This is a genomic window from Janthinobacterium algoris (genome assembly GCF_051380935.1).
Lineage (GTDB): Bacteria > Pseudomonadota > Gammaproteobacteria > Burkholderiales > Burkholderiaceae_D > Janthinobacterium.
The window spans coordinates 1-57,671 of the sequence record NZ_JBNYXZ010000016.1 but is presented as its reverse complement, the minus strand read 5'-3'; the positions used below and the strand labels follow the sequence as shown (position 1 = coordinate 57,671).

General features: G+C 63.0%; 37 protein-coding genes and 1 rRNA gene (1 of these 38 running past the window's edge). 13 read left to right on the top strand and 25 right to left on the bottom strand.

What is annotated here, in order from left to right; translation table 11 throughout:
* From ACQ4W7_RS21720 to ACQ4W7_RS21645, 16 genes are all read right to left on the bottom strand, one after another.
* Positions 1 to 2,473, bottom strand: the 5' portion of a protein-coding gene (locus tag ACQ4W7_RS21720; protein ID WP_436533165.1) for a glutamate synthase-related protein. It extends 2,228 nt beyond the left edge of the window; the window shows 2,473 of its 4,701 coding nt (coding positions 1-2,473); the start codon lies at positions 2,471 to 2,473; its stop codon lies off the left edge, out of view.
* Between the two features lie 194 nt (positions 2,474 to 2,667).
* Positions 2,668 to 3,375: a transposase gene (locus ACQ4W7_RS21715; RefSeq protein WP_436533163.1), complete on the bottom strand. Its 708-nt coding sequence runs from the start codon at positions 3,373 to 3,375 to the stop codon at positions 2,668 to 2,670.
* 154 nt (positions 3,376 to 3,529) lie between these two features.
* The gene (locus ACQ4W7_RS21710) at positions 3,530 to 4,210 is read right to left on the bottom strand and encodes a response regulator transcription factor (protein ID WP_426073973.1); all 681 of its coding nucleotides are present in this window, start codon (positions 4,208 to 4,210) and stop codon (positions 3,530 to 3,532) included.
* 137 nt (positions 4,211 to 4,347) lie between these two features.
* Positions 4,348 to 5,484, bottom strand: a complete 1,137-nt coding sequence (locus tag ACQ4W7_RS21705; RefSeq protein ID WP_436533161.1) for a PAS domain-containing sensor histidine kinase — start codon at positions 5,482 to 5,484, stop codon at positions 4,348 to 4,350.
* Positions 5,485 to 5,535: 51 nt separating this feature from the next.
* Positions 5,536 to 8,640 carry a DEAD/DEAH box helicase gene (locus ACQ4W7_RS21700; RefSeq protein ID WP_436533159.1) on the bottom strand — a complete coding sequence of 1,035 codons (3,105 nt, stop codon included), beginning with the start codon at positions 8,638 to 8,640 and terminating at the stop codon, positions 5,536 to 5,538.
* Between the two features lie 210 nt (positions 8,641 to 8,850).
* On the bottom strand, positions 8,851 to 9,339 hold the full coding sequence (locus ACQ4W7_RS21695) for a YbjN domain-containing protein (protein WP_436533156.1): 489 nt from the start codon (positions 9,337 to 9,339) through the stop codon (positions 8,851 to 8,853).
* A 25-nt stretch (positions 9,340 to 9,364) separates the two neighbouring features.
* Complete coding sequence (locus tag ACQ4W7_RS21690) at positions 9,365 to 10,054, bottom strand: hypothetical protein (RefSeq protein ID WP_436533154.1); 690 nt, start codon at positions 10,052 to 10,054, stop codon at positions 9,365 to 9,367.
* Between the two features lie 9 nt (positions 10,055 to 10,063).
* Positions 10,064 to 11,770 (bottom strand): putative porin, encoded by a 1,707-nt coding sequence (locus ACQ4W7_RS21685; protein WP_426073978.1) that lies wholly within the window; start codon positions 11,768 to 11,770, stop codon positions 10,064 to 10,066.
* 66 nt (positions 11,771 to 11,836) lie between these two features.
* Positions 11,837 to 12,553 carry an energy transducer TonB family protein gene (locus ACQ4W7_RS21680; protein ID WP_426073979.1) on the bottom strand — a complete coding sequence of 239 codons (717 nt, stop codon included), beginning with the start codon at positions 12,551 to 12,553 and terminating at the stop codon, positions 11,837 to 11,839.
* A 10-nt stretch (positions 12,554 to 12,563) separates the two neighbouring features.
* Positions 12,564 to 12,974: an ExbD/TolR family protein gene (locus tag ACQ4W7_RS21675; protein WP_034753784.1), complete on the bottom strand. Its 411-nt coding sequence runs from the start codon at positions 12,972 to 12,974 to the stop codon at positions 12,564 to 12,566.
* A 13-nt stretch (positions 12,975 to 12,987) separates the two neighbouring features.
* Positions 12,988 to 14,769 (bottom strand): DUF2341 domain-containing protein, encoded by a 1,782-nt coding sequence (locus ACQ4W7_RS21670; RefSeq protein ID WP_426073980.1) that lies wholly within the window; start codon positions 14,767 to 14,769, stop codon positions 12,988 to 12,990.
* 56 nt (positions 14,770 to 14,825) lie between these two features.
* Complete coding sequence (locus ACQ4W7_RS21665) at positions 14,826 to 16,457, bottom strand: ShlB/FhaC/HecB family hemolysin secretion/activation protein (protein WP_436533151.1); 1,632 nt, start codon at positions 16,455 to 16,457, stop codon at positions 14,826 to 14,828.
* Between the two features lie 153 nt (positions 16,458 to 16,610).
* On the bottom strand, positions 16,611 to 30,290 hold the full coding sequence (locus tag ACQ4W7_RS21660; protein WP_436533149.1) for a filamentous hemagglutinin family protein: 13,680 nt from the start codon (positions 30,288 to 30,290) through the stop codon (positions 16,611 to 16,613).
* A 186-nt stretch (positions 30,291 to 30,476) separates the two neighbouring features.
* Entirely contained in the window at positions 30,477 to 31,424 is a 948-nt protein-coding gene (locus ACQ4W7_RS21655) for a FecR family protein (protein WP_436533147.1), read from the bottom strand.
* Positions 31,417 to 31,974, bottom strand: coding sequence for an RNA polymerase sigma factor (locus ACQ4W7_RS21650; RefSeq protein WP_071074977.1), 558 nt, complete (start codon positions 31,972 to 31,974; stop codon positions 31,417 to 31,419). The genes ACQ4W7_RS21655 and ACQ4W7_RS21650 overlap by 8 nt, the downstream gene beginning before the upstream one ends.
* A 2-nt stretch (positions 31,975 to 31,976) precedes the next feature.
* Complete coding sequence (locus tag ACQ4W7_RS21645; RefSeq protein WP_436533145.1) at positions 31,977 to 32,642, bottom strand: secretin and TonB N-terminal domain-containing protein; 666 nt, start codon at positions 32,640 to 32,642, stop codon at positions 31,977 to 31,979.
* 247 nt (positions 32,643 to 32,889) lie between these two features.
* On the opposite strand from ACQ4W7_RS21645, the gene ACQ4W7_RS21640 reads away from it, so the two are divergent.
* From ACQ4W7_RS21640 to ACQ4W7_RS21620, 5 genes are all read left to right on the top strand, one after another.
* Positions 32,890 to 33,276: a hypothetical protein gene (locus tag ACQ4W7_RS21640; protein ID WP_436533143.1), complete on the top strand. Its 387-nt coding sequence runs from the start codon at positions 32,890 to 32,892 to the stop codon at positions 33,274 to 33,276.
* 92 nt (positions 33,277 to 33,368) lie between these two features.
* A complete protein-coding gene (locus ACQ4W7_RS21635; RefSeq protein ID WP_436533141.1) occupies positions 33,369 to 35,717 on the top strand; it encodes a Tex family protein in 2,349 nt (782 codons plus the stop codon).
* Positions 35,718 to 35,735: 18 nt separating this feature from the next.
* Entirely contained in the window at positions 35,736 to 36,239 is a 504-nt protein-coding gene (locus ACQ4W7_RS21630) for a GNAT family N-acetyltransferase (protein WP_436533139.1), read from the top strand.
* Positions 36,240 to 36,312: 73 nt separating this feature from the next.
* Complete coding sequence (gene grxD / locus ACQ4W7_RS21625) at positions 36,313 to 36,624, top strand: Grx4 family monothiol glutaredoxin (protein WP_116742780.1); 312 nt, start codon at positions 36,313 to 36,315, stop codon at positions 36,622 to 36,624.
* On the top strand, positions 36,617 to 37,231 hold the full coding sequence (locus ACQ4W7_RS21620; protein WP_426073989.1) for a UbiX family flavin prenyltransferase: 615 nt from the start codon (positions 36,617 to 36,619) through the stop codon (positions 37,229 to 37,231). Before grxD ends, ACQ4W7_RS21620 begins: the two co-directional genes overlap by 8 nt.
* 132 nt (positions 37,232 to 37,363) lie before the next feature.
* On the opposite strand, the gene ACQ4W7_RS21615 is transcribed toward ACQ4W7_RS21620, so the two are convergent.
* Both ACQ4W7_RS21615 and ACQ4W7_RS21610 read right to left on the bottom strand, forming a co-directional pair.
* Positions 37,364 to 37,690, bottom strand: coding sequence for a hypothetical protein (locus tag ACQ4W7_RS21615; RefSeq protein ID WP_426074011.1), 327 nt, complete (start codon positions 37,688 to 37,690; stop codon positions 37,364 to 37,366).
* An 89-nt stretch (positions 37,691 to 37,779) separates the two neighbouring features.
* Positions 37,780 to 38,187 carry a hypothetical protein gene (locus ACQ4W7_RS21610; RefSeq protein WP_034753756.1) on the bottom strand — a complete coding sequence of 136 codons (408 nt, stop codon included), beginning with the start codon at positions 38,185 to 38,187 and terminating at the stop codon, positions 37,780 to 37,782.
* A gap of 699 nt (positions 38,188 to 38,886) precedes the next feature.
* Here ACQ4W7_RS21610 and ACQ4W7_RS21605 point away from each other — a divergent pair.
* From ACQ4W7_RS21605 to ACQ4W7_RS21580, 6 genes are all read left to right on the top strand, one after another.
* Positions 38,887 to 39,291 (top strand): MerR family transcriptional regulator, encoded by a 405-nt coding sequence (locus ACQ4W7_RS21605; RefSeq protein WP_436533275.1) that lies wholly within the window; start codon positions 38,887 to 38,889, stop codon positions 39,289 to 39,291.
* Between the two features lie 180 nt (positions 39,292 to 39,471).
* The gene (locus tag ACQ4W7_RS21600; RefSeq protein ID WP_436533137.1) at positions 39,472 to 40,656 is read left to right on the top strand and encodes an isovaleryl-CoA dehydrogenase; all 1,185 of its coding nucleotides are present in this window, start codon (positions 39,472 to 39,474) and stop codon (positions 40,654 to 40,656) included.
* 53 nt (positions 40,657 to 40,709) lie between these two features.
* The gene (gene aceK / locus ACQ4W7_RS21595) at positions 40,710 to 42,512 is read left to right on the top strand and encodes a bifunctional isocitrate dehydrogenase kinase/phosphatase (RefSeq protein ID WP_426073991.1); all 1,803 of its coding nucleotides are present in this window, start codon (positions 40,710 to 40,712) and stop codon (positions 42,510 to 42,512) included.
* On the top strand, positions 42,505 to 43,701 hold the full coding sequence (locus ACQ4W7_RS21590) for an acetyl-CoA C-acyltransferase (protein WP_436533135.1): 1,197 nt from the start codon (positions 42,505 to 42,507) through the stop codon (positions 43,699 to 43,701). The genes aceK and ACQ4W7_RS21590 overlap by 8 nt, the downstream gene beginning before the upstream one ends.
* Before the next feature lie 76 nt (positions 43,702 to 43,777).
* The gene (locus ACQ4W7_RS21585; protein ID WP_436533133.1) at positions 43,778 to 44,446 is read left to right on the top strand and encodes an SDR family oxidoreductase; all 669 of its coding nucleotides are present in this window, start codon (positions 43,778 to 43,780) and stop codon (positions 44,444 to 44,446) included.
* A 36-nt stretch (positions 44,447 to 44,482) separates the two neighbouring features.
* On the top strand, positions 44,483 to 45,610 hold the full coding sequence (locus ACQ4W7_RS21580) for an acyl-CoA dehydrogenase family protein (protein ID WP_436533131.1): 1,128 nt from the start codon (positions 44,483 to 44,485) through the stop codon (positions 45,608 to 45,610).
* A gap of 489 nt (positions 45,611 to 46,099) precedes the next feature.
* Here ACQ4W7_RS21580 and ACQ4W7_RS21575 read toward each other — a convergent pair whose 3' ends face one another.
* The 4 genes from ACQ4W7_RS21575 to ACQ4W7_RS21560 all read right to left on the bottom strand — a co-directional run bounded on the left by ACQ4W7_RS21575 (position 46,100) and on the right by ACQ4W7_RS21560 (position 53,070).
* Positions 46,100 to 46,993: a YihY/virulence factor BrkB family protein gene (locus tag ACQ4W7_RS21575; RefSeq protein ID WP_436533273.1), complete on the bottom strand. Its 894-nt coding sequence runs from the start codon at positions 46,991 to 46,993 to the stop codon at positions 46,100 to 46,102.
* An 87-nt stretch (positions 46,994 to 47,080) separates the two neighbouring features.
* On the bottom strand, positions 47,081 to 48,160 hold the full coding sequence (locus ACQ4W7_RS21570) for a S66 peptidase family protein (protein WP_436533128.1): 1,080 nt from the start codon (positions 48,158 to 48,160) through the stop codon (positions 47,081 to 47,083).
* A gap of 89 nt (positions 48,161 to 48,249) precedes the next feature.
* A complete protein-coding gene (locus ACQ4W7_RS21565) occupies positions 48,250 to 51,042 on the bottom strand; it encodes a TonB-dependent receptor (protein ID WP_436533126.1) in 2,793 nt (930 codons plus the stop codon).
* Positions 51,043 to 51,258: 216 nt separating this feature from the next.
* The gene (locus ACQ4W7_RS21560; protein ID WP_436533271.1) at positions 51,259 to 53,070 is read right to left on the bottom strand and encodes an ABC transporter substrate-binding protein; all 1,812 of its coding nucleotides are present in this window, start codon (positions 53,068 to 53,070) and stop codon (positions 51,259 to 51,261) included.
* A 216-nt stretch (positions 53,071 to 53,286) separates the two neighbouring features.
* On the opposite strand from ACQ4W7_RS21560, the gene ACQ4W7_RS21555 reads away from it, so the two are divergent.
* Both ACQ4W7_RS21555 and dacB read left to right on the top strand, forming a co-directional pair.
* Entirely contained in the window at positions 53,287 to 54,525 is a 1,239-nt protein-coding gene (locus ACQ4W7_RS21555; protein WP_436533124.1) for a nucleoside recognition domain-containing protein, read from the top strand.
* Between the two features lie 8 nt (positions 54,526 to 54,533).
* Positions 54,534 to 56,036: a D-alanyl-D-alanine carboxypeptidase/D-alanyl-D-alanine endopeptidase gene (dacB, locus tag ACQ4W7_RS21550; protein WP_426073998.1), complete on the top strand. Its 1,503-nt coding sequence runs from the start codon at positions 54,534 to 54,536 to the stop codon at positions 56,034 to 56,036.
* A gap of 14 nt (positions 56,037 to 56,050) precedes the next feature.
* Here the strand turns inward: dacB and ACQ4W7_RS21545 are convergent, their stop codons facing one another.
* From ACQ4W7_RS21545 to rrf, 3 genes are all read right to left on the bottom strand, one after another.
* Entirely contained in the window at positions 56,051 to 56,914 is an 864-nt protein-coding gene (locus tag ACQ4W7_RS21545; protein ID WP_436533122.1) for a CPBP family intramembrane glutamic endopeptidase, read from the bottom strand.
* A gap of 18 nt (positions 56,915 to 56,932) precedes the next feature.
* A complete protein-coding gene (locus ACQ4W7_RS21540; protein ID WP_436533120.1) occupies positions 56,933 to 57,406 on the bottom strand; it encodes a MarR family winged helix-turn-helix transcriptional regulator in 474 nt (157 codons plus the stop codon).
* A 174-nt stretch (positions 57,407 to 57,580) separates the two neighbouring features.
* Positions 57,581 to 57,671, bottom strand: a 5S ribosomal RNA gene (rrf, locus tag ACQ4W7_RS21535); the annotation flags it as partial.

The following is a 57,671-nucleotide window of genomic DNA, read 5'->3' as shown; positions in this document are numbered from 1 at the left end:
CCGGCGTCCACATGTGGTCTTCGCCGCGCACGCGGAACGCATATTCGCCACCCGCGTCGAGCTTGTCGGCCAGTACGGGATCGTTGCCGAAGGCCAGCGCGTGCAGGCGCAGCGCTTCTTCCGCCACTTCAAACACGCCGATGCCTTCCACGTTCGACGCCGTTCCCTTGAAGTATTTGTCGACCAGCGACTTGTTCAAGCCGATGGCTTCGAAGATTTGCGCGCCGCAGTACGACATATACGTCGAGATGCCCATCTTCGACATGACTTTCATCAAGCCTTTGCCGACCGCCTTGGTGTAGTTATAAATGGCTTTGTCGGCCGACAAATCACCGGGCAAGCCGTGCGCCATCTCGGCCAGGGTTTCCATGGCCAGGTAGGGATGGACGGCTTCCGCGCCATAGCCCGCAAGCAAGGCGAAGTGGTGCGTTTCGCGGGCCGAGCCCGTCTCCACGACGAGGCCGGTGGAAGCGCGCAAGCCCTTGCTCACCAGGTGCTGGTGCACAGTCGAGGTGGCCAGCAGTGCAGGGATCGCCACCTGGTCGGCGCAGATGGCGCGGTCCGAAACGATCAGGATGTTGTGGCCCGACTTGACGGCATCGACGGCTTCCGCGCACAGCGAGGCCAGGCACGCTTCCACGCCTTCCTTGCCCCAGGCCAGCGGGTAGCAGATATCCAGTTCATACGACTTGAACTTGCCGCCCGTGTGGGCACTGATGTTGCGCAAACGTGCCATGTCGTCAAAGCCCAGCACGGGCTGCGCCACTTCCAGGCGCATTGGCGGGTTGACGTTGTTGGTATCGAGCAAGTTCGGTTTCGGGCCGATGAACGACACCAGCGACATCACCATCGCTTCGCGGATCGGGTCGATCGGCGGGTTCGTCACTTGCGCGAACAGCTGCTTGAAGTAGTTGTACAAAGGCTTCAATTTGTTCGACATGACGGCCAGCGGCGAGTCATTGCCCATCGAACCCGTTGCCTCTTCGCCGGCCACGGCCATTGGCGCCATGAGGAATTTCAAGTCTTCCTGCGTGTAACCGAACGCCTGCTGGCGGTCCAGCAGCGATGGCTGGGCTTTTTCGCCCTGCGCGCGGTCCTGTTTCGCTTGTCCTTCGGCCAGCTTGATCTCGTCGAGCTTGATGCGCACCGAGTTGATCCACGCTTTATACGGCTTGGCGTTGGCGTAAGTGTTTTTAAGTTCCTGGTCATCGATGATGCGGCCCGCTTCCAGATCGATCAGGAACATCTTGCCAGGCTGCAAGCGCCATTTCTGGATGATCTTCGATTCGGGAATCGGCAGCACGCCCGATTCCGACGCCATCACCACCAGGTCGTCGTCGGTGACGATATAGCGCGCCGGACGCAAGCCATTGCGGTCCAAGGTGCCACCGATGTGGCGGCCATCGGTGAACGCCATGGCGGCGGGGCCATCCCACGGTTCCATCATGGCCGCGTGGTATTCATAGAAAGCGCGGCGGTTGTCATCCATGGTCGTGTGGTTTTCCCACGCTTCCGGAATCATCATCATCATCGCCTGGGCGATCGGATAGCCGGCCATCAGCAGCAGTTCCAGCGCATTGTCGAAGCACGCCGTGTCGGACTGGCCTTCATAGATCAGCGGGAAGAGTTTTTGCAGGTCGTCGCCCAGCACGGCCGACTTCATCACGCCTTCGCGCGCGCGCATCCAGTTGAAGTTGCCTTTGACGGTATTGATCTCGCCGTTATGGGCGATCAAACGATATGGGTGGGCCAGCGGCCATTCGGGGAAGGTATTCGTCGAGAAACGCTGGTGCACCAGGGCCAGGGCCGAGATGCAGCGCGCGTCCTGCAAGTCTTTGTAGTACACGCCCACCTGGTCGGCCAGCAGCAAGCCTTTATAGACGATGGTACGCGCGGACATCGACGGCACGAAGAATTCCTTGCCGTGCAGCAATTTCAAGGCCTGGATGGCGTGGCCCGACGATTTGCGGATCACATACAGTTTGCGCTCGAGCGCGTCGGTGACCATGATGTCCGGGCCGCGGCCGATGAAAATCTGGCGGATGACCGGTTCCTTGGCGCGCACGGTGGGCGACATCGGCATGTCCGTATCGATGGGCACGTTGCGCCAGCCCAGCACGACCTGGCCTTCGATGCGCACGGCGCGCTCAATTTCCTGTTCGCAGGCGATGCGCGACGCGTGTTCCTTGGGCAGGAAGACCATGCCCACGCCGTATTCGCCAGGCGGCGGCAATTCCACGCCCTGCTTGGCCATTTCTTCGCGGTAGTACTGGTCGGGAATCTGGATCAGGATGCCGGCGCCATCGCCCATCAGCGCATCGGCGCCCACGGCGCCCCGGTGATCGAGGTTTTTCAGAATCAGCAAACCCTGTTCGACAATCGAATGGGTCTTGTTGCCCTTGATATGGGCGACGAAACCGACGCCGCAGGCATCGTGTTCATTGGCTGGGTCGTACAGGCCTTGCGCTTTCATGGGCTTCTCCGCTGCATATGACTATCGAAAAACTAGAGTAGTGCAACGCAACAAAAAACTCAACTACAACAATTAGGGTCGGAGTCGAATTAAATTCTATTCCGTCGCTCTAAAAATTTAATAGGGACATAGTCAAGTCGATTTCAATAAAACGTTAGAAAGGAACCATTTTTTGTTTTAAATGCGAATGTGTTTCAACTGGCGTCTGCTTCGGACACGATTTTGCGGGGACGGCCCCGCTTGGCAGGCAGCACTTGCCGCTGCATTTTCTGTTCCAGCGCCTGCTTGAACGGCTCGGAACCCAGCGGCCAGCCCTTGAGTACAGCCTGTTCCACGGTTTTCACCTGGCTGCTGCCCAGGCCTTGCTCGAACAGGCGCAGGTACGCCGCCTCGCGGTCGAACGGCGTATTACCCAGCGCCCAGTACAGCGCATGGTCAGTGATGACGGGATCGGGGCGCACACCCGCGTGGTGGGCATAACTGGACCATGCGTGGTCCAATGCCTGGCCCACCAAACCCGTTTGCACGGGGACGCACTCCAGGTAGCGACAGCAAGTAAGAAAAAAATTGTCGGGATCGATGACGGAAGTTTTGTAGCGTCCCTGCCACAAAGCCCCTTCTCGGCCGTATTGTCGATTGAAATACGGCACGTAATAGCGCCCCAGCCACTGCATCAACTGTCCCAGGCCCGTTGCATCGCTTGGGGTGGCCAATAAATGTAATTGATCTGGCAACAAAACATAGGCATGGATGGCCACCTTGAACATTTTCGCGCCCGTTTTCAGCCAGGACAAAAATTGCGCGTAGTCAGCCGTCTCCAGGAACACGGGCTGGCGGTTGCTGCCGCGCTGGATCACGTAATGGGGCAATGCTGGAATGATGAGGCGGGGCAAACGGGCCATGGCAAAATCGAAAAATGAAGGCTAAGGCCTTGATTTTACACACTTGCACGTACAAGACGCGACTCTGACCCTGTTTTATTGAACATACTGGCAAAAACGATTGACTCTGTCCCTTTTATGCAGCCCCCAGACTTGCGGGTGGGTGGCATCGAGATCAGGACAGATTAAAGCTGGCCGACAGACTGTAGCCCTCGCCATACGCGCTGCGCAGCGGCAAGTCCTGGCCCAGGCCCGTCTTGGCTTTCTTGCGCAGCCGGTACACGAGCATATCGACGCGGCGGCCCGCATCGGGATCTTCGCCACCCATGCCAGCCACGATGACGTCGCGCGGCACGGGGCGGGTATTGATGGTCAAGAGGTGCAGGAAGTTGAATTCTTTTTCCGTCAGGGCAATGACGGCGCCCATCAGCTCAAGTTGGCGAGCGCTTACTTTCAAGGTCCACTTACCAGGTTCCAGTACGGGATCTTGCGGCCCGACGCGACGGTCGAGCGCCTCGATGTGGGCGGCCAGTTCGGGAAATTTGATCGGCTTGGTCAGGTAATGGTCGGCGCCCAGGCGCAAGCCCAGGATACGGCTGTCGAAAGCGACACGCCCCGTCAGCACCAGTACGCCGATTTGCGGATACAGCTGGCGCATGCGGGGGATGACGTTGAAGCCGTCCTCATCGGGCAAGCCCAGGTCCAGCACGACCACGCCGACATTGCCATGACTCAACGCCGTCCACATCCCGCCAGCGGAGCTGGTGATATGGACTTCGTGTTCGAGCTCAACGAGAAACTCCGCCATGTCTTCCGCGTAGTCCAGATTGTCTTCGACGATCAATATTTTCGTCATTGCTACGCCATTCTTCCGTTAGTGAGCTACCGTGGGCAAACCATGCCATTCACTTCTGCACCATGATGGACGGCACAATAGGTTTACGTCAAGGAATTATCACGGTTGCCTTTAGCGGAAGCAAGGCTTTTCCTTGCCTAGACAGTAAGCGGCAGCCAAATGCGGAAAATGGCCCCGCCTTCGGGCAGATTATGCCCCTGCAAACTCCCCCCGTGCACCTCGACGACGGCGCGCGCCATGTACAGGCCCAGGCCCGCACCCGGATGCGTCGCATAGCGTCCACGGCTTCCTTTCACGAACAGCTGCGCCAGTTCTTCTTGCAGCAGGCCGGGCCCCGCATCGCGCACGCACAGCGCCACGCCGCCCTCGGGCACCAGCTTGCCCGACAGGATGATGACACTGCCCGGCGGGCTGAACTTGACGGCGTTGTCTAACAAGATTTGCAGGCATAAGGCCATGCCGGGCACATCGCAGCGCAGCCTGGCCGGCAAGTCCTCATCGAGGTCCAGCTGCACGCAGTAGTTGTCCGGTACGGTAGCGGCCGCCTGCTGCAGCAAGGCCAGCGGCGCGACGCCGTCGGCAGCCCGCTCGCGGCCGATGGACGCCATGCGTTCAGGTGACAGGTAATCATCGATCATGCCCAGCAAACGGTCGACGGCCGTCTGGATTTTCACATAGCGCTTGCGCGTGGCCTCGTCGGCATCTTTCGATGTCGAGACGAGGCGCTGGATGGCGCCGTCGATGGTGGCCAGCGGCGTGCGGAATTCATGCGACAGCATCGAGGCGAAGCGCTTTTGCTCCTTTTCGCGTTCCGCTTCCTGCGCCTGGGCAGCACTGACGTCGCGCACCGTGCCCACCAGCGTGATGCTGCGCCCCGCCGCCGCGGGCACGATAGTCGAGCTGATTTCCAGCGCCAACGGATGCCCTTCGGCATGCGGCAGCGCCACTTCGCGCAACAGGGTCAAACGGCTGGCATCGCCATCGCGCCAGCGCTGCAGCCGGGCCGGCACGTCTGCCGTCAGACGCGCCGCGTGCTCGCGCAAGGCGGGCAAGTCATGGCCCGTCAGGCGCTGCGCGGCGGGGCTGATGTAGAGCAATTCGAGGGTAGTGGCGTCGAGCAGGAAAGTCGCGTCACGGCCGTGTTCGGCCAGCAGGCGGAACTGCGCTTCGCCCGCTCGCGCGCGCAGCAGGGCGCGGCGCAACTGGACGAAACGCAGCGCCATAAGGATGACGCCGGCAAGCAGCAGTAGAAGAAAGGGCAGAAAGGGCAGCATGCGTTTTGCCTGGCGAGAATGGAATGCGCCAAGTATAAGCGTGCGGCGCCCTTAATCTTCCAGTGGGGCAAAAATCTGCTGCAAGTCTTCCTGCGTGAGGGCCATCTTTTGCGACTCGCCTTCGGCCAGGATCGATTGCGCCAGCTCCGATTTCTTTTGCTGCAGCAGCTGGATTTTTTCTTCCAGCGTGCCCTTTGCGATCAGTTTATACACGAACACGGGCTTGTCCTGGCCGATGCGCCAGGCGCGGTCGGTGGCCTGGTTTTCCGCTGCCGGATTCCACCATGGATCGTAGTGGATCACCGTGTCGGCCGCCGTCAGGTTCAAGCCCACGCCGCCCGCCTTCAGGCTGATCAGGAAGATCGGCACGGCGCCCTGCTGGAAGGCCGCCACTTGCGCGCCCCGGTCCTTCGTTTCACCCGTCAGCAAGGCGTAGGGAATGTCGCGCGATTCCAGCTCTTCCTCAATCAATTCCAGCATGCTGGTAAATTGCGAAAAGACGAGAATCTTGCGCCCTTCGTCGAGCAAGTCTTCCACCATCTGCATCAGGTCGAGCAGCTTGGCCGAGCCGGCCGACTGCTTCTTCGCCGGCAGGGATTTCACCAGGCGCGGGTCGCAACAGACCTGGCGCAGTTTCAGCAGCGCTTCGAGGATGACGATCTGGCTGCGCGCCACGCCCTTCTTGTCGATTTCTTCGCGTACTTTTTGATCCATCGCAAGACGCACGGTTTCATACAGGTCGCGCTGCGGTCCCGTCAATTCCACCTTGCGCACCATTTCCGTCTTCGGCGGGAGCTCTTTGGCCACATTGTCCTTCGTGCGTCGCAGCAGGAAGGGTTTGATGCGACGATTCAGGAGCATGCGGCGCAGCGGGTCGTCCTGGCGCTCGATCGGATGACGGAACTGGCTATTGAAGGTTTTCTCATCGCCCAACAAGCCCGGCAGCAGGAAGTGGAATTGCGACCACAGCTCGCCCAGATGATTTTCCAGCGGCGTGCCGGACAGGCACAGGCGGTGGCGCGCGCGCAACAGGCCCGCGCTTTGCGCCGCCTTGCTGCGCGTATTCTTGATGTAATGCGATTCGTCCAGGATGACCAGGTGGAAATCGTGCTCGCGCAGGGTTTCCTCGTCGCGCGGCAACAGGGCGTAGGTGGTCAGCACCAGGTCGCATTGGTCGATCTGGTCGAATTGCTGGGCGCGGTCCTTGCCTTGCAGCAGCAATACTTTCAGGCTAGGCGCAAATTTTGCCGCCTCGTCCTGCCAGTTGCCCATCAGGCTGGTCGGCGCGATGACGAGGGCGGGATGCGTGAGGCGTCCCGCTTCCTTTTCCACCAGGATATGCGCCAGCGTCTGCACGGTTTTACCGAGACCCATGTCATCGGCCAAAATACCGGCCAAGTCATGGTCGCGCAGGAATTGCATCCACGCCAGGCCATCGGCCTGGTAATCGCGCAGGGTCGCTTGCAAACCGGCTGGCGCCGCCACTTTTTGCACGGAACCGAATTGGCTCAGCTTGCGGCCCATGGCGCGCAATTGCTCGCCGCCCGTCCAGCGCAGTTCCAGGCCCCGCGCCAGTTCTTCCAGGCGCGCCGCGTCCAGAGTCGACATGCGCACCGCATGTTTGATCTTGTCGCTGAAATACAGTTCCCCCAAGGTGTTGAGGATGGGGCGCACGCGGCCCCACGGCAGCGCCACGCGCGTGCCGTCTGGCAAGGTTGCCAGCATCTGGTCATCGTCGGCGTGCGCCTCGATGACTTTTGGGTTGAAATCGTTGGGCGCGTTGCGGATCAGCTGCACCAGCACGGGCAGCAGCGGCACTCTTTCCTGATTGACGACGATGCCCAGTTCCAGCTCGAACCAGGCGTTGCCGCTCTCCGGGTCCTGGTCGTCGATCTCCGCATACCAGTCACCGGCCTCGCTCACATCGTAGCGGTACTTGGCCGTCTTTTCCACGATCCAGCCCTGCTCCAGCAAGGCATCGATGCCGGACTCGCCAAAACGCAGCCATTCCGCCTGGGACGGCAGCAACAAGGCGCCCTTCAAGCCGCTCAAGGGGGCGGCGCCCGGCTTCTTGAATTGCAGCTCGGCCAGGGTGGTCAGGGCGCGCGCTTCATCGAGCGTATTGCGCTGGATAATTTCCGTTACCTCGCCCACTTGCCTCACCACGCGCTGCGATGGGTCGAACGCGACGCGCTCGCCATCGTAGTCGTAGGACAGCACGGCGAAATCGCTCCAGCGCTGCGCGCTGCCATCGGCCAGCATGGCGCTGTCGAGCAGCAGGACCGGTTGCGCTGGCACATCGTTGCGCAAGCGCTGCGGCAACGGTTGCGGCAGCGGCATCAAATGCTGCAAGCCTTGTGCCAGCAGCAGTTGCGACACGCGTACCTTGTCGTTCGCATTCAACGGCGGCGCCTGCGCCACCAGCGCCTGCAAGTCGGCCAGGGAAATGTCGGAGCCGCCCTGGTTCAATTCCAGCACGCCGCACGACAGGTTGTCGATGTACCACGGCGGATCGGTAGGCAGCATGTAGTCGATCTGGTCGGCGCCATGGTGCTTCGCGCCTTCCGGCGGGTCCACTTGCCAGCCCAGGCGCATGGTCTTGCCTTCGTCGCGCCAGAACAGGCGCGCGGGACGCACGGGACCTTCCTTCAAGGGATACACGAGGCCATTGCCCACATCGGCCCAGGAATTGGCCCACAACAGTTTATCCTGCTCGGCCAGCATTTTCAGCAGGGCCGCGCCCACCTTGCCCTTCGGCTCCGTGGCGCTGCCCGTCTGCGAATTCTGCCCGCTGCGCATGGCCACGAAGAAACGCACGAGGTCTTCGTCGGCCGGCGTCAAAAAGGTGGGCGGCGCCGACAACAGGGAAAAAATTTCACTGATGGGACTCGCTGCCGCCACGTCGCCATTCGGCCGCAGCCGCGCCTTGTACAGGCACAGGGCCACGTGGCGGCCACCGCTGGTGGGCGCCAGCACGTAGATCAAACGATGCTGGTTGAGTTTGGGGTCCGGTTCGGCAATGCTCAGCACAGCTTTCGGATGGGCGGCAGCCTCCACCCGCTGCAGCCAGGTGGCGACGGCATACGGCAAAGGCGCTCCCGGCGCGCTGGCCGGGGCAACTGGGGTTTCACTGGTTTCGTCGCGGGTAAAATCCATGGGGCGCATTTTTGTGTAAAGGTCGTATCCAAATCGGCAACAGGCAATATTATCCGCCATACAGGCGTTGCTGGCTTGATTCACACACGCTCTTTGAACAGTTTTAATGCGCGATGCCTAAAAAATAAGTATTTAATACGACACTTGGGACCCGCAAGCGGCAAAAAAGGCCCGTCACCGGCCATTTTTGCCGCCCGTGGACGGCACTTGTCAGGCCGACACAGTTTCTTCTTCTGCCACGCTGGCGGCCTCCACGACCGGTGCAGTGGCCGTGTCAGCAGGCGTAAAGTTACGCAAAAACAAGAAGAACTGACCCATCATCTGCGTCCACAGTTGCAGATTGATATTCAGGTACTCCTTGCTGACGCCGCCGGCGACCAGTACATCCATTTCCAGCACGACGAAATCACCATGCTGGGCCACGCGGGCAAAACGCTTGCTGCGGTGCCATTCGGCCAGCAAGCCGGCCGGCAAGTCGCCGCCCTGCACGCGCAGCGGGCAGCTCAGGGTCAGGTCCGCGTACTGGCCAGGCGCCGCTTCATTGCCCCACAGCACTTGAAAGCCGATGCCATGGCTGGCGCTGTGCAGGCGCACCACGCCGTCGTGTTCAATGCTCGTCACGGCGCAGCCGGCCGCCTTGATGGCGTCAGCCATTTGTTCCGCATTCAGGGTGGTCAGCAAGTTGTTGGTGTTTTCCATCGTCATTCCATTCATTTCAAAAAAATTATTGGGGTGCGGCCGCGGGCGCGGCCGGCGTTTCTGTTTGACGCGCATCAAAGCGGCCCTGGTACAACTGGTCGCCGTAATGCTGGGCGATTTGCTCGAGCTTGACGCGGCTTTGCGCGGCGAACGGCTGGCGCGCTTGCATGACGTCCAGCACGTCGAGGCCTTCATACGCTTGCAGGATTTCCTGCCCGGTCGCATACAGCTGGGCATTCTTGCTTTCGCAGCGCGCCAGGGCGCCGCGCTGCGACGTCAATTCACCGTCGAGACGCGCACGCTCCGCTTCGATCTGCTTGCCCTTGGTGGCCAGTTGCTCGCCAGCCTGGCGGTACTGCGCCAGGCTGGCGCTTGCCTCTTGCGCGGCGGTGGCGCTGCGCTGTTGCTGCTCGCCCAGTTTTTCCCGCTGCGCGCGCTCCTGCGCCAGCTGCGAGTGGCTGCGTGCCAGTTCCTTTTTCAAGCCATCGCTGGCCGGTGCAGCGGCCACGGGCGCCACCTTGGCAGCAGGCGCGCCCTTGGCTTTGAGCAAGTCCAGCTCGCCGCGCGTCTGCTGCAATTGCGCCGTGACATTGCGCAACTCGGCACGCAAGCGCTCTTCCATGCTTTGCCCCTTCTGTCCCTGCGCCTGGGCGGCGCCACCGGCCAGCAGCATCAGCAGCAGGAGCGGCAAGCGCGTTTTGTTGAGTATCAACATTATGGCTCCTTAAAAACGCGCGTTCAGTTCGATTTGCAGGGTGTCGATCGACAGCGCAGAACCGAACACTTCGCGGCTCGACGTCCAGCGACCGTTCAACCAGGTATTCTTGTCGAGCGCATACGCGCCGCCCAGGTAATAGCCGCGTGCATTCGTGCCGCCCAGGTGGAAGGTGGAATCGTTGTAGGCGTCAGGCAAGGCATCCGGTTCGATGCGCTTGTAGCCGAGCAGCACGTTCCAGTCGCCGCGCGCCGCCGGGCTGGCCTTGCCCAGGGTCGCCTGCAGCATGTAGGCATTGCCGCCGCTCCTGAAATCGGCTTGCGAGACGCCGCCCGTGCCACCAAAGTTGTTCATGATGCCGCCCTTGGCGCGCGCCCACATGGCATTCTTGTCGTAAGCCATGTTGCGCACATAATCGCCTTCAATGCGCAAGTCCGTGCCGCCGGCCACCTTGCTATCCCAGCGCGCATTCAGATTGGCCAGGCGGAACTTCGACGCCAGGCCCACGAATTGCGGCTGCGGCGTATTTGCCGGGTCGAGCGGGTTCAACGCGATATTGCGCAGCAGCATCAAGCTATTGCCCTTTTGCATGCTCGATGGACGCGACCAGTCCGTGTTGCAGCCATCGGCGCCCGCGTACAGCGCGCACGGCTGCGAGTACTCGCCGCTGATGTTGCGGAAGTTGTAGTAGGCCAAGGCGCCGCGCAACTGATGGTCGCTATTGATCTTCCACGAGGCGCCCACCTGCGCGCCCAGCAGCCATTTGTTTTCGCTGGACATTTTTGCCTGGCTGCGGCTAGGCGCATTGTCGGACGAATACTCGAGCGGGATCAGGCCCAGCGTGCCGAACACGGTGACGTCCTTATTTGCGCCCACCGGTTGCTGCACCTTGGCGGCGATGCCGTCAAAATTGAGTTCGCTGGAAAACAGTTCGTCGCCGGACACAAACGGGTTGTCGAAGCGGCCCGCCGTCAGTTTCAGCCACGAAGCGGGCTGGTAGGACAGCCAGGCCTGGTCCAGCCAGATGTTTTTCTTGCCCAGGCCACCGCCCAGGGTTTGCGTGGTGGACACCGGGCTGTCATCGTTGCCGCTGGCCAAGCGTATGCCCGCTTGCGTGCTGTCGGAAATGTCGGCCAGGATGCCCAGGCGGGCGCGCGCGCGCAGCAAGTGCTTGCGGTCTTCGCGCGTGTTCAGCAGCGCCGGCAGGGCCAGGTTGGTATTCGAATTGACGTCGTAGCCGCTGCCGCTGTTGAGCGAGCGCCAGTCGATCTCGATATTGCTGTTGGCCATGTCGTAATAGCGCGATTCGTAGCGCGCGCGCACGTCGCCTTCCAGGCGGATGCGCTTGGTCCAGGCCGGCGTTTCATTCGGTGCCGCCCAGCCGCCCGCCTTCGCTTCGGCCAGCACTTGTCCCTTGATCTCGTCGCGGATCTGCTCGCGCACTGTTTGCGAAATATACGGCACGCGCACATCGCCTGCCTGCACCTGCGCCAGGGCCGTTGGCGCAGCGGCCGGACGGGCTTGCGCTGCGGCCAGCGCTTCGCTCTGCGCCTGCGCCAGCAGCGCTTCGCCGGCATCCTTGTTCAGGGCGCCGCTCTGGATCAAGCCGCGGATCAGTTTGACCATGGTGCTGTCGGCCGGTGCAGTCTGGGCTTGCGCCGCGCCTGCCGCCACACTCAGGGCGAAGGCAGCCAGCGCCAGCGGAAGGCGGCGCATACGCTGTGAGGGGAAAAATATGGAATTCATTGTTTCTTTCGGTAAAAATTAAAATGAATGTGTGCACTACGGCCGGCGGCCTTTGATTGAAACGCGGGCCGGGAAACGCAAGGACGCCGGCGGCCGCTCATCGGCGCGGAAGTCGCGCACCATGGCCAGCACCTGCTCATCCGTCTGCGCATTGCCCGTGCCTTGCACCAGTTGCACTTTCGTCGTCCTGCCTTCCGTATCGAGCCACAGGTCGACGCGGATGTCGGCAAACGCCAGCTGGCGCGTGCGCGGGTCGCGGGCGAACGCCATCTGCAAGGCATTCGCCACATAGCGGCCATACGATCCCGCGCCGAGGCCGCCGCCACCGCCGCCGCCTGTCATGCCGCCGCCGCGCCCGGCCTGGATACCGAAGGCGTCGCTGCCAGCCTGCGCCGCGCCATCGATGGTGACGGGGTCGCCCTTGTCCGGCGACGGACTTTCCGGCGCGTCATCCATGGGCTTGTCGGCCGGCGTCGGTTCCGGCTCCGACACTTCCGGCACCACCTTGTCGGGCGTCGGTTCCGGCAGTTTTTCCGGTTCCGGCGGCGGCGGTGGCGGCGGTGGCAGCATCAGCATCGGCGGGGCCGCCACTTCGCGCTTGGTGGCGGCCGTGTCGGACAGCAAATACCAGACCAGCGCGGCCAGTGCAGCAGCGAGCAGCGCGCCACCGGCCACGCCGCCCCAGCGGCGCCACCACTGCGCCGCGCCCGACGGTTCCGAGGCAGCCGTCTTCATCATGTCGTCACGCTTCACCTTGCGCTCCTCATGCCGGCTTGCCGGTCACCAGGCCCACCTGGTTCAGGTCGATGCGGCGCAGCAAGTCGAGCACTTCGACCACTTTCGCGTACTGCACGGCGGCATCGCCGCGCACGATCACGGGAAAGTCGGGCGTCAAGGCCTTTTCCGTGCGCAAGCGCTCTTCCAGCTCGGGCAAGGTGACGGGATAGGCATCGAGGAAGACCTGGCCCGCGTTGTCGATGGTGATGGCCTTGGTCTTCGGTTTTTCCAGCGCCATGGCCGAACTGGCCTTGGGCAGGTCGACCTTGATGCCGGGAATGCTGGCGTTGCTGGTCAAAATGAAGATCACCAGCACCACCAGCAACACGTCGACGAAGGGCGTGATGTTGATGCCGCCGCTACGCTTGCGGGGGGTAAACTTGGCGGAGGTGGCCATGGTTATGCGCCCCTCACGCCTGTTGCAGCACGGGACGCATCTGCCGTCCGTCGCCCTGCTCTTCAGCCAGACGCGTGGCAAATTCATCGACGAAGACAGCCATATCGGCGACGATGGCGTCCGAACGCGAGGACAGCCAGTTGTAGCCAAACAGGGCGGGAATCGCCACGCCCAGGCCCGCAGCCGTACACAGCAGCGCAGCAGCCATGCCCGGCGCCACCGAGTTGATGTCCACGGCGCCGGCCATGGCCGCCACGACGAACACCAGCATGATGCCGATCACGGTGCCGAACAGGCCCACGTACGGCGCACCTTCGATGGTGGTCGAGAGCCAGATCATGCGTTTCGACATGCGTTCGCTTTCGCGCACCATCACGCCATCCATGGCGGCGCGGATGGCGCCGATGGTGGCGTTCGAGACGGCGTTCAAGTCGTAGCCGCGGTCATGCCGGCGGCGCATCTCGTCGATGGCCACGTCATACAAACGCCACAGTGAGGAATCCGTCTTCACGGAAGTGCTCAGCTTGCCGTTGCGCGCCAGGTGATCGAGCGGCGCGCCGGCCGCTTCGTGGAACGACTGCATGAATTGCGCATTCGCACGCGCAATGGCGCCATAGCTGCGGCCCTTGCCGATCATGATGATCCACGACAAGACCATCATCAAGCCCAGCAAGCCCACGACGATCCAGGCGTCGAGCGGCATGGCGGCGATGATGAAGCCGAAATGGCTTTTACCGGCCTGCTGTTCATCGGCGCCAAACACCGCCAGGCGCGATTCGGAACCTTGCGAGACGGCATCGGCCAGCAGCAGCGCATCGGGACGGGCCGTGCGCGACAGGCGCAGCTCGTCGATGGCGCCCGTGAAGTTGGCCAGGGTTTCGGCACCGGAGGCGGCTGGAGGCGCATCGGCGCCCACCGAGGCCGCCGTGCTGAACGCTGGCAGGGCGGTGGCCAGCGAGACGGCCGGACGGCCGCCCACATACAGGGCCACATTGTTTTTATCGGCTTTGACAGCCAGGTGCGACCATTGCGCAGCCTGGATCGGTTGGCCGGGCTTGCTGCGCTGGCCATTTACCTGCACGAACGGCACGCCCTGGTCGATACCGATCAGCAATTCACTGGTGCCATCGCGGCGTGCATACAGCACTTGTCGCGCACCCAGGCTGTCCGGACGGACCCAGGCCGAGAAGGTAAATGGCGCAGCGGCGGCCAGCGCCAGCGAAGGCGAGGCGGGCAGCATCAATGGCGTGGTGCCCAGGCGGGCGCCGGCGCCGATGACGGAACCGTCGAGCGCCGGCACGGCCGTCTGGGCATGGTTGCCGTAGGCGGTGCTGTCGCGCGAGGGCACGCCCGGTTCGCTGAAGTGGTACACCAGGCTGTAGTCGGGGTCAAAAGTCCGCTGGCCATTGCCGGACGCGGGCGCCTTCGGATTGCCGTAATACATCCACAATTTTTGCGGCGTGCCCGCGCTCAGGGCCGGTACATCAACCCAGATCAGGGCGATGCCCAGCAGCGGGTTGAATTGCTCGATCTGGTGGTTCAGCACCGTCTTGTCGTCGCCGGCCACGAAGCGCAGGTCTGCGCCGTTGTCGCTGACGCCTTCAAAGTTGAAGTTACCCGAATGCAAGCGCAGCAGCACGGGAATGCGGCCGGGATCGCCGCCCACGGCACCGGCCTTCGGGCCGGCATCGACGGTGACGGGTTTGCGGTAAGCCCAGTCGGGCTGCCACCAGGCATGCGCCAGGCCGGGAACGAGCGTGCCCAGGATCGTGAGCAAAAAAAGAAAACGTTGCATGACAGTGATTCTCCGAAGAAAAGTCTAAAAAAGTACAGTGCTGGTGAGCTGGCCCGTCAGTAGCTGGCCGACAGGTTGAAATTGATGCGGCGCACGTGTTTGTGCGTGCGCGGGCCATCGCGCAGCGGGTAAGCAAAATCGATGCGGCCATTCAGGTAGCGCAGGAACTGGAAGCTGCTGCCCACGCCCACGGACGCCAGGCCGAACAGGTCTTTCTGTTCCGGCAGCGGGTCACGCAAGCGCAGGCGCGCGCCATCGGCAAAGGCAAACAAACGCCAGTTTTCCAGGCGGTTGAAATACGTCAGCTGGGGCGTGCGCCATTCGACGCTGCCCGAGACGCCGTAGTCGCCCGTCGCTTCGGCCGACAGATAGCCGCGCACGGAATTGGCGCCGCCGGCGGCCATCTGTTCACCCGACACCAGCGCCGCATCGGCCAGTTGGCCCGCCAGCTTGCCGTACAGCTGCGCGCCGCTGCCCAGGGTGGTGGTCACGTTGGCATCGCCCTTGAGCACGAGGAAGCTGGGCGAGGCCTTGTAGCGCTTGTTGTCGTAGGCGGCGCTGTCGCTGCCATAGCCGAACGCGGCGCGCGTGCCGGCCACCAGCGACAGGCCCAGGCCGTAGGTCGCCGTCTCCGTCTGCGCAAAACCGTTGTAGGCCACGCTGAGCGGCACGTACTTCAGGGGTATGCTGGAACCGGCGCCATTCAGTTGCAGCGCTTCCTGGTTATCCTTGAAATCGATACCGGCAGAAAAGCTGTGCCACCAGATGCCGCTATTGGGCACCGTGTAGTTGAGCTTCATGCCCAGCGCATGGCCCTTGCCCAGCACGCTGGTGCCGCCGGTGCTGGCCACGTTGCTGTTCGACTGGTAGCCGGTCGCCTCCACGCTCCAGCCCTGCGTGCCGATGGGTGCCACGTACGAGGCGGACCACACCTTGGTCTGGTTCAGGTCGCCCGGCGTGCCGAAAAAGCTGAGGGTGGCGCTATGCCCGAGCTGCCACAGGTTGTCGTGGCCGACCGACATGCTGGTGCGCAGCTTTTTAGTATCTGCGCTGTAATCGTTGTTCAAGCCCACGCTGGCGCGCCACGGGCTGCTGTCTTCCACTTTCAAGTCCACGTCCATGGTGCCGGGCAGGCTGCCCTGCTTGACCAGCGGCATCACCTGGCGCTTGGGGCCGCGGTTCAGTGCCGTCAGTTCCACTTGCGCCTGCGTAAAGTCGGGCACCTTGCCCTCCGTCAGTGCCGGCACTTGCTGGCGCACGTCGAGCGGCGAGTTGTATTGCGCACCGACCACGCGCAAGCGTCCCACCTTGGTTTCGCTCACCTGCAGCACCACCACGCCCTGCTCCACCTGCTGCTCCGGCAAGTCCACGTAGACGGACTGGTAGCCACGCGCCTGGTAGGCGGCAACGAGGGCGTCACGCGCCCCTTCCACGTCCTTCAGGCTGCGGCCCGGCCCCAGGAAGGGCGTGACCGCCTCTTCGATGGCACGCGCATCGAGCACGGTATTGCCGCGCACCAGGTATTCCTCGATCGTCACTTGCCGTTCCGGCACGGCCGGCGCGGCGACAACTGTTTCCTGAGCGCAGCTCATGCCGGGCAACGCCAGCATGGCCAGGCACAGCATCGTCAAGGCGGTCGCGGGTGCCGCTGGTGCTGCCCCCTTGCCCTGTTTTTTCATCTCACGCATCTTCCATTCACCTTAAAATCAAACGGTTGCCCTGTGTTGCGGCGCTGGGCCGGCGTTTTATACTGCGGATGTGGTCCACCGAAGCTTGTCTACTGATGCCTAGACTGCCGCCGCGCGCGGCAACTGTCGAATGTCATCAAATGTTCATAAAACTCATGGTTGCAGGCCGCGCCGCTCGTTCGGCGTGAGTGCCTGCAACTGCGGCGCCGTCAAAGGCCCTGCGCCCAGCACCTGCACCACGCCGGCCGGCTGGTAGTTCGACGCCTGTGGCTCACCACCCTTGTGCTTGCCAACACCGCCTTCGTCCGCCTGCTCGTTGCCAAAGCCTAGTACTTTCACCGTGAACAGCGATGGCAGCGCCTGGCGCGTGGCAGCCCGTTCACGCTGCAGCACGTCCTGCGCCGCAGAGACTGCTTGCGTGGCGGCCGCACTGGCATTGCTGAGCGCACCCACGTTCACTGCGGCGATGACCGGCATGCCTGTCGACTTGCCCTGCACCTGGATGTTTGCCGCATTCACCACCTGCAGCGCGGCCAGGTTGACGTTGCCCGAGACGCGGATGCCCGCCTCGCCCGCGTCGATGGTGCCCAGCGGGGCGATCAGGTCGATGTCGCCGGGCGGCACCTCCGGGATCGGGTTCAGGGTGGCGATGCCGGCGCCCGTGTTCGGCGTGGTCGGCGACAGGCTGACCACGCCGATGTTGTCGTAGACGCGGCGCTGTGGTGTAAACACCACGGTGGACTTGGAGCCGCGGCCGGCATTGATGTCGCCCTGCGACGACCAGGCCAGGATATTGCCGCCGAAGGTGGTGAAGATGCGGCTCTGGCCCAGCAGGATGCTGTCCCTGGCATAGATCTGGATTTCGCCGGTGCCCTGCGTCAGCACGCCCGAGCCTTCGCCCGGCACGAAGCCGCCGTCCACCCCGACCAGCGTGCGCCCGCCCGGCGTCAGGATGTCGATGTTGCCGCCGAAGTCGGTGTGGATGCCGGCATCGGCCAGGTCGAACACCGGGGCGTGGGTGTCGCCCAAACGCGCATATTGTTCGCGCGTCAGATAATTGACGCCCTTGCGCGGCCGCTTGGTACTGACTCCCTCGGCGCCGTCCACATAGTAGGTGGCACCACTGAACATGGTCAGGTCACCCGCGTAGGTCACGGGTTTGCCCTGCGCATCCTTGGTCGGGAACAACGTGGCGATCGCTTCGCGGCCGCGCAGGTAGCTGCCTTCGCGCACGCCGCCCGCCGCCGTGTACTCGCGCCCGCCAGCCTTGAGTTCAGCGAAATAGACGTTGCGCAGGAAGACCCGCTGCTGCTCGGCCGGCAAGGCCGCGAAAAACTTGCGTGCGTCCATGCTGGCTGCATCAAAGCGCTTTCCGAGACCATTGGGCTGGCCGGCGCCGTAGCGGGTTTCCAGCCAGTTGACCAGGTGCAGTTGGCTGGAAAGACCATACTCGCGCTGCAGGTCGCGCTTGGCGCCGCCGCTGCTGGCCTGGCGAGTCTTGTCGAGCTCGCTCTGACGCGTGGCCAGGAAGGCGGGCGCGCCCGCTTCATCGCCGCTGTAGCCGAATTCCGTGCGCAACCAGTCGGCCAGGCCCAGGCGGCCGCCATACACGGCCACCGCCTTGCCGGGCTGGTCGGCCAGCGATTTGCCTCGGTCGATCAGGTTGGCAGCGTCGAGATAGCGCGCCGCAAAGGCGTCGTAGTTGGGACCATGTGCCCCAACCCCGGCCGCCACCGCGATGCTGGCGCCGCTGCTGCGATCACCAGACGTGACATTGGCCACCGCCCCGATACTCTTCAGCTCGGCCTTGTCGGCCATGTCAATGTCGCGCCCGGCCGTCACTTCCAGCGTGCCTGGACCGCCCACGTAGAAGGTGCCGTAACGGATGTCGCGGCCGGCATGCACGACCGACACCGCGTCCGGATTGTTGTGCAGTATCAGATTGCCGCGCGCCGAACCAACAAAGTTTTCCGTCGGCCGCAGCGGCAGCGAAGGATTGGCGTACGCTATCTCCGAAGTCCAGCCCAGCAGTCCCTGTGGCGTGGCTTCGACCAGCCCCAGTGCCGTGCCGGAGTTGACGATGTCGCGTCCTGCACGGATATCGACCGGACCGGCGCCCTCGTACCAGGTACTGTGGCTGGCCGCGTTGCCGCCGCCGCGCGTAATGATGGAACCGGTGCGCAGCCCGACGATATCGCCCGCCAGCGCGTAATAGCGTGCTGGCAGCTGGTCCTGCACCGCATAGCCCGAGGCGGTGGGCGGCGTCAGCGTGAACAGCGGATAGCGCTGCGGTAAAGCGCCGGCTTCGCGCGACGCGAACAGCAGGCTGGGCGCCTGTGCTTCCTGGCTGACGTTATGCGTATACATGTCGCCATAGGCGGTGGTGCCGGAGACGCCCGCGAAGCCCGGATTGAAAGGGCTGGGCAGCGCGGTCGGATCGGCGCCCGACGCCGTCACCGAATAAGCACCCGCGTAGATCGAATCGGCTGCCAGCAGTTCCAGTTGCCCCGGCGTGCGGCGGGTGAAATGCGCATCGACCGGCGATGGCGCCAGCAGAAGGCCAGTGGCCGGCCGCGCCAGCGCATTCGTGCCAGTGTCCTCCGCACCCTGGGCGGAGTTGCCCACATACAAGTTGCCGCTGGCGGCCACCGCGCGCAATTGCGACGGCATCACGAAACGCCCGCCGCTGGAAGCCTGGTTGCCGCTGGCGCGGTCGTCGCTCCAGGCCGTGGACGGCGTCAGATTGCCGCCCGCGCTGAACAGGTCGATAGCGGTCGACGGCGTCCACAGCGAAAACCAGCTGTAGCCCTCGCCGTCTTGCGCCACGCCCTTCGCAGTGAACGGCGTGCCGTTGTTGATCTGGGTGACGCGGCCCGCGTCGCCCACGCCGCCCAGCACCAGGTCGCCGCGCGCATCGATGCGCACGCCGGAGTCGCCCGGCACCACCACCGGCCCGCCGCCCGCGATGGACGAGGTGGCGGTGTAGACCTGATAGGCGCGCGACTCCTGGCTGTCACCCTTGTCGAAGCGCAGCTCGATGCCACCCACCGATCCCGCCTCCATGCGCAAGGCGCCGCGCAGATTGACGAAGGTGCTATTGAGGTCGCCACGGTTGCCGGCAAAACGGGTATCCGGCATGATCTCACCGGTCGTGGCGGCAAACGAGCGCACTTCGGCCACCGGATTGAGGCCGCCGCCAATGCGCACGTCGAGGTCGCCACCGCCGGTCAGCGTCAGCGCGGAACCGTCGGCCGATACCCGGCCGGTGCTGGCCACCGCCAGGTTCAACCCCTGGCTGCGCATGACGAATTTGGCGCCTTGGTCGGTACGCGGCGACAGCATGCCGGCGGCACCGCCCGCCTCGAGCACGAGGTTGCCGCCGCCCAGGGTACCGATGCCGGTGAAGCCGGTCATCACGGGCAGGGTCTGGTACAGGTAGTTAATGCCGATGCCGCCGGCGACGTAACTGCCAAAGTTGATCCACCAGGCGGTGGGCACGCCATCGCCCTGGGCGACCGCGCTGCCGGTGCCCTGGCGCCACAGCCAGGTGCCGACGGCGCTGCTATCCTGCTGCGGACGCAGGTAGCCCAGGTCGTCGGGGCGACGCTCGGTGCCGTAACCGGCACCCACCAGATCGCCGGTGACGTCGCCCTGCGCGCGCACCAGCACGTTGCCGCCATGCTCGGGATACCAGGCCTGGTACAGGCTTTGCGCGCCACCGTCCACATAAGGCTTGAAGGCGTCGCCATCGGGGCCGAGAATGGAACCCTTGCGATCGGCCGCGCGCGGCAGCCGGTAAGCCGCCGCCACATTGGCCGCCTGGGTACCGGCCGTATATACGCCATACGGCGAACTCTGGTTAAAATTGCCGCTGGCCAGAAGGTCCAGGTCGCCCGTGCCCGTACGCAGCACGCTGAACAGCTGTTGCCGCGCAGGCATGGACACCATCGGGAAGCTGCCGCCTTCGGGCAGCCAGGTCACCAGGTCACCCACGCCCCACTGGTTGTACGCCAGCAGCTCCTCCACGCTGGCAAAGTCGGCGAGATTGATCAGCATGCCGGCGGGATAGCCGGAATACAGTTCCGAGTCGCCCATCCAGTAGAAATTGCCCGCCACGCCCTCGATCGGCGGCGCCGCCACCGTCGGCAAGCTAGGTGCCAGAACCGCGCCGTAGTGGTGGTCGGTCAGCAGCAGACTGCGGTTGGCGCCCATGGGGCGCAGCGCGCGGGTATCGGCCGCCTGCATATCGGCACCCGCCACCAGGCGCATCGACCACGACTGCGAACCGCTGGCCAGCATCGGCGCCAGCGCCCAGTTACGGCCCTGGTTGCCGTCGGCATCACCCGGACGCAGGGCCACCGAGTCGGCGCCGCCAGGCAGCCGCACCCAGGTTTCGCTCGGCACCAGCGCGCCCTTGCGCAGCGTCAGTTCGCCGGCCAGCACTACGCCATTGACGGGTATATCGGGTACGCCGTCGCCATCGTAGTCGGGGCTCGGCATGTCCTTGATCGCGCCCACCGGGTACGGCAGCGGCACGCCGCCGGGCCAGGTCATGGCCGCCACGGACATTCCCACAGGCAAGCGGGTGCCGGCGTCGAGCCGCGTGCCGCTGCCCAGCGTGACCGCCTTCGCCAGCACGGTGCCGGCCGCATACACGACATCGCCAGCGGCATTGCGCACGGCGCCGCCCAGCACCGTGCCGGCCGGCAATTCCACCTCGGCCATCAGGGTGGCTTGCGACGGCAGCGCCGTGCCGGCCCGCAAGCTCATGGCTTTCATCGGCAGGTCGTAGTTCAAGGTGCGGCCGGACTGGAAGAAGGTGTCGTCGGCCAGCGTGACCAACTGGCCATGCGGCACGATGACGTCGGCGCCGAACGGCACCCGGCCCTTGGCCAGCATCCAGCCCTTGTCGTCCGGCGTGACCGGCAAGGCCTTGCCATCGAAGCCGTCATTGATGCTGCCGAAGACGTTCAGGTTGCCGCCCGCGCGCAGCACCAGCGCGCCCGCTTCGCCGGAGCCGGCCACGCCGGTCTTCTGCGTGTGCGGATTGACGCTGGCGTAGCGGTGGCCCGACAAGTCGATGTCGCCATCGACATGCAGGTCGCCGTCCGGCGTGGCGCTGAGGATGGCCACGCCCGGACGCAGGTGGAAGGCGTCCTTGTCCTTGCGCAGGCCGGACAGGCGGCCATTCATCAGCCCGTCGTTGGCCTGGGCGCCCGTCATGAAAGCCACGCTATCGTCGTGCTTGCGGTCCAGATAGGCCTGGTCGATGACCTGGTAAGGGCGGCCGTCGGCCGTCGTTTCAGTGCCCGGGCGGGCGTCCGTGTACGACCAGAAACCATTGACCGTGATGGCGCGGGCGCCGTCGATGGCCAGCGGACCGGCCGCATCGATGGCGATATCGTTGCCGGTGGCGCCGCCCAGGCGCCGGGCGCTCAGTTCCAGCGTGCCCAGCGAGGCGATGCGGTCGGCCTTGCCGGCGGTGCCGGCACGCAAGTCCATGCGCGCGCCGGTATCGAGCACCAGCCGGCCGCTGCCGGCATCGATATCGATCACGGCGCGGTTGGGCGCCTCGATCACCTGGCCATAGCTATCGACCCGCAGCACGCTGCCGTGGGCGTCGAGCAGCGCGCTGCCGGCCACGCTGACGCCGTCACGCGCTGCCAGGCGGATGCTGCCCACCTGCTCGCCGCTGGCGTCGACAGTGCCGTTGACGGCCAGACGGCCGCCGTCTACCGATACCGTGATTTCGCGCGCTTTCAATTCATTCTCCAGTACCAGGTCACCCTGCTTGAGCTGGAAGCTGCGGCTGCCGAACACGCCGCCCTTGGTCAGGCGCTGATTCAAGCCTTTGAAATCGGCGATATGCTGACCGCGCACGTCGAGGCCGCCCGCCGCGAACGGCACGTCGGTGCCGCCCGCGTCGTAGTGGCCGCTACTGCCGCCGGCGATGCTGCCCAGCAGCGCCACGCTGCCCGCCTGCGCGTCCAGCGCGGTGGCGGTGAGCTTGCCGGCGCGGTTGGAAACGGCCGAGAAATCGATGCTGGAAGCGGCCGCCTGGCGCACGTCGCCGTGGCGGCTGTCCAGCACCACGTCGCCGCCCCAGCTGTACTTGGCCACGCCGTTGAAATCGATCTTGCGGCCGGCCAGGTCGAGCCGGGCACCGTCGCCCAGTACCACGTCTTGCTCGGCGGACACGCTGAGCTTGCCGCTTGGCAGCAGCACTGCCGTGTCAAGCGTCACGCTGCGACCGTCCAGCGCCACTTCGGCGCCCAGTGCGCCGGCCAGCGAGGCCGCACCCGGGGCGGTTGCGGCCACCCCGAATGGCTTGGCGACATGAATGTCGCCGCCCGCCTTGATCTTGTTGACGGAGCCGGCGGTGCCGGTGAGCAGCGCCGTGTTCAGCGCCAGGTTGCCGCCGCTGCGCAGATAGCCCTTGCTGGCCGTATCCCAGCCGCTTTGCGACTGATACACCGAAAGCGAGCCAGTGTGGTTGGCAGTGATGCGCTCGCTGGCGTTGATGGCGACATCGGCAAAGCCGAGGATCAAGCGGTCCATGCTATGGATGGTGTCTGGCCGGCTGTTGGGGCCATAGCCGAACTCGACCTGGCGGGCGTCGACATGCAAGCGCCCGCTGCCGCTGCCGGCGCCGCCGCTGGCGACCAGGCCCGGCGCGGTCGTGGCGCCGTTCCACACCAGCACATCGGTCTTGATGCGCGCCACGGCGTCGCGGCCGCCGGCGCCGTAGATCGCCGGGGTGCCGATCACCAGCCGCTCCAGCGACGACTTGCCGCTGGCCGCATCGATGGTCGACAGTTCCACGTTGTCGTAGAAATTGATGGCGTCGCGCGCCGTCAGCACCAGGCTTTCCAGCGCCGGCGCACCCGCGCTGGCGTCGCCGCGCAGCAGGCGGTCGAGGATGCCCTGGTTCAGGGTCAGTCCGGCCGGCAGCGCGTCGCGCGCAGCCATGGCGGCCAGCGATGCTGCGCTGCCCACATTGATGCCGCCCACGGCCAGCATCAGGTTGCGGGTGCCGTAGGTGGTGGCGTCGCGCAGGTTGAAGCTCTGGTCCGTGGCGGCGACGATGCTGCCTTCCGAATACAGCGGCGTGCTGCCGCTGCACACGGCGCCCGCCGCGCAGGCGCCGATATCGATGCGGCCCGGCCCGGATCGCGGATCGGTGCTCACGCCGGGCGCCAGCATGTCCAGCCGGCCATTCGATACGGCCAGCACGCTGGACGTACCAGGCGCATACACATAGCCGTTGCTCGAATCCCAGGCGGCGGCGCCACGGCCCAGGGTGTTGATGCCGCCACCCTGCTCGATGACGATGCCGCCAGCCTTTTTATTGGTCACCAAAAACACTTCGCCAGCCTTGAGCACGGCGCCATCGCGCACCACGATGTTATCGACGCCGCCCTGGAACTGGGCGATATTCGCTTGCTGGTTGCCGTTGGTACTGCTGTAGTTGACGGTAGGCAAGCCGCCGATGCCCAGACGCGGAGCGCCGATGGCGTTCAGGGCGTCGACCCGCACGGCGATACCCTCGAAGCCGACGCTAGGCGCGGCGGTGCTGCCGATGATTTCGTAGTTCTTGCCGAAGCCACCCATCAGCAGCGCGCTGCCCCCAAAGCCATCCTTGCCTGGCGTGTAGTTGGCCGTGCCGGCAAAGCGCAGCGCATCGTCGGTGCTGGCCTTGGACTGCACCAGTTCGATGTGCAGCGCCTTGGCGTCGCGTTCGAGCAGTGGCCGCGGCACGCCGTCGCGCACCGCCTGCGCCAGCGCGAATGCGCCGTAGCTCGTTTCATTGTATTGCGAATAGCTGCGCAGCACGTCAGCCGGCGTCAGCACCGCCTGTGATGGCAGCGCCGTGCGCCGGTCGGTATTGCTGGTGCCCAACTGGACAGCGGCGGTAATCGAGCCGTTGCGCATGGCCGTGGCCGACCCGACGGGCAAGCCGCCGGCGGCCAGACCGTTCAGTTCCACCCGGAACGCGCCGGGCAGTAGCGCAAAGCTCGACGGCAGCAGGGTATAAGTGCCGGCAGCCAGGCCGGGCACGCCGGCACCGATGGTGATCTGGCGCCCCAGCGCCGGATCGCCGGCGCCATTCTCGGCCACGATGGGCGCATAGCCCGCCTGCGCACCCGGAACGATGGCGTAGACGGGATTGGTGGCCAGGCCAGGCAGCACGAAGCCGCCTTTGCTGGACGTCTGCACCAACGGGTTGAGGCGGGCGTCGGTCGAACCGCCGCGTCCGGCAAGGAAGGCCGCGCCGGTCAGGGTGCCGCCGCCGGACAGGTCGAGCACGGCGCCAGCGCGCACATCGACGTGTTCGCCGGTGAGCACGACGGCCGGGTCATTGCCCACCCCCTTGTATGCGACGTCGACGCCGTCCATCATATAGCTCAGGCCATCGAGCGAGCCGCCGTACGGCATCACCAGGCCGTTGGCGCTGACCGATGTCACACTGCCGGGCAGCAGATTGGTCTGGCCGGTCACTGCGCCATTCGTATTCTGGCCCAGAGTGATTTTGCCCAGCGGCGCGCGCACCACGCCACCCTGATTCACCGTGGCGGCACTCAGTTCAAGCGAGCCGAACACCGAGTAGGGCAGGGCCGGCAATGGCGCGCCAGGGTCGCCGCTGCGCTCGATGGTCAGCCTACGGCCCGGGTCGAACTCGGTCGCCATTTGCCCGAATTCGTTGAGCACGTTGCGTTTGCCCACCTCCACCTTGCCGATGGCGCCGCTCACCGGATAGATTTGTGCGCCCGCCAGGGTCAGATTGCCGGGCGTGTACAGCGCCGCCGCCGTGCGCATGCGGATGTCGCCGCTTGAGCGCAGCGCCAGTTCGCCAAAGGCATCGCGCTTGACCTCCAGGTCGTCGGCGACGTTTTGCGCGATCACGCCGTTGCTGCCGACATTGATGGCATTGGCGAGGTCGATCAGCGCGGCATTCAGCGTCAGGCTGGCATGATCGTCCACGTTGGGTACGCCCAGCTTGCCGGCGCCGACGCCGCCGTTGCCGGAGCCGCGCACCGGGTTGGGCATCAGGTGGTCGTCGCTCTGGCTGCGGCTGGTGCCGGCCAGACGGATGTAGGGCGCCGCCAGTTTGACTTGCGCGGTGGTAGCGGCATCGGCATGGTCGGCCAGGGCCAATGCGCTGGCGGTCAGGCGCAGGCTCTGCCCCAGCGCCAGGTCGAGATTGCCATCAAAACTGATCAAGCCGTTCGACAGCAAGGCCAGGTGGTCGAAGCCGCCAGCGGCCACACGGTCCGCACCCAACCGGGCCACGCCGTAGCGCAGCGCCGGATCGTTATTACCCACCTGCAAGTCGGTGGCCAGGCCACTGTCGCCCTGCAGGCGCGACAGCACCAGCTCGCGCGGCACGCGCACAGCGTCTTCCACGCCCAGGCCCTTCAAGTCGATCTTACCGACGATGCCGTAGTTCGGGGCTTCGAGGTTCAGCGCCAGCGTGCCGCCGGCCGCGCCGGCGCCACCGGCTGCCGCATGCAGGCTGCCGTCGAGGAACAAGCCACGAAAGGAACTGAGCGCGATGCTGCCGCCGTCGCCGGCCACCAGCACGCTGCCCTGGCCGGGCAGGTCGAGCCGGGCGGCGGCGCCGGACGCTTCCAGGCGTGCGCCGGGGCGCACGATGACAAAGGCGTCGGCCGCCTCGACCTGGGTGGCGTCGAGATTATGCCTGGCGCCGATCTCGATGGTGCCGCCAGCGCCCACATGGCCATACACGCCGCCCTGGGCGTCGGTGGCGGTGGCCGCGCGTCCGGCCACGTCGAGTACCGCGCGCTCGCCGATCCAGATCGACTGGGCATTGGCGCTGCCGTCCGGACGGTTGATCTCGCCACCGGTGACGAGCATGCCCGGCAACACGGAGATGCGGCCGCCGGCCGCGCTCAGCGTACCTTCCACGGTGATCTGGCCGTTGCCGGTGAGGCTGATGCTTTGCCCCTCGTCCACGCGCAGCGCGGCGTCCTTGCCGATCACCAGCGGCGCCTTGGCACTGCGGGTGCCGGCCGCCAGCGCAATATCGGCGCCGGCGCGCTGCGTCAACACGCCTTTGACTGCGTCTTCCTGCCACAGCGGCCCCAGCCACGGCTGCAAGGAGGCGGCCGGGTCGGCACCGCTGGCCAGCGTGTGCGCCAGCGCCGGGTCGGCGCGCAGCACCGGCATCGCCACGTCGATGGCGGCGCCCTGCGCCACCTGCACGCCTTGCTGGCCGGTGATGTCGTAGTGCGCGAAGCCGCGCTGGAACAAGGAGCTGTCCAGTACCAGCAGCGGCTTGACCACCAGGTCCTTCGGCGCACGGTTGCCGGCCAGCAGGCGCTCGCCCGCCTGCAAGGTCACGTCGGTCGCAAATGCGGTACCGGCCGCCACCCTGGCGTTGAAAGCGGGCACCGGCATGCCGTTAGGGAAGGCGTCGGCCGGCACCAGGTAGCCGGAACCGAGCTTGCCGCGCACGCCCGTGAGCGTGATGCCGGCCGGCACGGTCATGCCGCTGCCGTATTCAATGCCATTGCTGCCGATGACGTAGATGAATTCATAGCTGATCGAGGCGGGCGGCACCACCCAGGCGGCTGGCAGGGTATAGGGGCGCGCCGCGCTAAAGTCCGGCAAGTCCAGTAGCGGCTGGCCGGGATGGATCAGACTGCTCACATAGCTGAAGTCGGCATCGAGCACGGTGCCGGCCTTGATGGTGAAGGCTTCTGCCAGCGTCAGGTGCACGGGTACGGACTGGCCTGCAGGCAACACGCCATTGCCGGCCAGCACGCCGCTGCCCAGCGCCACGCCGGTACCGCTGTCGATGGTCAGCGTACCGCCACCGTTGACGCCGTAGCCACGCAGTTCGCCATCGAGCACCAGTGTCTCCGACTTGACACCGTTGAGATCGTTCTGATTCGAGCGCAGCGTGATGTCGCCGCCGCGCCCGCCCTTCAGCTTGCCGTCGGCCAGCAAGGCGGCGCCCGAGGACGTGTCGATCGCACTGCCGGCCGCCAGGTTGACGGTACCGCTGCTGACCAGCGACACTGCGCCGCCGTTGACATAGGGCAGGCCGGACGTGTTGCTCGGGTCAAGCTTGAGCTGGCTCCACAGGCCGCGCGTGTCGAGCGTCACACCGGCCGTCACATCGATGCCCACCTTTGCTCCTGCCGCTGGCGTAGCGACCGTTGTATCGAGCCAGCCGCTCGTGCCGTTGGACAGCTTGCTGACGATGTCGCCCAGCACAATGCGGCCGCCGCGCGCCGTCAGCCCGGCGTTGACCTTGACCTGGGGCGCATGCAGCGCGATTTCTCCGCCAGGCGTGACCTGCACTGCGGCATCGACCTCGATGGCGCTGCCGGCGTAGGCCTTGATGCCGCCCAGGTGTTGTGCATTGAGCCAGCCGGCGGCGAGGTAGGTCTTGCCGACCAGATTCTCGGGCAGCGCGTCTTCGCGCCGGAGATCGCCGGCGCTGGCGCCGCCGGTGCCGATATGGATGGCTTGCAGCAGCGCCGCAGGATTGTCGCGCAGCTGCGTGCTGGCGGCGTCGTACACCGGCGCCAACTGGCCCAGCACCAGCTGGCCATTGCGGGCGGCGGCCAGTTGCGACTGGCGGTAACTGTCGAGGGTGGCGTCGCGCGCGTCCTGCTGGCGCTCACCCTGAAACACGGTCGATTCGATCGCGCCTTCGAGCACGGCGGATGTGGTTCCCACCACCACGCGGCCCGCGTCACGACCCACGGTATAGCCGTTTTCCAGCCGTTGCTGGGCGCCGATCAAGGGATTGGCGAAATTTTCCGTCACTTCTGCGCCCCAGCGCTGGTGGTGCGCGGCGTAGCCTTGGTAGACGCCGGTATACAGCATGTCGCCGGGCGCCGTCGACAACCTGTAGAGCTGGCCATCCTTGCCGCTGAGCCAGCTCTGGCGAATCATGCCGGTCTGGACATTAAAAGTGCCGCCGGACACGTTGAGCAGAGAGCCAGCCTGGGTCACCAGTTCGCCACCCTGGAAGGCCACCGTACCGCCCTGCGCCGCCCATTCCCCGATGCCATGGCCACTGGTGTTGAGATAGCCGCTCACTTCGAGCAAGCCGCCGCCCGTGTACCAGCGGTCGGTCGGATAGCCATTCGTGCCGGCCGCCACCCGCACCAGGTCGCGCCGGTCGACCCACAGGTCGGTGCTGTTGAGCACCTTGCTGTCGCGGTTGCCGGGCGCGTCGCGCTGCTCGTTGCCCTGCGCATTGATCAGCACATTGTTCGAAGCAATCGCCACGTTGACGCCGACGGCGCCGGAGACGTCGATGCTGGCGCCGCGCGCGACTTGCGTGCGGCGCGTGGCCAGCGCATTCACCTGGCCACCGGTGGCCAGGGTCAGCGAGCCGCTGTCGAAGGCGATATCGCCGCCGGAGGCAATCTGGATCAGCGACAGGTCGCGGCGGTTGTAGGCGCCGTCGCTCAGCAGCGCCGAATCCTTGATGAGCGCGTCGCGCTGTACGTCCAGCGCGGTGGCGCCACTGTCGTCGAGCAAGACCGTAGTGAGGCTGTCCGGGGCCAGGGTCACCAAGCCTTCGCTGCCGTCGGCCTTCAGGTGCACGGTGCCGCGTGTCGTCACGCTGGTGCTGCCGAGCAGCACGCCGGCCTGCTTCACGTCGCGGCCCGTCAGGGTGACGTCGCCGGTGAGCGCTTGCACCAGGCCGGCATTCGTCACCTTGCCTGCGCCGCTTTGTGTGTTGAACTTGACGTCGACCTCGTTGCCACGGGTGCTGGAGGTCTGGTTGGCGTCCGTGCCCAGCCCCTTGCGGATGACAAAGCTGTCGCCGGCGGCCAGCGTCACTTGACCGTTCGGCGCCGACAGGCTGCCGCCGTTATGCACTTCGCGCCCGGCCAGCAGCACGTAGCCACCGCCTTCCGTCACCGTCTGCGGCTTGCGGGTGCTGATCTGTGCGCCCGCCTGCACCACCACGTCAGCCGTGGCGTTGGCGTGCGTGGCCACGCTGCCGTTGAGCAGCAGGTCGTTGGCCAGCGTGGGCTTAAAGCCCGAGCCCAGGGTTTCGCTGTAGATGCCCTTCTTGAATTGACTGTCGCTCATGCCCACGGCGGCGGCCACCAGGCTGCGCGTGTCGACCTGGCTGCTGCCCGTAAACACGATGCCATTGCGGTTGACCAGCATCACCGTGCCGTCGGCCTTGATCTGGCCACGCACCTGGCTGGGACGAGCCAGCGGATCATTGACGCGGTTGAGTACGGACCAGTTCGCCAACTGGTCGAATTGCAGCGTGGTGTTCAGGCCGATGTTGAATGTTTCCCAGTTCAGGATCGCCTTGTCGGCCGTCTGCTTGACGCTCACCACGGTCTTGCCGTCGGCCTGCGCCTGCGTGGGGCCATTCGCATTGAACCAGCCGGCCGTCAGGCTGTTGCTGTCGACTTTCAAGCCGCCTTCGGCCAGGCCTTCCGGCACCTTCGAGCCGGCGGCGATGGCCGCCTGGCGCGCCGCCTGCTGGGCCGCCTGCTGCACGGCGATGGCGCGCGCCGCCAGTTGCAGGTTGTTCAGCGAACTTTGCAGCTGTGCATTGGCTTTTTGCTGCTGCGCCTGCTTATTGTCCGTCCCGATGATGGCCTGGCCATTCGGCAAGCGTCCCGTGGCAACAGCCGTGCCCTGCTGCGCGCCCTTGCCGGCAAACCAGGCGCCGCTGAACGGCTGCTGCGCCTGCGCGCCACCCGCCTGCAACAGCAGGGCGATGGCCAGCGCCAGCGGTTTCAATCGCACTGGGCGCCCAGTCCGGTTGCCCGCCATGGCGGAGGAGGATGCGTGTTTCGTGACCGACTTGCTTCGCTGCATGGCGACATTCCCTTTTCATGTTCCGTTGCTGACCGATATCGCGAGGCGGCGCGCGGCACGCACGGGGCGGGCGGCAGGCACTGATTCGCGGCTTACAGCAGCATTGACAGGGAACAAGGTCCGGGACTGCAAAAGGTCATCAAAATGTCATAATTGGCGCCCCGCCTTGGCGCGCCAAGGCGGGGCTCAGCCGAACAGCACGATGCCGCCCGGCAAACGCGTCACGCGCGCGCCATACGCATCCTGAATCAGGGCGATGACGTCGTCGAGACGGTCGAGCGAAAAGCTGGCTTGCACGCGCGTGAGTTTCAAGGCGTCGCCATTGAGGATCAGCTTGCCGGGACGATAGCGGTTCACTTCGTCCACCACCTCGGCCAGCGTGCTTTGCTTGAACACCAGCAGCCGCTGGCGCCACGCGCTGACGTCGCCCCTTGCCACCGCATGCGCGATGCCGAAATGCTCGGGCCGGTAGCGCAGCTGCTGGCCGGCGGCCAGTTCCGCATCGTTGCCAGCCTGCGCCACGCGCAAGCGGCCAGCCAGGCACGTCACGCACACTTCCTGGCCAAACAGGCGGATATTGAAGCGCGCGCTGCCGGCCGACACCGTGCCGTCGCCCGCTTGCACGCGCACGCGCGCCGCACCGCGCAAGCCGGCCTGGAATTCCGCCTCGCCGGCTAGCAGCACCAGCGACGCGGCGCCGTCCTGCAGGGGCGCCGCGTCGAGGCGCGTCTGCGTATTCATCTGCACCAGCACGCCGCCATCGAGCGCCACTGCGCGCTGCTCGCCCGTGCCGGTGGCATAGTCGGCGCCCAGGCCCGCCACGGCCGGCCACAGGTCCGTCGGCGGGCGCAGCACCAGCAGCCCCAGCGAGGCCGCCACGGCACCGCCCAGCCAGGCGCGCCGCGCCGTGCTCACCGGGCGCTGCGCCCGCTTGACGGCGCGTGCCGCCGGCGCCATGGCGCCCCACACGGCGCGCGCCTCGGCAAACGCGTTGGCATGCTTGCGGCTGCGCGCACACCAATGGCGAAACACTTGCGCATCGCGCTCGCTGACCTGGCCCGAGGCCAGCCGCACGACCCACGCCTGCGCTTCCTTCTGGATGACACCCATGTCGTCTTCCGCTTGTTCAGTCATGATGTTTAGACGTTTTTCCCGCGCCGGGACCGAAGCGCTGGATGAAATCACGTCCCATGCGTTCGCAGCAATGTTCCAGGCCGGCGCGCAATTCCTTCTCCACCGTGCGGGCGGAAATGCCGAAGCGCTCGGCGATGTCGCGGTGCGGCAATTGATCGACGCGGGCGGCGATGACGATGGCGCGCCGGCGTTTCGGCAACTCCTGCAAGGCCCGCTCCAATTCTTCCAGTTCGGCGCGCGCGCTGAAGGTGCGGGCCGGGTCGGCCAATTCATCGGCCATCTCGTACAGGTCATCGATATCCGGCAGGCTGAGCAGCCGCGCATTGTCGCGGCGTTGATCTTCCGCAATGTTGATGGCGATGCGCATCAGGTAGGCGGACGGATAGCTGATCGCCTCGGGCGCGTTCATCCGCTCCACCCGCAAATACGTTTCATGCAGCGCGTCATTGGCCAGGTCTTCCGAGCCCAGGCGGCGCTGCAGGTGGCGGCGAAACTGTCCATAGCGTTCCAGGAACAACTTGCGCAAGGTGGTTTTGAGTAATTCCGACATGCTCAGGGCGCCCCGGCCAGGTGCAGATACGGTGCGCAATCGGCATCCGGATCGGGCCGCGGCGTCAGTAAAATCGTCAGCGGCTGCGGCAAGCCCGCCGGTGGCGCGCCATCCATCAGCAGGCTGCCCAGGCGCTGCAGCACGGCGCGGTCACGCTGCGCCACGCCGCTCGGTTCGAGTACGTGCACGGCACGTACCTTGCCCCGTTCATCGAGCCATAGCTGGAAGGCCAGGCGGTAGCGGCCGAAGGCGTCAGGATGCAAACGGCACAGGGCGCGCGTGAGCGAGCGCTGCAGGATAGCCGCATAGGCTAGCAAGGGCGGTACGGCAGGGGCAGCCTCGGCCGGTACAGGCGCCGGCGCCACGGGGGCATCGGCCAGCGCCAGCAAAGTGAATGCATTGCTGCCGCTGAAGCGCGCGCCCAATTGCGTACCGACCAGCAAACGCTGCAGCGCCTCGGCCGGCGTGTAGTCGCCGCGCACGGGCGAGGCCACGCGCCCCGCCGCCAGTTGACTGCTGACCAGCACGGAATACCCGGTCACTTCGCCAAACGCCACCAGCGCCGCGTCGAGCGGCTGGGCGGGCAAGTCGAAGCGCAGGGTCGTGCGCGCGGCCGCATCAGCACCGTCCGCACTGGCAGCCGGCCGCACGAATGTCATCAAGGTCATGAATGTCATCAGCAAGCAGGCGGACAGGGCATTGCCCCTTGCGGCGCGGCGGTGGCTTTGTGTCATTTTCCAGGGGAAGCAACGAGATCCTGCTCATGAAGTGTCTTGACTGCAAGCTTGTCTGCAGAATGGCAAGATGGTAGCTTCATAAAATGACAACTGCATGACATGGCGTCTGGCCTGTGTCATCGCTACGACACATGGCCTTGCTATGCTGAGCGCTTCATCCACCGCTCCGGGAGCCGCCATGGCGCGCCTGTTATCGCTGTTGCTGTTGGCCTGTGCCACCCTGCCCGCGCAGGCGGACGAGCACACCGTCGTCGTCAAGGCCGCCGCGCCGGAAAAGGGCTGCGTGGAGGTGGAAGTACAGGGCAAGCGCGCGCAATCCCAATCCATATCTTGCTTGAACGAAAAATTATTACCTAGCAGCAATACCGTGATCCGGCCGCCGCCCACCCTGTCCGGCGCGGAAGCGACCGTGCAGCGTCCGTCGAACCAGCTGGGCCTGTACAACCGCGCCGCCCTCGAACACCGCATGGGCAATGCCTTTGGCAAATCCGTCACGCCGCAGAGGCCGGCACCGCCGCCGCCCGCCAGCCCGCTGCTGCCGCCCCCGCTGCTGCCACCCCGTTAGCTGTTGTCAACGCACAGTCCATTTGCGCTGTCAAGATTGCGCAATCGCGCCGATTGCGTATCATTCCAGGCTTGATCGCTCTGGAAACAACCATGCTGCCCACTATCGAACATCGTCTTGCCCTTGAACTTGCCGCCAAACCGGTGCAGGTTGCCGCCGCCATCGAACTGCTCGACGAAGGCGCCACCGTGCCCTTTATCGCCCGTTACCGCAAGGAAGCGACCGGCGGCCTCGACGATATCCAGCTGCGCCTGCTCGAAGAGCGCTTGCGCTACCTGCGCGAACTGGAAGAGCGGCGCGCGGCCATCGTGGCCTCGATCACGGAGCAGAACAAGATGACGCCCGAGCTGCTCGATGCCGTCATGCATGCGGAAGACAAGACGCGCCTGGAAGATTTGTATCTGCCGTACAAGCAAAAGCGCCGCACGAAAGCGCAGATCGCCATCGAAGCGGGCTTGATGCCGCTGGCCGACGGTTTACTCAACAATCCGGAACTGACGCCGGAAATGGAAGCGGGCAAGTTCCTGCGCGACGCGTTTACGAGTGCCGACGGCAACAACCCGGGCGTGCTTGACACCAAGGCGGCCCTCGACGGTGCGCGCCAGATTTTGATGGAGCGCTTTGCCGAAGACGCGACCCTGCTGCACACCTTGCGCGAATACGTGCAGGAACACGGCATCGTCGAATCGAAAGTGGTGGAAGGCAAACAGGACGAAGGCGAAAAATTCGCCGATTATTTCGCATACTCGGAAACCATTTCCACAGTCCCCTCGCACCGCGCGCTGGCCCTGCTGCGCGGCCGCCGCGAAGGCATGCTCGACGTCACCCTGCGCCTGGACACGGAAGCGGAAAAACCGAAATGGGATGCGCCGCACAACCCGTGCGAAGGCCGCATCGCCGCCCGCTTCGGCATCAAGAGCCTCGGCCGTCCGGCCGACAAGTGGTTGCTTGATACGGCGCGCTGGACCTGGCGCGTGAAAAGCTTTATGCACCTGGAAACGGAACTGATGGGCGCGCTGCGCGAACGCTCGGAACTCGACGCCATCAACGTCTTCGCCACCAATTTGAAAGCGCTGCTGCTGGCCGCGCCGGCCGGCCAGCGCGCCACCATGGGTCTCGATCCTGGCTTGCGCACGGGCGTGAAGGTGGCAGTGGTCGATGCCACCGGCAAAGTCGTCGACACGGCCGTGATTTACCCGCACCAACCGAAGAATGACTGGGATGGCTCCCTGCATACGCTGGGCCGCCTGGCCGCCAAGCACAATGTGTCCTTGATTTCGATTGGCAACGGCACCGCCTCGCGCGAGACCGACAAGCTGGCACAGGACCTGATCAAGCAGCACCCGGAAGCGAAAATGACGAAGATCGTCGTCTCGGAAGCGGGCGCGTCGGTGTATTCGGCGTCCGAATTCGCCTCGAAAGAGTTGCCGGACATGGATGTGTCGCTGCGCGGCGCAGTGTCGATCGCGCGCCGCCTGCAAGACCCGCTGGCCGAACTGGTCAAGATTGACCCGAAATCGATCGGCGTGGGCCAGTACCAGCATGACGTGAGCCAAAGCCAGCTGGCCCGCTCGCTCGATGCGGTGGTGGAAGATTGCGTGAACGCCGTCGGCGTGGACGTCAACACGGCCTCGGCGCCGCTGCTGGCACGCGTCTCCGGCCTGTCGGCCAGCGTGGCGCAAAGCATCGTCAGCTACCGCGACTTGAAGGGCGCATTCACTTCGCGCGCGGCGCTAAAAGCCGTGCCGCGCCTGGGCGATAAAACGTTCGAACAGGCGGCCGGCTTCTTGCGCGTGATGGGCGGCGAGAATCCGCTGGACGCCTCGGCCGTCCACCCGGAATCGTACCCGCTGGTGGAAAAGATTTTGGCCGACATCAAGAAGGACATCAAGGCCGTCATCGGCGAGACCGCCTTGCTGAAAACCCTCAGCCCCGCAAAGTATGCGGATGAAACGTTTGGCGTGCCGACCATTTCCGACATTTTGAAGGAACTGGAAAAGCCGGGCCGCGATCCGCGTCCGGAGTTCACCACCGCCACCTTCAAGGAAGGCGTGGAAGAAATCCGCGACTTGCGCCCGGACATGATCCTCGAGGGCGTCGTCACCAACGTGGCCGCTTTTGGCGCCTTCGTCGATATCGGCGTGCACCAGGATGGCCTTGTGCACATCTCGGCCCTGTCGAACACGTTTGTGAAAGACCCGCACACGGTGGTGAAGGCTGGGCAAGTCGTGCGCGTGAAGGTGCTGGAAGTCGATGAAAAGCGCAAGCGCATCGCGCTGACCATGCGCCTGACGGACAGCGCGCCACAAGCGGGCAGCAAGCCCGAGCAAAAGGGCGACCGCAACGACCGCCGTAGCATGGCGCAGCACCAGTCGCAGTCGCGCAATGCGCCAGAGCCGGCCGGCAGCATGGCCGCCGCGTTCGCCAAGCTGCGCGGTTAAGCAACCGCCAGGCGCAGCGTGGCAGCTATCGTCATCCTGGCGGTGAACGCCGCCAGTGCCGGGGCGCAGTTGCTGCTCGACGAATTGGCGGACGTACTGCTGCGCCTGAATGGTGACAGCGGCCGTTCCTCCTTCAATGTCGAGGCGGCAACGCCGCGCGGCGGCTTTTACCTGGCCAGCGACGTTGCTGGAAACCTGCTGGGTTGCGCCGCCCTGCGGCCGCTGGGCGAGCCGGACAGTCCCACGGCAGAACTCAAGCGCATGTATGCGCGTCCCGGCGCCGCTGGCGTGGGCGCGGCCCTGCTGGCCCATGTGGAGGCGCAGGCGCACCAGCATGGCTACCAGGCCGTGCACCTGTCCACCCGCGTGGCAAATAGCCGCGCGGTGGCGTTTTATGCCAAACACGGCTATGCAGCCGTCATTGCTTGGGGTAAATACGTGGGCGCGGCGCAATCGATCTGCCTGGGCAAGCAATTATCAGTAGCAACGAGCATCAACGTGGCTGACTTGCCCGATTTATGACTTGAGCGCATACCCGTGCCGTCGTTTTCTTATAAAATGACGGCATCTATTTATTTACCCATCAGAGGCAGCTATGAGCGACGTACAAACCTGGATCAAAGAAACCGTGACAAGCACGCCAGTCGTGCTGTTCATGAAGGGCACGGCCCAGTTCCCGCAGTGCGGCTTTTCCGGCCGCGCCATTCAGATCCTGAAAGCGTGCGGCGTGGAAAACATCGCCACCGTCAACGTGCTGGACGACCCGGAAGTGCGCCAGGGCATCAAGGATTACTCGAACTGGCCCACCATTCCGCAGCTGTATGTCAAAGGCGAGTTCATCGGTGGTTCCGACATCATGAATGAAATGTTTGAATCGGGCGAACTGAAGTCCCTGATCGATGCCTGATAGCCAGCTTGCGCGGCCGCGCCGTATTGTGGTGGCCATCACGGGCGCCACGGGCGCCGTGTATGGCTTGCGGCTGCTGCAATTGCTCGTCGCCGTCCCCGGCGTCGAGACGCATCTGGTCTTGTCGGATGCGGCCGTACTGACCCTGCACCAGGAAACGGGCGTAGGGCGCAAGGAAATCGAAGCGCAGGCGCACGTGGTGCACAAGCTACGCGATATCGGCGCGAGTATCGCCAGCGGCTCGTTTCAATCGGATGGCATGGTCGTCGCGCCGTGCTCGATGAAGACCCTGGCGGCCGTGGCGCATGGCTTGTCGGACAATTTGATTACGCGGGCCGCCGATGTGGTGCTCAAGGAGCGCCGGCGCCTGATTTTGATGGTACGCGAAACGCCATTCAACCTGGCACATCTGCGCAATATGACAGCCGTGACCGAAATGGGCGGCATCATCTTTCCGCCACTCCCCAGCTTTTATCACCACCCGCACAGCATCGCAGAGATGGTCGACCATACGGTGGCACGCGTCATCGACCTGCTCGGCATCGAGCACGGCCTGGCGCCGCGGTGGAATGGTCTTAAGTCCTTTGGCGACACCCCTATCCTATAGTTGGCGTCACGATGTCTGACAAAAGCGTAGCGAGCGGCAGTGATTTGTGGCCGAGAAGCGCAACCGTGCTCTAGCACGGTGAGCATCGCCGGCCGCAAAGCGCGACGCGCAGTAGCTTAGCTCAGGCATCCATCATCGTTTGTCGAATTGGTGGGCACTGGCCTGTTTCAAATCCCTGGCTTCTTCAACCATCCTGCGGTGGGCGATCCGTTTGCGCATCACTTCCGCATGTTGCGCGGCAGTCATAGGGGGCACGGTCATCAAGTCCTTCAGCTGCGCGGTATTGCTGTAGTTACTTTTCATAAGACGGCTCAAATGCTCGGCTCCGTAGTGGATGAACTGGCTACTTCTGATGTGATTATGCGCTGGTATTGGCCGCTGCGCCGCTGCGTACGGGATTATTGTCAAATAATTCCGCTGCAGCGCAACATGCGAGATCTTATTGTGCGGCAAAATCATGTCTCCAGTATGACGCTGCGCAAATAAAAGGACAGGAAGAGCACCGTCAGCGAAAGGCGGACGGCGCCGGCCGGGGAGGGCCTGAATGCTTACTTTTGGTAGTTGACTCTGACCAGCATGCGAATAAATTCTCGCGCGATTTGACGATGATGTTCATCTAATCTTTGCAAATCGGCAATTAATTTCACATCGGCGGACTCAAAACGCGATAAAGCGCTGCCCGCTTCGCCATTCGGCGTAGCGCTTTCCGGGCCGCCAAAACGCAACCATTCCGCCGGAACGCCCAACCATTGGGCAATCATGCGCAATTTCTCTTGCGTGGGAATTGCTTCGCCTACCAACCATTTCCTAGCTGCATGCACGGTAATCGGGCGTCCGTCGAAACGGATGTTGAATTCGCGGGCCAGTCTGGTCGGGCTGTCTGGAGAGTAATGGGCGTTTTTGAGAGCCAACTGAAGTCGTTGGCTGAAGCTTTCGCGTTCGTTAGAAGAATTCATAGGTGTACTATTTCATGTTGTAACATGAAAGTCAGTTTCTTGAATGACCATACAGATTGTTACATTTGAAAAAAGTATCAATTAACAATTAACACTCCGGCCGGCCTTTTCGGGTAAAAATATGGCCGAATTTTCTCTTGTGATTCTGTGTGGCTCCGGTTCAAATTCGCGGTTAGCCTTGATTTTCGCACTGCAGCACGATTCAAAGCCTCGGTTTGGCATTACAACGTACGGTATCGGATAATGCCCACCTCTACCGATACGCGCAATGGCCATGTCATACAATTTCTTGTAGACAAAGTTTTCAGAAGGGCCATTCTATTTCCAATATAGAAATAATCTAAACAAGGTGCTCATCGTCAAACGTTGTTTTTTGATCGTCCTACTGGAAAGAATCTGCGCTCAAAAATTTTACTGCCATCGCAGCGAAAAGAATGTCGCCGTTATGCCAGGAAAGCTCTTTTTGGTGTCATCTTGGCCACCAACTCTCGATCTTAAGCGTGTTTGCACAAGAAGAATCAATTTATTTTCAGTAACTGTTGTCTTATTCGCCAAATTGCTTGTGCGCACCCTCTTTTTTCTTTGTTGCAGCACGGACAGGGCACGCTACAATAGTATTGACATTGACGTTGCCACCCGCCTGCCTCGCAGTACCCATCTATCGACCGATCACCCATGCAACCGACACCGCCCGCAGCAATGACGACCTATACCATTACCGAACTGGCGCGGGAATTCGACATCACGGCGCGCGCCATCCGTTTCTATGAAGACCAGGGCTTGCTCAGCCCGAAGCGCGAAGGCGCCGGCGGGCGCAGCCGCGTCTACACGCCGCGCGACCGCACCCGCCTGAAACTGACCCTGCGCGGCAAGCGCCTGGGCCTGGCGCTGTCGGAGATCAAGAGCCTGGTCGACATGTACGAGTCGCCGAAGGACACGCGCGCGCAAATGGACCGTTTCCTGGGCGTGCTGGCGCAGCACCGGCAGACGCTGGAGCAGCAGCGCATCGATATCGAAATGGCGCTGGCGGAAATCAGCGCGCATGAAGACGCGTGCGCGCGCATGCTGGCAGACTTGAACATGGACAAGGTGTCAACAAGCTGAGTGGCCACGCGGCAGACACTGGCCGCCCCCACATCGCTTTATACGCATCGCTTTACACGCCTCACTTTACGTGCCCCACTTTACGCGCCTCGCTTTACGTTTACGTAAACGTCACAACTGAGTATCATAGCTTCATTGACCCGGCATCCATGACCGCCACACTATAACGACGAGGACGACATGCTCCATCTCCCAGGCTTGACCTTTGACCACGGCGACGACATCGCCTCCTTGCGCGAAGCAATCCAACAATTTGCCGCCGCCGAAATCGCGCCGCGCGCGGCCGAAATCGACCGCACCGACCAGTTCCCCATGGACCTGTGGCGCAAGATGGGCGACATGGGCTTGCTCGGCATCACCGTCAGCGAAGAATACGGCGGCGCCGGCATGGGTTACCTGGCGCACATCATCGCCATGGAAGAAGTCTCGCGCGCCTCGGCCTCCGTCGGCCTGTCCTACGGCGCCCATTCGAACCTGTGCGTCAACCAGATCAAGCGCAACGGCACGGCCGAGCAAAAGGCGAAGTACCTGCCGAAACTGATCACGGGCGAACACATCGGCGCCCTGGCCATGTCGGAACCGAACGCGGGCTCGGACGTCGTCAGCATGAAGCTGCGCGCCGACTTCAAGGGCGACCGCTGGGTCTTGAACGGCACCAAGATGTGGATCACCAATGGTCCCGATGCGGACGTGCTGGTGGTGTACGCGAAAAACGACCTGGAAGCGGGCTCGCGTGGCATGACGGCTTTCCTGGTCGAAAAGAATTTCAAGGGCTTTTCCATCGCGCAAAAGCTCGACAAGCTGGGCATGCGCGGCTCGCACACGGGTGAACTGGTGTTCCAGGATTGCGAAGTGCCGGCCGAAAACGTGCTGGGCGGCCTGGGCAAGGGCGTCAATGTGCTGATGTCGGGCCTCGATTTCGAGCGCACCGTGCTGTCCGGCGGCCCGCTGGGCATCATGCAGGCTTGCATGGACCTGGTCGTGCCTTACGTACATGACCGCAAGCAATTCGGCCAGGCCATCGGCGAATTCCAATTGATGCAAGGCAAACTGGCCGATATGTATTCGACCATGATGGCGTGCAAGGCCTATGTGTATGCCGTGGGCCAGGCCTGCGACCGCGCCACCACGCCGGAAGCCGTGCGCCAGTTGCGCAAGGATGCGGCCGGCGCCATTCTGTATAGTGCGGAGAAGGCGACCTGGATGGCGGGTGAAGCGATCCAGGCTTTGGGCGGCAATGGCTACATCAACGAGTATCCGGCCGGCCGCCTGTGGCGCGATGCCAAGCTGTACGAGATCGGCGCCGGGACCAGCGAAATCCGCCGCATGCTGATAGGCCGCGAACTGTTTGCGGAAACCAAGTAAGCACGGGTGTGCGGCGATCGACTGGGTGATGAGCTATTCATGCGAGCACAGATATGACGCAAATTGCCTTCCCAAAATTGCTTTCCTCCCAGATTGCATTCGATATCGCGCGCACCATCCGCGACGGCTTTGACAAGCATTACCGCCTGTTCCGCGCCACCAGCCAGCAAGCCAAGCAGTATTTCGAGCAAGGCGCCTGGGCCGCGGCACAGACGGCGGCCCGCGAGCGCATCGACTTTTATGACAAGCGCGTGCAAGAATGCGTGCAGATGCTCGAAGATGAGTACGAAGAGTCGGAGTTGAGCGACGAAGTGTGGCGCGAACTCAAGCTGCACTACATCGGCATGCTGACCGAGCACAAGCAACCGGAACTGGCGGAAACCTTCTTCAATTCCGTCTGCTGCAACATCCTGCACCGTACCTACTTCAATAACGACTATATTTTCGTGCGTCCCGTCGTTTCCACGGAATACATCGACACGCAAGACCCGGTGCCCACCTACCGCGTGTATTACCCCGGCAAGGATGGCTTGCGCCACACTCTGACACGCATGCTGACGCACTTCCAACTGGACTGCGCATTTGCCAATCTGGAGCGTGACGTGGCCCAGGTGGAAGCGCGCCTGCAGCAGCTGTTCGGCGCCGACAGACTGGAGCCGAACCACCAGATCCAGGTCTTGACCAGTTTGTTCTACCGCAACAAGGGCGCCTACCTGGTCGGCAAGGGCATCAACGGCAACCGCGAATATCCGTTTGTCGTGCCGATCCTGCACAACCGCCACGGCAAGCTGGTGCTCGACACGGTGCTGTTCGAGCAGCAGCAGATTGCCGTGCTGTTTTCATTTACGCGCGCGTATTTCCTGGTCGATATGGAGGTGCCGTCGGCCTATGTGCAATTCCTGCGCAGCTTGCTGCCGCGCAAACCGCGCAGCGAAATCTATACGATACTGGGCCTGCAAAAACAGGGCAAGACGCTGTTTTACCGCGACTACCTGCAGCATCTGAAACACTCGTCGGACCACTTTGAAAGCGCGCCCGGCATCCGTGGCTTGGTGATGCTGGTGTTTGCCCTGCCGTCGTTTCCCTATGTCTTCAAGGTGATCAAGGATTTTTTTCCACCGCCCAAGGAAACCACGCGCGCGCAAGTCCAGCAAAAGTATTTGCTGGTGAAACACCACGACCGCGTGGGCCGCATGGCAGACACGCTCGAATACTCCAACGTGGCCTTTCCCCGCGCCCGTTTTGCTGCGGAACTGCTGGCCGAACTGAAACAGTTCGCCCCCTCGCTGATCGAAGAAGACCAGGAGCAGATCATCATCCGCCACCTGTACATCGAGCGGCGCATGGTGCCGCTGAACATGTGGCTGAGCAATGCCGAAAAGGAAGGCCGCGATGACCTGGTCGAACACGCCATCGTCGAGTACGGCAACGCCATCAAGGAGCTGGTCGCGGCGAATATTTTCCCCGGCGACATGCTGTATAAAAACTTTGGCGTGACCCGTCATCAACGTGTCGTTTTTTACGATTACGATGAAATCGAGTACATCACCGATTGCCAGTTCCGCGTCATTCCCCAGGCGCGCACGGAAGAGGAAGAAATGTCGGCCGAACCGTGGTATCCGATCGGAAAACATGATGTGTTTCCCGAACAATTCGGCACCTTCCTGCTGGGCAATCCGCGCATCCGCAAGTATTTCATGCAGCACCATGCTGACCTGCTGACGGCGCAATATTGGCAGGCGCGCAAGCAGCGCATCGAGGACGGCCATATCGAGGACGTCTTCCCGTATCCGCAGCACCTGCGTTTTTGTAAGCAAGCACCTTCCCACCCCCAACCGGAGATCCAACATGCATGATCCAGTCGTAATCGTCGGTGCCGCGCGCACCCCCATGGGCGCCTTCCAGGGCGACTTTGCCAACGTCACCGCCAGCGACCTGGGCGCCGTGGCCATCCGCGCCGCCGTCGAACGGGCCGGCGTGGCGCCGGACGCCGTCGAACACGTGTATTTCGGTAATTGCCTGATGGCCGGCCAGGGCCAGGCGCCCGCGCGCCAAGCCTTGCGCAAGGCCGGCTTGCCGGACTCCACCGGCGCCGTGACGCTGTCGAAAATGTGCGGCTCGGCCATGCAGACGACCATGTTCGCGCATGACACCTTGCTCGCCGGCAGCGCCGAGGTGGTGGTGGCGGGCGGCATGGAATCGATGACTAACGCCCCCTACCTGGTGCCGAAGGCGCGCGGCGGCTACCGCATCGGCCACGGCATGATCTATGACCACATGATGATGGATGGCCTGGAAGACGCCTACAGCCGCGATGAAAAGGGCAATGCCCGCTCGATGGGCACGTTTGCCGAAGAGTGCGCCAGCCAGTACAGCTTCACACGCGAAGCGCAGGATGCGTTTGCCATCGAATCGGTGAAACGTGCGCAAGCAGCCACCAAGGATGGCAGTTTCGCATGGGAAATCGTGCCCGTTACCGTCTCCGGCCGCGGCGGCGATACCATCGTCAGCATCGATGAAGGCCCGCAAAAGGCCCGCCTGGAAAAAATCCCGACCTTGAAAGCGGCGTTCAAGAAAGACGGCACCATCACGGCCGCCTCGTCTTCGTCGATCAACGATGGCGCGGCAGCCCTGGTGCTGATGCGCGAATCGACGGCGAAAAAGCTCGGTTGCACCGTCATCGCAAAAATCCACGGCCATGCCACGCACGCGCAGGCACCGAACGAGTTCACCACGGCCCCCATCGGCGCCATCAAGAAGCTGTACGCCAAAACGGGCTGGAGCAGCAGCAAGGTGGACTTGTTCGAGATCAATGAAGCGTTCGCCGCCGTGCCGATGGCCGCCATGCACGACCTCGACATTCCGCACAGCAAGATCAACATCCACGGCGGCGCGTGCGCGCTGGGCCACCCGATCGGCGCCTCAGGCGCGCGCATCATCGTCACCCTGCTGGGCGCCTTGAAGAAAACCGGCGGCAAGCACGGCGTGGCAGCCCTGTGCATCGGTGGCGGCGAAGCGACGGCGATGGCGATCGAACTGGTATAAGCCGCGCTGAAGCACGGGCGCGCACGGCCATCATTGCCAGGGGCGCGCCCTTTCATTCATTCCAGGGAGAAAACACATGCCTACCGCATTGATCATCGGCGCCTCGCGCGGCATCGGCCACGAAATCGTCCGTCAATACCGCCACGATGGCTGGCGAGTGATCGCCACGGCGCGCACACAAGACGCCTGCGACGCCCTCACGCAACTGGGTGCGGAAGCGCACCAGCTCGACGTGACGGATGTGGAAGGCTGTGCCGGCCTGGGCTGGAAGCTCGACGATGAAAAGCTCGACGTGGCCATCCTCAACGCGGGCGTGTATGGCCCCCGTCACGACGGTTCCCCCACGCAAGAAGATTTCGATGCCGTCATGCACACGAATGTGCTGGCAGCCATGCGGCTGCTGCCCATGTTGGCGCTGCTGGTAACCCATGCCAAGGGCAAACTGGCCGTGCTGTCCTCGCACATGGGCTCCTTGAGCGAACGCGGCAACCCCAGCGGTTCGCTGTATCGCGCCAGCAAGGCGGCCTTGAATTCCGTGCTGATCGATACAGCCCTCGTGCATGGCCCGCAAGGTGCCAGCTGCGTGGCTTTCCACCCGGGCTGGGTACGCACGGACATGGGCGGCGCCGGTGCCGATATTTCCCCCGAAGAAAGCGCTGCAGGCATCCGCGCCACCCTCGCCAGCCTGCCGGCCACGCACAAGGCCGTGTTCCGCAACTACGATGGCAAGCCCATAGCCTGGTAATTCCACCACACACCATAAAGAACGAGACGACGTCCCATGATACTCAATGAAGAACAGACCATGATCCAGGAAGCGCTGCGCAGTTTTTCGCGCGAGCGCCTGGCACCCAACGCGGCCCGCTGGGACAAGGAACATCATTTCCCGAAAGAAGAATTGCAGGAACTGGCCGCGCTGGGCGCCTTTGGCGTGGCCGTGCCGGAAGCGCTGGGCGGCGCCGGCCTCGACTATGTGTCACTGGCCCTGGTGCTGGAAGAAATCGCCGCCGGCGATGGCGGCACGTCAACCATCATCTCGGTCAACAATTGCCCCGTGTGCAGCATCGCCATGATGTACGCCAACGATGCACAGAAAGAACAGTGGCTGCGTCCGCTGGCGCAAGGCGCCATGCTGGGGGCGTTTTGCCTGACGGAACCGCACACGGGCAGCGACGCCTCGGCCCTGCGCACCACAGCCACCCTGGACGGCAAGGAATACGTCATCAACGGCACGAAACAATTCATTACCAGCGGCAAGTATGCGGACGTGGCCATCGTCATGGCCGTCACCGACAAGGCGGCCGGCAAGCGCGGCATCAGCGCCTTCTGGGTAGCGACGAACACGCCCGGCTACATCGTGGCGGGACTGGAACAGAAGATGGGCCAGCACTCGTCGGACACGGCGCAAATCCTGTTCGAGAATTGCCGCATTCCGGCAGAAAATCTGATTGGCGAAGAAGGACAAGGCTACAAGATCGCCCTGTCCGGCCTGGAAGGCGGACGCATCGGCATCGCTTCGCAAGCCGTGGGCATGGCGCGCGCCGCGTACGAGGCGGCCTTGAGCTATGCGCGCGAACGCGAGAGTTTCGGTAAACCCATCTATGAACACCAGGCCGTGCAATTCCGCCTGGCCGACATGGCCACGCAGATCGAAGCGGCCCGCCAGCTGATACGCCATGCGGCATCGATGAAGGATGCGGGTCTGCCCTGCCTGAAGGAAGCGGCCATGGCCAAGCTGTTTGCATCGGAAATGGCGGAAAAAGTGTGTTCGGACGCCATCCAGGTGCACGGCGGCTATGGTTATGTATCCGACTTTCCCGTCGAGCGCATCTACCGCGACGTGCGCGTGTGCCAGATTTACGAGGGCACCAGCGATATCCAGAAAATCCTGATCGCCAGGGCTTTATAGGCAAGGAAAGATAGGCGCGTGAGGCAGTAAAAGCCTCGGCACCTTGAGCAACCGTAGCGAGCAAGCGCGATATCGGCTTGAGTAACGCAGCCGTACTGAAGTACGGCGAGTAACGCCGAGTCGGGAGCGGGCTGCGCAGTAGGTTGCTCAACGCGCCAGCCACAGACGAAAAAAAAGCCCGCTAGCGCGGGCTTCGTTCCAATGTATTACCAATGCTTTAATCGTGTCATGGACGCCAGTGCTATCTGCAAAGTGCCTCCTGATTTTCGGACTCCCATGCTATCTGCATAGTGACTCCAAGGTGTAGCGACCATCGTATCCGGAATTACAAAATCCACTCTTCGCTCTGTCACGCCATCGACATTACACCTGTCGGTCGCCGCGCTGAAACTGGATGGTGAGATGATTTGCTGCCAAATCTCAATCACTGAACGGAGTATAGCACAGCTTTTTGTGCGATGCAATAATGAATTGAAGCCATACTTTAAATCAAGTCCTTAGCTCCAGCGGCTTCTCCTCTTCGCCGCCACGGGCCACTCTTTCGTATTCGGAAATCACTTGCGCGCCCAGCAGCAGCAGAGTGGCGCCGATTTCCAGGCTGAACATGACGACGATGGCCGTCGTCATCGAGCCATACACGACGTTGACCTGCGACAAGGTAGAGAAATACCAGACCAGCACATGGCGGGCGATTTCCCACAACAGGGCCGCCGTCACGCCGCCGATCAGCGCATGCGTGATCGACAGGCGCCCGACGGGCATGACCAGGTAAATCGAGCTGAGCACGAGAATTTCGCCCGCCAGCCCCAGCAAATACAGCAGCACGCCGGACACGCCTTCCAGGCCCCAGTCGTGGCGCAAAAAGCGCACGCTTTCCTCGCCCATCACCTGCAGGCCGCCCGCCACCAGGGTGATCAGCAGGATGCCCGCGCCCAGGCACAGGATGTAGCAGTACGGCAGCACGGCGGAAATGAGGAAATGGCGGCGGCGGATGGCTACGCGGTGCATGAAGATCACGCTCATGGCGTTTTCCAGAACGGTAAACGCCAGCGAGCTGAAAAACAGCATGGTCAGCAGCAGCAGCCAGCCGATCACGCCCCGGTTGTTGAGAAAATGCGCCACTTCAGCCACGATGGCTTTCGATTGCCCCGGCACCAGCCATTCCAGGTAATGTCCGATGGTCCGCAACAGCTCGTCTTCTGCGATCACGTGCGACAGGGCCACCACCACCAGCATCAGCAGGGGCACGATGGAGAGCAGCGAGTAATACGCGACGGCGCCCGCCAGTAGCAAGCCCTGGTTGGCGCGAAAACCCTTCAGCACCTGCAGCACGAAAGCCAGCGGGTGTCTGAGGATGTAGGTACTGGCGTGGCGATTGATCATGTCGGGAGCGGTGAAGAAGGCGGCGCGGCCTCGTGCCACGCTTGCAATCACACTAGCATACTGACAATCGCCCCGCTCCACCGTACGCTAGCAGACACCAGGCTCCCGCAAGGTCAAGGTTTGCCGGTCTGCATCCAAGGTCGCCAATATACCCATCGGTAGCGTGAACTGGTGGCGGATGTGGCCGAACGAATAACCGCTGACGGCCGGCACACTCAATGGCTGCAGATGCTGCTCCAGGGTAGCAGCGAGAGTCAGCGCCGTGTCGCCTTCGGCCGCCTCGCAATGCTCGAAGATACCCAGCATCAAGGCCGCCGCATGCTTGAAACCGATCGACAGGTCCAGTTGGCACAACATCCTGTCGATGCGGTAGGGCACTTCATTGATTTCTTCGAGGAAAAGAATGTGCTCGCGGAAATCGGCCGCATACGGCGTACCGGCCAGCGCGCTGACCATGCACAGGTTGCCGCCCGTCAAGCGGCCCGTCGCCTGGCCGCCATGCACGGTGCGGATGGCGAAGTTGGCATGTGTCTGCGCGCGGCGGTGGTTGTCCAGCGCCATCGGAATCGTGTAGCTGTCTTGCGGCGTCATCAGCACGTTTTGCAGCTGCGTCACCGTGTACTCGGAAAACGTGGACGAGGCCACGGGACCGTGGAAGGTCACCAGGCCCGTCTGACTGGCGATGGCCAGGTGCAGGGCCGTGATGTCGGAATAGCCGATCAGCACTTTCGGGTTGCGCTGGATCAAGGCATAGTCGAGCAGCGCCAGCAGCGAAATGCAGCCGGAGCCGCCACGGATGGCCCAGATCGCCTTGACCTCGGGGTCGCGGAACGCGGCGTGCAGGTCGTCCAGACGCTGCTGCACCGTACCCGCATAGTTGCCGTGCACGGCGCGGATGTTGGCGCCCAAGCTGGCGCGCAAGCCCAGCGATTCGATATTGCGCTGGGCCTTGGCGATGGCCTCCTCATCCGTAAAACCGCCCGGTGCGATGATGGCCACCAGGTCGCCGTCGCGCAGGCGCGCCGGTTTGATCAATGCGTGTTGCTGTTGCATGCGTTTGCCCTTCCCTTGCACGGCCGCCGCCCAAGCCGGTGTGCCTGCCGCCCCGAGGGTGGCGGCCAGCAAGCCGCCGAAGCGGCGCCGGCTGAGATTGGTCTGACTGGACATGCGGCCCTTTCCTAAAACAAAAAACGGCGGCGCCAGGCGCCGCCGCACGAGGTTAGCATGTCGGCGGGATCGCCGCCGGCATCGCTGCCTTACAGGAACTTGTACTTCAGCTGGAAGGTGAAGGCGCGGCCACGCGGGTCGGCTACGCGCGGGTCCCAGCCGGCGCCCACCACTTCATCCACGTTGTGCGCGGTGAACGGTGGATCGCGGTCGAACAGGTTCTGGATGCCCAGGGTCAAGGTGGTATTCTTGAAGCCCGTGTAGCTGCCCGACAAGTTATACGTGGTGTAGCTGGACACATCGGACTTGAAGCCCGGTGGCGGCGTGCCCTTGCCGTCATTCGGCACCTGGTCCTTGTAGCCGGAAGCAAAACTCTGGATCAGCAAGCCACTCCAGTCACCGCGCGATACACCGAAGCTGGCATTGTGTTTCCAGCGCAAGTACAAATCACGCGTGTAGAAATTGCCAACCAGCTCCTTGTATTCTTGCCCCTTGTATTCGGCAAACTTGAAGCTGTCCATGTACGTGCCGTCCAGGGTCGCAGTCCATTTCGCATCGCTGACCTTGCCTTCGCCGCGCAAGCTCACGTCCAGGCCGCGCACGCGGCTGCCCCCCGCATTGAACCAGCCCGCCTGTACATAGTCGATGGTGTCATCGGATTTGCGGAAAATGTACTGGTTCAGCGCCTGGTAATTGTCCAGCACAACTTTCGGCGTGCGTTTCAGGAGCTGGTCCTGGGTATTGATGGCCCAGTAATCGAACGAGGCGGAGTAACCCTTGACCGGTTCAATGACGATACCGACGCTGCCCTGCTTCGACGTCTCCGGCTTCAGGCTCAAGTTACCGCCCGTCGTGTAGCTGAGACGATCGATGCTGCAATACTCTTTCACGCCTGGATGCTTGATACAGCCTTCCGGATCTTTCACACCATTCGGCAATTCCTGCGTCAGCACGCCCGAATACAGCTGGTCGAAACTGGGCGCGAGGAATCCCTTGCTGGCCGAGGCGCGGAACAGGACGAAGTCCGCCGGCTGGTAGCGCAAGGCAATCTTCGGATTCGTGGTGGCGCCCACCTGGCTGTAATCGTCACGGCGCACGGCAAGCTGCATTTCCAGGTCTTTCATGATGGGCACCAGCAGCTCGGCATACACGGCCTTGACGTTGCGGCTGACATCCTTCAATGCGGCATTTCCTGGCGCCAACAGAATCAGGTTGGCATCGACATCCTGTCCGAAACTGTAGCCCTCGCGGCGGAAATCAAAACCGGCCGCCATCGCCACGGCTCCAGCCGGCAGCTGGAACAGCTCGCCGGAAACGGAACCGTCGATCTGCGTCAGGGTCGTCTTGCCATGCTGGAAGTCGCCACGGAACTTGGTCGACTCGATCAATTGTTTGGCCGCTTCCGTCTGGCTTTGGCCCGCGCCCACCCACGGATTGATGATCCCTGTCCCCAAGGCCGCGTACAACTTGTCCGTGTAGGAATAGCCATCGGTCAGCTTGGTCTTGGTGGTGCTCTGCGCGTAGGAAACGCCGGTCTTGTAATCCCATTTGCCGAAGTTGCCTTCAAAACCCACCAGCACGCGCGCATTGTCGGTGGTGTTTTCCTGCGTGCGGTTACCGATCTCATTGGCGCGCCATTTGTAGGCAATCGGCTTGGTATTGTCGAACGTGGGAATATAGCCCGATAAATCCTGATAATACGCGCCGCCCACCGGGTATACGGCCTTGTTGGCGATGCTCGTCTGCACCTGCATCGGCGTCAAAATGGCCGTGGCCTTGGTGCGCGAGCCGAGCACTTCGACAAACATGCGGTGGTCGGGCGCCAGCTTGAACGTACCACGCGACAAAAAATTGACCCGTTCGACAGGGAATTGCAGCACATAGTCGGTGCCGTAGTCATACGCACACGAATGCGTGGTACTGCGTGGCGACGTCACGTCTTTCCACAGTTGCGTCTGGTACTGCGACATGCCGGCGACGCTGTCACACTTGCCCTGGAAACTCAGCGGATTGGCTTGTAAATACACTGTCGGGTCGCCAGGCAAGGTGTAACCGCCAATAAACGTCCCCGGGTTTTTAGGATCAGGATTGGGGATTTGCAGTGCCGTGCCAGGTCCCGACATCTGATTGGCAAACGGCGTGCCCGTGGTATCGGGCGACAGGCCCCGGCCCGGCTGGTAGCCGTTGACGAAAGAGCGGTCGCTGCCATTCAGGCGCTGCGCCTTGTCGACGGTCAGGCTGGCCATGATGTTGTAGCGGTCCTCTTCCAGCGAGCCCGTGCCGGCCAGGATGGAAGCGCGGCGCGTGGCGCCGCCGCCTGCCTGCGTGTCATTGGTGGAGACGGATGCTTCCACGCCGCTGTAATTGGTTTTAAGAATGAAATTGATCACGCCGCCGATGGCATCCGTACCGTAGATGGCCGAGGCGCCATCCTTGAGAATTTCCACGCGAGAAATTGCACCCAGCGGTATCGAATTCAAGTCGACAGCACGGCCACTGGCGCCATGCGTGGCCACGCGGCGGCCATTCAGCAGTACCAGGGTCGCGCCCGGGCCCAAGCCGCGCAGCGAGGCGAACGAGGCGCCGCCGGCAAGGCGGTCAGCATCGGCGCCAAATACATTATTACCCGAGGTCATGTTCTCGGCGCCCGTGCCATTCGCCGACAAAGTACGCACCAGTTGCTCAGCCGTCGTGATGCCCTGTTTTTCCATCTGGTCAAAGGTGATGACTTGCACCGGCAGCGCGCCTTCCTTGGCGACGCGCTTGATGCTGCTGCCCGTGACTTCGACCCGTTGCATCGCTGGCGCCGCCGCGTCCTGTGCCATTACCGGCCCCACTACCCCCATCAATGCCACCAACTGCGCTAGCTTCTTCAATTTCACAGGTCTTCTCCTTGTTGGGCAATCGAAACTTGAGTTATCAAGTCAGGCTGTTAGATATGTCGCAACGTCTGTCTCGCAGTACATTTTTTTATGACATTTGCGCATGACTTTATTTGTTTTCATTTTCAGAGTAGCGCGATGCATCCGCGGCCAGCCAATGAAAAATGCTTTCCTAACCATAACTTTTTGGAATGAATGCCCTTTTCAACGGCGTGGTCACTTGCCTGCGGGGCTAGCCCTGGTTTTATCCACGTCCAGATAACGCCAGGACGTGAATTCCACGGGGTGGCGCCTGTAGTTTTTTAGCCACGGTTGCTGCAGGTCGGCAGAGATGGGATGCGTCAGCAGCACCCACGGCGTGTAAGCGTGGATCAGCTGAAACAGGTCGAAGTACAGACTGCGTCGGCGCGGCGTATCGGATAGCAGGCGCGCCTCCTCATAGCGTTTATTGTAATCGGGCAAGTTGAAGCGGGCATAGTTGGCGCGGCCAACGTTGCCGCCATACAACAATTGCATAAAGTTATCGCCATCGGGAAAGTCGGCGATCCAGTTGGTCTCGAACATTTGCACCTTGCCCAGGCGCGACGCCTTGATGATTTCCGTCTTCTTGTCGCTTTTAAATGCCACGCGCAGGCCGATGGCGGTCAGGTTGCGGCGCCACAACTCATCGCGCAGCCGTCCCACCGTGCTCGGCTCCGTATGCATGCTCAAGATCAAGGGCGTGCCATCTGGCTGCGTGCGGAAACCGTCCAGACCCGCCTTGTAGCCGAAGCGGTCCAGCAGGGCGCGCGCCAGCACGGGATCGTAGCCGACGGGGCTGCGGTAAGCCTTGTCGTAACCGAGCACATTGGGCGGCAGCGGCGACTGGGCCGGCAAGGCCAGGCCTTTCTTCAACAGCGCGATGTCTTCGCGGCTGTTGTAGCTGAGGGCGATGGCGCGCCGCAGGGCCAGCTTGTCCTTGGTCGTGCCGCCCAGCACGGGGTCGTCCATATTCATCCACATGTAATACGTTTGCAGCACGGGAAAGCGCGTCAGTTGCAGACCCTTGGCGGCCAGCGCCGGTTTTAGGGCGCCGTTTTCCAGCACCATGTCTGTCATCGATTCGGGCACTTGCTCCAGGTAATCGAATTCGCCTTTCAAAAAGCCCAGCATGCGCGATTGATATTCCTCGACGATGCGCACCTCGATGCGCTCGACCAGGGGCAAGCGCTGGCCTTCCAGCGCGGTGGCAATGGCGCGTGCGTCCAGCGGCAAGGCATCCAGCGCCTTGGCTTGCGTACGGAATACGGTGGGGCGGAAAGTCGGATTGGCCTGCAGCACGATCTTGTCGCTGCGTTTCCATTCTTTCACCAGGAACGGCCCCGTGCCCACAGGGTGGTTGCCGATCTGCCCCGGCGCCGCATACGCTTCGGCCACTTCGCGCGCCACCACGCCGGTGGCCGGCATGGCCAGGTAAAACAGGAAGTTCGGGTCAACGCCGTTCAGGCGGATGCACAGGGTGTATTTGTCCAGCGCCTGCAAACCGGCGATCGGCGTGTCGTAGCTGAATTTGGCTTTCAGGGCCGCATCGCCCACCAGCTTATCTTCCAGCAAGAACAACCACGGCGACTTCAGGCTGGGGTCATACAACCGCGTCAGGCTGTAGACATAATCCTGCGCCGTCACTTCGCGCGGCCGGCCCTTGAAGGCGGGATCGGGGGTGAAGAAAATACCGGGCTGCAGGTGAAAGATATACGTGCGTCCACCGTCTTCCACGGTCGGCAAGCCGCGCGCCGTATTGCCCTGCAGTTGCACCGGGCGCGCCAGGTAATCGTAGCGCAGCAAGGGATCGAAGATGTTTTCCATCAAGTTCAAACTGGCCAGGTCCGACGCCACGGCCGGGTCCAGGCCCGTCTCGCTGGTGCTAAGGAACAAGTGCAATGTCTTGCCCGCCCGGCCCGCCGCGGCATCGGTGGCGGCGTGGGCCGGTACAGTGAAAAGCGTCAACATGGCCAGGCCGGCGGCGCAGGCGGTTTTGCGTAAAAACATCATCAGTGATCCAGTGCAGACAAGGTAACGAACAGCGATAAGCGACAGGCATCCCCCACACTACGCGGGCAAGCTACGGGGCGCCAATGAAAACAGGCTGCCAGCTTATAACTTTTTGGCATGCGATTGCTGCATTCTTTCATCAACTCGTATCGGGCTGCCCCTATACTTTGTTTGCAGACATTTTTCACTCCCGACACACAGAACTGATCGCATATGGCACTTAATTACATCTGGTCCGGCTTTTTCCTCGTTGGCTTCCTGGCCGCAGTGCTGCAGTGGCTGTTTCTCGGCGATAACGATATCTTCAAGCGCATCATCGATGGCACGTTCGAAACGGCGCGCATGGGTGTAATGGATATCGCCCTGCCGCTGGCGGGCGTGATGACCTTGTGGCTCGGCATCATGAACATCGGTGAAAAGGCGGGCATCGTCGGCTGGCTGGCGAAAGTGATCGCGCCCTTCTTTTCGCGCATCTTCCCGGAAATCCCGAAAGACCATCCGGCTACGGGCCACATGGTGATGAATTTCTCGGCCAATCTGCTGGGCCTGGACAATGCTGCCACGCCGTTCGGCTTGAAGGCCATGGAAAGCCTGCAAACCTTGAACCCGAACAAGGAAGAGGCGACGAATGCGCAAATCATGTTCCTGGTGCTGCACACCTCGGGCCTGACCCTGATTCCGCTGGCCATCATGGCGCAGCGCTCCATCCTCGGCGCGGCCGACCCATCCGACATCTTTATCCCCTGCATGATCGCCACCTATGTCGCCACCGTGGTCGGCATCATCACCGTGTCCATCAAGCAACGCATCAACTTGCTCAACCGCGTCGTGCTGGGCTGGATGGGCGGCATGACGAGCGCCATCGTCGCCATGATCTGGTACTTCACGCAATACCTGACGAAACAGGAAATCGAACTGGTCTCAAAAGTGGTCAGCAACCTGGTGTTGATCAGTGTCATCGCCATCTTCATCATCGGCGCCCTGCGCAAGAAGGTGAACGTGTATGACGCCTTCATCGAGGGAGCGAAAGGCGGCATCCAGACCTCGATCACTGTGATTCCCTACTTGGTCGGCATGCTGGTGGCCATCAGCGTGATCCGCAACGCGGGCGTGTTCAATTTCCTGATGAGCGGCATGAACTGGTTCTTTGCCCACCTGGGCATCAATACGGATTTCGTGCCTGCCTTGCCGACGGCCATGATGAAGCCGCTCAGCGGCTCCGGCTCGAAAGCCATGATGATCGACGCCATGAATACCTACGGCGTCGACTCCTTCGTCGGCCGCCTGGCCTGCGTCTTCCAAGGCTCCGCCGACACCACCTTCTATATCGTGGCCCTGTATTTCGGTTCCGTCGGCATCCGCAAGACGCGCTATGCGATCACGGCCGGCCTGATCGCCGATCTGGCCGGCGTGATCACCGCCGTCTTTGTCGCCTACGTCTTTTTCCACTAAGGAGCACCATGTTCCGTCCTGTTCTGATGGCTGCGCTGTTGGCTGGTCTTGGCCTGTCGACTGCCCACGCGCAATTGCCCGAATCCGTCAGCCTGCTATTGCGTAGCGCGAATATTCCCGAAGACGCCATGGGTGCCATCGTCTTGCGCGGCAACGCCACCGTGCTGTCGCATGGCGCCGAGCGCAGCATGCAGCCCGCGTCCACCATGAAGCTGGTAACGACGGCCGTGGGCCTGGAGCAATTGGGTCCCATCTTTCGCGGGCGCACGGAGTTGCGCACCAGCGCCGACGTCATCAATGGCGTACTGAAGGGCGACTTGATCCTGCGCGGCGGCGCCGACACGGATTTCAATGCGGACGTGCTGGCGCACATGCTGCAAACCCTGCGCAACCAGGGCATCGTGAAAATCAAGGGCGACCTGATCCTCGACCGCCAACTGTTCCAGCCGGCCAGACCCGATATCGGTGCGCTGCCCTTCGACGAGTCGGCCGAGTTCCGCTACAACGTCATCCCCGATGCCTTATTGCTGAATACCAATCTGCTTGATATCAATATGAGCTCGACGGACCGGCAATTGAGCGTCCTCATGCAGCCGCCGCTCGAGAATGTCAGCATCACCAGCGACATGAAACTCATCAAGGGCAGTTGTGCCCGGTGGGAAGACGGCTGGCGCCCGCCCGAATACCGGCGCGATGCGAGCGGCAAGTTGCAGGTGATACTGCACGGCACCTTCCCGCAAAATTGCAACAAGGCCACCAGCATCAATGTGCTTGATCGCAACGATTATGCGGACCGTTTGTTCCGCGCCACCTGGAAACGCCTGGGTGGCACGATCACGGGCACGGTGCGCGAAGCGCCGGCAACAGGCTTGCCGCCGACGGCGGAACCGGTCGGCACGCGTATGCTGGCCGACCATGTGGCGCGCGCCTTGCCAGAGGTCTTGCGCGATATCAACAAGACGTCCGACAACACTCTGGCCCGCACCTTATTCCTGAGCCTGGGCAGCTTGCAAAGCGATGGCTGGCTGGGTAGCCGCCCCGTCGCCATGGCGGCGCCCGAAGATACGGCCAATCGGGCGCGGCTAGTCATCCAGGAATGGTTCCAGCGACACAATATCGATACCCAAGGCATGCTGATCGACAACGGTTCCGGCTTGTCGCGCACGGGACGCATTGCGCCGGCGCAACTGGCCGGCGTGCTGCAAGCGATGCAACAAAGCCCATGGGCGCCCGAGTTCCAGTCCAGCCTGCCCATCGTGGCGCTGGACGGCACCATGCGCAAACGCATGCTGAACAGTCCGGCCGCCGCGCGCGCGCGCATCAAGACGGGCACATTAAAAAATGTGGTGGCCATCGCCGGCTACGTGCCCGACGCCAACAATCAACTGTGCGTGGTGGTCGCCATGATCAATAGCGACCTGGTGGGCAACGGCAATGGCCGCGCGGCTGTCGATGCGCTGATCGAGTGGGTCGCCAGAAGCGGCGCCACGCCGGTAGCGACCGGACAATAAGCCGGCACAGCGGTCTAGTTTCGCGGCGTGCGTGCTGCGCTGGCAAAAGCCAGGCGCAGCATGTAGGCGGCAACGGCGCTGATCAGCAAGACGGTCACCAGCGAAGCTTCCACGCCGAAGGCACCGCCAGTCAGCATGGCGTTGCCGGACAGTTCACCGCGCAGCAAGCCGTCCGTGACCACATGGCCGGACACCGTCGATGAGAACACCTGGCTGACACAGTAATTCCAGCCAATATGCGTGCCGATGCAAACCCACAGCCGGCGCGTCTGCATGTACAGGGCCGCCTGCAGCACGCCATAGGCGGTAATCGCTAGGATTGCCAGCAGCGAAAAGCCGGCATTGGGCAAATGCGCCAGGGCGAACACCAGGGATGAAATCACGATGGCAGCCTTGTTGCCCAGCGCACGTGCGGTCACGCCAAAGAGCACCCCACGAAACATCATCTCCTCGGCCATCCCCACCAACACCAGTTCGGCCAGCGGGAGCAGCAACAAGACGCTCAGGGCGTTGACGCCGCTAAACTGATACACGCCCAGTGCAGCGAGCACAACAAAGGTGAGGGCGACCAGTCCGGCGCCGAGCAGCAATCCACGTCCCAGTTCACGCGCCATGCCCGGCATCGCCAGTTCCACCGGTTGACGCTTTTCGATGTGGCGCACATAGAAACGGTAGCCGCACCATACCAGTACTGCCGCCAGCAACTGCGGCCACAGGATGCGGTAAGACTTCTCCACCAGATGGGAGGCGATGATCATGGTCAGCGGCACCGGGGCAAACGTCAGCACCATGCCCAGCACAATCTGCACCAGGGGATAGGCCATCAGGCGAGCCAGGGGGGATTTTTTGCTTGCCATGCTCAGCGTGTTGTCGATCATCGCTTTCCTCGTGGGTTGTCAGGGAGTGGCTTTTGCCTGATTGCTGGCATCGCGGATGCGCTCGCCGAATGAACGCTGTTCCAGAATTGTGATGGCTTGCGCCAGGCATGTTGATAAAGGAAATGCCAGTTCCGCATCCAGGCTGTCGGCGGCACACTTGGTCGCCTGCCAGCAAGTCTGCAGATGGGGCAGCAGCGCCTCGCCCTGGCTGCTCAGGCGTACTACGCGCTGACGTCCATCCTCGCCATCGGCGGCTACCAGCAGCAAGCCTTCCTTTTTCATCAAGGCTACCGTTTGTGTGACGGCCGGCTGCGTGATACCTGCCAGTTCGGCCAATTGACCGATGGTCGCGCTCCGCTGTTGTGCCAGTACCCGCATCACCGGCGTATAGCGGGGCCGGTAATCGAGGCCCGCGTCCGCATAAGCCTGCTGGACGGCGCCGTCGAGCAGTTCGATCAGGTGGCGTAGTTGTGTTCCGAGTCCTTGTTTCATGTAGTGATAGTAGCAGCATTTATATAAGCACTTATATAAATATTCGATTTTGTTGCATTTCATGCGCAACGTGCCAGGTGAGTACCTGAAAATGGGAGCGGAGTGGAAAGAAACCACCAGACGAAAAAAAACCCGACCATTTCTGATCGGGTTTTTCTCTACTACGAATAACAAGCCTGACGATAACCTACTTTCACACTGGTTGCAGCACTATCATCGGCGCAAAGTTGTTTCACGGTCCTGTTCGGGATGGGAAGGGGTGGGA

Bases quoted from the DNA above. Each gene is read 5' to 3' on its own strand.
- ACQ4W7_RS21715 (WP_436533163.1), bottom strand. From the start codon at position 3,375: ATGGCCCGTTTGCCCCGCCTCATCATTCCAGCATTGCCCCATTACGTG.
- ACQ4W7_RS21710 (WP_426073973.1), bottom strand. From the start codon at position 4,210: ATGACGAAAATATTGATCGTCGAAGACAATCTGGACTACGCGGAAGAC.
- ACQ4W7_RS21705 (WP_436533161.1), bottom strand. From the start codon at position 5,484: ATGCTGCCCTTTCTGCCCTTTCTTCTACTGCTGCTTGCCGGCGTCATC.
- ACQ4W7_RS21700 (WP_436533159.1), bottom strand. From the start codon at position 8,640: ATGGATTTTACCCGCGACGAAACCAGTGAAACCCCAGTTGCCCCGGCC.
- ACQ4W7_RS21695 (WP_436533156.1), bottom strand. From the start codon at position 9,339: ATGGAAAACACCAACAACTTGCTGACCACCCTGAATGCGGAACAAATG.
- ACQ4W7_RS21690 (WP_436533154.1), bottom strand. From the start codon at position 10,054: ATGTTGATACTCAACAAAACGCGCTTGCCGCTCCTGCTGCTGATGCTG.
- ACQ4W7_RS21685 (WP_426073978.1), bottom strand. From the start codon at position 11,770: ATGCGCCGCCTTCCGCTGGCGCTGGCTGCCTTCGCCCTGAGTGTGGCG.
- ACQ4W7_RS21675 (WP_034753784.1), bottom strand. From the start codon at position 12,974: ATGGCCACCTCCGCCAAGTTTACCCCCCGCAAGCGTAGCGGCGGCATC.
- ACQ4W7_RS21670 (WP_426073980.1), bottom strand. From the start codon at position 14,769: ATGCAACGTTTTCTTTTTTTGCTCACGATCCTGGGCACGCTCGTTCCC.
- ACQ4W7_RS21665 (WP_436533151.1), bottom strand. From the start codon at position 16,457: ATGCGTGAGATGAAAAAACAGGGCAAGGGGGCAGCACCAGCGGCACCC.
- ACQ4W7_RS21660 (WP_436533149.1), bottom strand. From the start codon at position 30,290: ATGCAGCGAAGCAAGTCGGTCACGAAACACGCATCCTCCTCCGCCATG.
- ACQ4W7_RS21655 (WP_436533147.1), bottom strand. From the start codon at position 31,424: ATGACTGAACAAGCGGAAGACGACATGGGTGTCATCCAGAAGGAAGCG.
- ACQ4W7_RS21650 (WP_071074977.1), bottom strand. From the start codon at position 31,974: ATGTCGGAATTACTCAAAACCACCTTGCGCAAGTTGTTCCTGGAACGC.
- ACQ4W7_RS21645 (WP_436533145.1), bottom strand. From the start codon at position 32,642: ATGACCTTGATGACATTCGTGCGGCCGGCTGCCAGTGCGGACGGTGCT.
- ACQ4W7_RS21640 (WP_436533143.1), top strand. From the start codon at position 32,890: ATGGCGCGCCTGTTATCGCTGTTGCTGTTGGCCTGTGCCACCCTGCCC.
- ACQ4W7_RS21635 (WP_436533141.1), top strand. From the start codon at position 33,369: ATGCTGCCCACTATCGAACATCGTCTTGCCCTTGAACTTGCCGCCAAA.
- grxD (WP_116742780.1), top strand. From the start codon at position 36,313: ATGAGCGACGTACAAACCTGGATCAAAGAAACCGTGACAAGCACGCCA.
- ACQ4W7_RS21620 (WP_426073989.1), top strand. From the start codon at position 36,617: ATGCCTGATAGCCAGCTTGCGCGGCCGCGCCGTATTGTGGTGGCCATC.
- ACQ4W7_RS21615 (WP_426074011.1), bottom strand. From the start codon at position 37,690: ATGATTTTGCCGCACAATAAGATCTCGCATGTTGCGCTGCAGCGGAAT.
- ACQ4W7_RS21610 (WP_034753756.1), bottom strand. From the start codon at position 38,187: ATGAATTCTTCTAACGAACGCGAAAGCTTCAGCCAACGACTTCAGTTG.
- ACQ4W7_RS21605 (WP_436533275.1), top strand. From the start codon at position 38,887: ATGACGACCTATACCATTACCGAACTGGCGCGGGAATTCGACATCACG.
- ACQ4W7_RS21600 (WP_436533137.1), top strand. From the start codon at position 39,472: ATGCTCCATCTCCCAGGCTTGACCTTTGACCACGGCGACGACATCGCC.
- aceK (WP_426073991.1), top strand. From the start codon at position 40,710: ATGACGCAAATTGCCTTCCCAAAATTGCTTTCCTCCCAGATTGCATTC.
- ACQ4W7_RS21590 (WP_436533135.1), top strand. From the start codon at position 42,505: ATGCATGATCCAGTCGTAATCGTCGGTGCCGCGCGCACCCCCATGGGC.
- ACQ4W7_RS21585 (WP_436533133.1), top strand. From the start codon at position 43,778: ATGCCTACCGCATTGATCATCGGCGCCTCGCGCGGCATCGGCCACGAA.
- ACQ4W7_RS21580 (WP_436533131.1), top strand. From the start codon at position 44,483: ATGATACTCAATGAAGAACAGACCATGATCCAGGAAGCGCTGCGCAGT.
- ACQ4W7_RS21575 (WP_436533273.1), bottom strand. From the start codon at position 46,993: ATGATCAATCGCCACGCCAGTACCTACATCCTCAGACACCCGCTGGCT.
- ACQ4W7_RS21570 (WP_436533128.1), bottom strand. From the start codon at position 48,160: ATGTCCAGTCAGACCAATCTCAGCCGGCGCCGCTTCGGCGGCTTGCTG.
- ACQ4W7_RS21560 (WP_436533271.1), bottom strand. From the start codon at position 53,070: ATGTTTTTACGCAAAACCGCCTGCGCCGCCGGCCTGGCCATGTTGACG.
- ACQ4W7_RS21555 (WP_436533124.1), top strand. From the start codon at position 53,287: ATGGCACTTAATTACATCTGGTCCGGCTTTTTCCTCGTTGGCTTCCTG.
- dacB (WP_426073998.1), top strand. From the start codon at position 54,534: ATGTTCCGTCCTGTTCTGATGGCTGCGCTGTTGGCTGGTCTTGGCCTG.
- ACQ4W7_RS21545 (WP_436533122.1), bottom strand. From the start codon at position 56,914: ATGATCGACAACACGCTGAGCATGGCAAGCAAAAAATCCCCCCTGGCT.
- ACQ4W7_RS21540 (WP_436533120.1), bottom strand. From the start codon at position 57,406: ATGAAACAAGGACTCGGAACACAACTACGCCACCTGATCGAACTGCTC.